The organism is Paenibacillus nuruki, assembly GCF_963311185.1.
GTDB lineage: Bacteria > Bacillota > Bacilli > Paenibacillales > Paenibacillaceae > Saccharibacillus > Saccharibacillus nuruki.
The window spans coordinates 4867055-4924725 of sequence record NZ_OY725677.1 but is presented as its reverse complement, the minus strand read 5'-3'; the positions used below and the strand labels follow the sequence as shown (position 1 = coordinate 4924725).

General features: G+C 37.8%; 50 protein-coding genes (2 of these 50 running past the window's edge). 1 reads left to right on the top strand and 49 read right to left on the bottom strand.

All coding sequences use genetic code 11. The features are described 5' to 3' along the window. From RCP16_RS21850 to argC, 6 genes are all read right to left on the bottom strand, one after another. Positions 1-1018: the 5' portion of an argininosuccinate synthase gene (locus RCP16_RS21850; RefSeq protein WP_069328524.1), read on the bottom strand. 233 nt of this gene lie to the left of the window's left edge; 1018 of the gene's 1251 nt are visible here — the first part of the coding sequence; its start codon is at positions 1016-1018; its stop codon lies off the left edge, out of view. 63 nt (positions 1019-1081) lie between these two features. Next, complete coding sequence (gene argF, locus RCP16_RS21845; RefSeq protein ID WP_308641333.1) at positions 1082-2050, bottom strand: ornithine carbamoyltransferase; 969 nt, start codon at positions 2048-2050, stop codon at positions 1082-1084. A gap of 24 nt (positions 2051-2074) precedes the next feature. Then, complete coding sequence (gene argD, locus RCP16_RS21840; RefSeq protein ID WP_308641332.1) at positions 2075-3328, bottom strand: acetylornithine transaminase; 1254 nt, start codon at positions 3326-3328, stop codon at positions 2075-2077. Between the two features lie 586 nt (positions 3329-3914). After that, on the bottom strand, positions 3915-4718 hold the full coding sequence (argB, locus tag RCP16_RS21835) for an acetylglutamate kinase (RefSeq protein WP_308641331.1): 804 nt from the start codon (positions 4716-4718) through the stop codon (positions 3915-3917). 57 nt (positions 4719-4775) lie between these two features. Further along, a complete protein-coding gene (gene argJ, locus RCP16_RS21830) occupies positions 4776-6002 on the bottom strand; it encodes a bifunctional glutamate N-acetyltransferase/amino-acid acetyltransferase ArgJ (RefSeq protein WP_308641330.1) in 1227 nt (408 codons plus the stop codon). Positions 6003-6152: 150 nt separating this feature from the next. Continuing rightward, positions 6153-7205 (bottom strand): N-acetyl-gamma-glutamyl-phosphate reductase, encoded by a 1053-nt coding sequence (gene argC / locus RCP16_RS21825; protein WP_308641329.1) that lies wholly within the window; start codon positions 7203-7205, stop codon positions 6153-6155. A gap of 430 nt (positions 7206-7635) precedes the next feature. Between argC and RCP16_RS21820 the strand changes: the two genes are divergently transcribed. Continuing rightward, on the top strand, positions 7636-7806 hold the full coding sequence (locus RCP16_RS21820; protein ID WP_308641328.1) for a hypothetical protein: 171 nt from the start codon (positions 7636-7638) through the stop codon (positions 7804-7806). 189 nt (positions 7807-7995) lie between these two features. Here RCP16_RS21820 and RCP16_RS21815 read toward each other — a convergent pair whose 3' ends face one another. The 43 genes from RCP16_RS21815 to RCP16_RS21610 all read right to left on the bottom strand — a co-directional run. Beyond that, complete coding sequence (locus RCP16_RS21815; protein WP_137225366.1) at positions 7996-8892, bottom strand: YitT family protein; 897 nt, start codon at positions 8890-8892, stop codon at positions 7996-7998. Between the two features lie 255 nt (positions 8893-9147). After that, positions 9148-10261, bottom strand: a protein-coding gene (prfB, locus tag RCP16_RS21810; RefSeq protein WP_137225364.1) for a peptide chain release factor 2 whose coding sequence is annotated in 2 segments (ribosomal slippage) — positions 9148-10188 and positions 10190-10261 — 1113 coding nt in all. Because the reading frame shifts where the segments join, the coding sequence is not laid out codon by codon here. 192 nt (positions 10262-10453) lie between these two features. Beyond that, a complete protein-coding gene (gene secA / locus RCP16_RS21805) occupies positions 10454-12907 on the bottom strand; it encodes a preprotein translocase subunit SecA (RefSeq protein ID WP_069328531.1) in 2454 nt (817 codons plus the stop codon). 391 nt (positions 12908-13298) lie between these two features. Further along, the gene (gene hpf, locus RCP16_RS21800) at positions 13299-13868 is read right to left on the bottom strand and encodes a ribosome hibernation-promoting factor, HPF/YfiA family (RefSeq protein WP_069328532.1); all 570 of its coding nucleotides are present in this window, start codon (positions 13866-13868) and stop codon (positions 13299-13301) included. 445 nt (positions 13869-14313) lie between these two features. Continuing rightward, a complete protein-coding gene (locus tag RCP16_RS21795; RefSeq protein ID WP_069328533.1) occupies positions 14314-14511 on the bottom strand; it encodes a cold-shock protein in 198 nt (65 codons plus the stop codon). Positions 14512-14732: 221 nt separating this feature from the next. Next, complete coding sequence (locus RCP16_RS21790) at positions 14733-16568, bottom strand: 2-aminoethylphosphonate aminotransferase (RefSeq protein ID WP_308641327.1); 1836 nt, start codon at positions 16566-16568, stop codon at positions 14733-14735. After that, entirely contained in the window at positions 16562-17254 is a 693-nt protein-coding gene (locus RCP16_RS21785; protein ID WP_308641326.1) for a class I SAM-dependent methyltransferase, read from the bottom strand. Before RCP16_RS21785 ends, RCP16_RS21790 begins: the two co-directional genes overlap by 7 nt. Then, positions 17247-18383 carry a phosphonopyruvate decarboxylase gene (aepY, locus tag RCP16_RS21780; RefSeq protein WP_371748143.1) on the bottom strand — a complete coding sequence of 379 codons (1137 nt, stop codon included), beginning with the start codon at positions 18381-18383 and terminating at the stop codon, positions 17247-17249. The genes RCP16_RS21785 and aepY overlap by 8 nt, the downstream gene beginning before the upstream one ends. Next, positions 18380-19978 (bottom strand): phosphoenolpyruvate mutase, encoded by a 1599-nt coding sequence (gene aepX, locus RCP16_RS21775; RefSeq protein WP_308641325.1) that lies wholly within the window; start codon positions 19976-19978, stop codon positions 18380-18382. Before aepX ends, aepY begins: the two co-directional genes overlap by 4 nt. Positions 19979-20030: 52 nt before the next feature. Next, positions 20031-22076, bottom strand: coding sequence for a sulfatase-like hydrolase/transferase (locus RCP16_RS21770; RefSeq protein WP_308641324.1), 2046 nt, complete (start codon positions 22074-22076; stop codon positions 20031-20033). 86 nt (positions 22077-22162) lie between these two features. Further along, positions 22163-22633, bottom strand: a complete 471-nt coding sequence (locus RCP16_RS21765) for a GNAT family N-acetyltransferase (protein WP_308641323.1) — start codon at positions 22631-22633, stop codon at positions 22163-22165. Between the two features lies 1 nt (position 22634). Continuing rightward, positions 22635-23831 (bottom strand): UDP-4-amino-4,6-dideoxy-N-acetyl-beta-L-altrosamine transaminase, encoded by a 1197-nt coding sequence (gene pseC / locus RCP16_RS21760; protein WP_308641322.1) that lies wholly within the window; start codon positions 23829-23831, stop codon positions 22635-22637. Between the two features lie 37 nt (positions 23832-23868). Further along, positions 23869-24825, bottom strand: coding sequence for a dTDP-glucose 4,6-dehydratase (locus RCP16_RS21755; protein WP_308641321.1), 957 nt, complete (start codon positions 24823-24825; stop codon positions 23869-23871). Next, a complete protein-coding gene (gene pseI, locus RCP16_RS21750) occupies positions 24826-25872 on the bottom strand; it encodes a pseudaminic acid synthase (RefSeq protein WP_308641320.1) in 1047 nt (348 codons plus the stop codon). A 65-nt stretch (positions 25873-25937) separates the two neighbouring features. Continuing rightward, entirely contained in the window at positions 25938-27005 is a 1068-nt protein-coding gene (gene pseG, locus RCP16_RS21745) for a UDP-2,4-diacetamido-2,4,6-trideoxy-beta-L-altropyranose hydrolase (protein WP_308641319.1), read from the bottom strand. 2 nt (positions 27006-27007) lie between these two features. Then, positions 27008-27739: a cytidylyltransferase domain-containing protein gene (locus RCP16_RS21740; RefSeq protein ID WP_308641318.1), complete on the bottom strand. Its 732-nt coding sequence runs from the start codon at positions 27737-27739 to the stop codon at positions 27008-27010. A 128-nt stretch (positions 27740-27867) separates the two neighbouring features. Beyond that, positions 27868-28863, bottom strand: coding sequence for an SDR family NAD(P)-dependent oxidoreductase (locus tag RCP16_RS21735; RefSeq protein ID WP_308641317.1), 996 nt, complete (start codon positions 28861-28863; stop codon positions 27868-27870). Further along, a complete protein-coding gene (locus tag RCP16_RS21730) occupies positions 28841-30667 on the bottom strand; it encodes a motility associated factor glycosyltransferase family protein (RefSeq protein ID WP_308641316.1) in 1827 nt (608 codons plus the stop codon). The genes RCP16_RS21735 and RCP16_RS21730 overlap by 23 nt, the downstream gene beginning before the upstream one ends. A gap of 123 nt (positions 30668-30790) precedes the next feature. Continuing rightward, positions 30791-31138 carry an SPFH domain-containing protein gene (locus RCP16_RS21725; RefSeq protein ID WP_308641315.1) on the bottom strand — a complete coding sequence of 116 codons (348 nt, stop codon included), beginning with the start codon at positions 31136-31138 and terminating at the stop codon, positions 30791-30793. A 2-nt stretch (positions 31139-31140) separates the two neighbouring features. Next, positions 31141-31524: a flagellar export chaperone FliS gene (fliS, locus tag RCP16_RS21720; RefSeq protein ID WP_308641314.1), complete on the bottom strand. Its 384-nt coding sequence runs from the start codon at positions 31522-31524 to the stop codon at positions 31141-31143. Between the two features lie 16 nt (positions 31525-31540). After that, the gene (gene fliD, locus RCP16_RS21715) at positions 31541-33019 is read right to left on the bottom strand and encodes a flagellar filament capping protein FliD (RefSeq protein ID WP_308641313.1); all 1479 of its coding nucleotides are present in this window, start codon (positions 33017-33019) and stop codon (positions 31541-31543) included. A 12-nt stretch (positions 33020-33031) separates the two neighbouring features. After that, entirely contained in the window at positions 33032-33412 is a 381-nt protein-coding gene (locus RCP16_RS21710; RefSeq protein ID WP_308641312.1) for a flagellar protein FlaG, read from the bottom strand. Between the two features lie 173 nt (positions 33413-33585). Beyond that, positions 33586-34356 (bottom strand): flagellin N-terminal helical domain-containing protein, encoded by a 771-nt coding sequence (locus RCP16_RS21705; protein ID WP_308641311.1) that lies wholly within the window; start codon positions 34354-34356, stop codon positions 33586-33588. A gap of 255 nt (positions 34357-34611) precedes the next feature. After that, complete coding sequence (locus tag RCP16_RS21700; protein ID WP_308641310.1) at positions 34612-35379, bottom strand: flagellin N-terminal helical domain-containing protein; 768 nt, start codon at positions 35377-35379, stop codon at positions 34612-34614. A 251-nt stretch (positions 35380-35630) separates the two neighbouring features. Beyond that, positions 35631-36398 carry a flagellin N-terminal helical domain-containing protein gene (locus RCP16_RS21695; protein WP_308641309.1) on the bottom strand — a complete coding sequence of 256 codons (768 nt, stop codon included), beginning with the start codon at positions 36396-36398 and terminating at the stop codon, positions 35631-35633. Between the two features lie 243 nt (positions 36399-36641). Beyond that, a complete protein-coding gene (locus RCP16_RS21690; protein WP_308641308.1) occupies positions 36642-37409 on the bottom strand; it encodes a flagellin N-terminal helical domain-containing protein in 768 nt (255 codons plus the stop codon). A gap of 176 nt (positions 37410-37585) precedes the next feature. Beyond that, positions 37586-37819, bottom strand: a complete 234-nt coding sequence (gene csrA, locus RCP16_RS21685; protein ID WP_069328646.1) for a carbon storage regulator CsrA — start codon at positions 37817-37819, stop codon at positions 37586-37588. Further along, positions 37819-38259, bottom strand: a complete 441-nt coding sequence (locus tag RCP16_RS21680) for a flagellar assembly protein FliW (protein ID WP_273592537.1) — start codon at positions 38257-38259, stop codon at positions 37819-37821. The genes csrA and RCP16_RS21680 overlap by 1 nt, the downstream gene beginning before the upstream one ends. A 76-nt stretch (positions 38260-38335) precedes the next feature. Beyond that, entirely contained in the window at positions 38336-39244 is a 909-nt protein-coding gene (flgL, locus tag RCP16_RS21675; RefSeq protein ID WP_308641307.1) for a flagellar hook-associated protein FlgL, read from the bottom strand. A gap of 21 nt (positions 39245-39265) precedes the next feature. Beyond that, the gene (gene flgK, locus RCP16_RS21670) at positions 39266-40813 is read right to left on the bottom strand and encodes a flagellar hook-associated protein FlgK (RefSeq protein ID WP_069328649.1); all 1548 of its coding nucleotides are present in this window, start codon (positions 40811-40813) and stop codon (positions 39266-39268) included. A gap of 15 nt (positions 40814-40828) precedes the next feature. Further along, positions 40829-41338 carry a flagellar protein FlgN gene (locus RCP16_RS21665; RefSeq protein ID WP_069328650.1) on the bottom strand — a complete coding sequence of 170 codons (510 nt, stop codon included), beginning with the start codon at positions 41336-41338 and terminating at the stop codon, positions 40829-40831. A 3-nt stretch (positions 41339-41341) separates the two neighbouring features. Next, positions 41342-41503: a flagellar biosynthesis anti-sigma factor FlgM gene (locus RCP16_RS22525; protein WP_371748142.1), complete on the bottom strand. Its 162-nt coding sequence runs from the start codon at positions 41501-41503 to the stop codon at positions 41342-41344. Beyond that, entirely contained in the window at positions 41463-41717 is a 255-nt protein-coding gene (locus tag RCP16_RS21660; RefSeq protein WP_371748141.1) for a flagellar biosynthesis anti-sigma factor FlgM, read from the bottom strand. The genes RCP16_RS22525 and RCP16_RS21660 overlap by 41 nt, the downstream gene beginning before the upstream one ends. A 306-nt stretch (positions 41718-42023) precedes the next feature. Then, complete coding sequence (locus RCP16_RS21655; protein ID WP_069328652.1) at positions 42024-42437, bottom strand: TIGR03826 family flagellar region protein; 414 nt, start codon at positions 42435-42437, stop codon at positions 42024-42026. A 171-nt stretch (positions 42438-42608) separates the two neighbouring features. Beyond that, positions 42609-43385, bottom strand: coding sequence for a ComFC family protein (locus tag RCP16_RS21650; RefSeq protein ID WP_308641306.1), 777 nt, complete (start codon positions 43383-43385; stop codon positions 42609-42611). 17 nt (positions 43386-43402) lie between these two features. Next, positions 43403-45430, bottom strand: a complete 2028-nt coding sequence (locus RCP16_RS21645) for an ATP-dependent helicase ComFA (RefSeq protein ID WP_308641305.1) — start codon at positions 45428-45430, stop codon at positions 43403-43405. Between the two features lie 100 nt (positions 45431-45530). Then, entirely contained in the window at positions 45531-46256 is a 726-nt protein-coding gene (locus tag RCP16_RS21640; RefSeq protein ID WP_069328654.1) for a response regulator, read from the bottom strand. Positions 46257-46269: 13 nt separating this feature from the next. Continuing rightward, a complete protein-coding gene (locus tag RCP16_RS21635; RefSeq protein ID WP_069328655.1) occupies positions 46270-47421 on the bottom strand; it encodes a sensor histidine kinase in 1152 nt (383 codons plus the stop codon). A 61-nt stretch (positions 47422-47482) separates the two neighbouring features. After that, positions 47483-50164, bottom strand: a complete 2682-nt coding sequence (locus RCP16_RS21630) for a stalk domain-containing protein (RefSeq protein WP_308641304.1) — start codon at positions 50162-50164, stop codon at positions 47483-47485. A 359-nt stretch (positions 50165-50523) separates the two neighbouring features. After that, positions 50524-51726: a methionine adenosyltransferase gene (gene metK / locus RCP16_RS21625; RefSeq protein WP_069328657.1), complete on the bottom strand. Its 1203-nt coding sequence runs from the start codon at positions 51724-51726 to the stop codon at positions 50524-50526. A 334-nt stretch (positions 51727-52060) separates the two neighbouring features. Continuing rightward, positions 52061-52633: a hypothetical protein gene (locus RCP16_RS21620; RefSeq protein ID WP_308641303.1), complete on the bottom strand. Its 573-nt coding sequence runs from the start codon at positions 52631-52633 to the stop codon at positions 52061-52063. Positions 52634-52752: 119 nt separating this feature from the next. Then, positions 52753-55098 carry a copper amine oxidase N-terminal domain-containing protein gene (locus RCP16_RS21615; protein ID WP_308641302.1) on the bottom strand — a complete coding sequence of 782 codons (2346 nt, stop codon included), beginning with the start codon at positions 55096-55098 and terminating at the stop codon, positions 52753-52755. A gap of 510 nt (positions 55099-55608) precedes the next feature. Then, on the bottom strand, positions 55609-57671 hold the 3' portion of the coding sequence (locus RCP16_RS21610) for an S-layer homology domain-containing protein (protein ID WP_308641301.1). Its footprint extends 1957 nt past the window's final position; only the last 2063 of its 4020 coding nucleotides appear in the window; the start codon falls outside the window, past its right edge; its stop codon occupies positions 55609-55611.

Sequence of the window (57671 nt, the reverse complement as noted above, 5' to 3'; positions counted from 1 at the left end):
TTTCAGTCACTAATGCTTGTAAAGCTAGACGTTCCGGTGCAAACCAGAAGCCATTGTACACTAGATTGCTATAACGAGTAATCAGTGAATCACGTAGACTCATCACTTCACGATCCATCGTTAAAGATTCTAATTTGCGATGCGCTGTAAATAGAATCGTTCCACCCGGTGTCTCATATACGCCACGGCTCTTCATACCCACAAAGCGGTTTTCCACCATATCAACACGACCGATACCGTGTTTACCACCAAGCTCATTTAATTTTTCCATCGCTGCGAGTGGAGTCAATTTCTCTCCATTTAGCGCTACACAATTTCCATTTTCAAATTCCAAATCTAACATTTCTGGTTGATCGGGTGCATCTTCTGGAGAAACGCTAAGCAAGAACATATCTTTATTACTTTCTGCGCTTGCATCAAAGTTAGGATCTTCCAATACACCACTTTCATAACTGATATGTAGCAAATTGCGGTCAGTTGAATACGGTTTTGCCGCTGAAGCTGTTACCGTGATGCCATGCTTTTCAGCATATTCAATCATCTCAGCACGTCCCGGGAACTGATCACGGAATGTTTCTAAGCGCCAAGGAGCGATGACTTTGATCTCAGGAGCAAGAGCTGCTGCATTCAATTCAAAGCGAACCTGATCGTTTCCTTTACCTGTAGCACCATGAGCGATAGCCATAGCACCTTCAGCACGCGCAATCTCAACCATACGCTTCGCAATAAGCGGACGAGCAATACTTGTACCTAGTAGATATTGTCCTTCATATAGTGCTCCTGCTTGGAACATTGGATAGATAAAATCTTCGGCAAATTCAGCACGCAGATCATCAATATAGACTTTAGAAGCTCCTGTTGCTAATGCTTTTTCTTCCAAACCATCCAGTTCATCGGCTTGTCCAATATCTGCGGTAAATGCGATAATCTCTGCATCATATGTTTCTTTTAACCATTTCAAAATAATAGATGTATCCAGTCCACCTGAGTATGCAAGTACAATTTTATTTTTAGCCATGTTGTTGTATTCCCTCCACTTTCTTCATATCCATATATCGAACTATTCTTATTCTATCTTACTTTATCCGATCAAAGCCGCCATAATTGCTTTTTGTGCATGTAGACGATTTTCTGCTTCATCAAAAATCACACTATTGGGTCCATCAATAACGCCTGCACTGACTTCTTCACCACGATGAGCCGGTAGACAGTGTAAGAAAATATAATCGGATTTCGCATGACTTACCAGTTCTTCATTGACCTGATAATCTTTAAATGCTTGTTCACGAATCTTCTGTTCTTCTTCAAAGCCCATACTTGCCCAGACATCGGTATAGATCACATCTGCATCCTGAACAGCCTCTTTCGGATCGCGAACAACTTTGATCGTTGCTCCACTTTCAGCGGCTAAGGCTTCACATTGTTTCACTACTTCTGGATCAGGCTCATATCCTTCTGGCGTGGCTACATAGACGTCCAATCCTACACGAGCGCCACCAATCATTAGCGAGTGTGCCATATTGTTACCGTCTCCGATATAAGCAAGTTTTAATCCTTTAAGCTTCCCTTTGCTCTCCACAATCGTCTGGAAATCAGCCAGTACCTGACAAGGATGCCCTAGATCACTCAGTCCATTAATAACCGGAATATCTGCATATTTCGCCAGTTCGGTTACATTTTCATGTCCAAAGGTACGAATCATAATCCCATCGAGGTAGCGTGACATCACGCGTGCTGTATCTGCAATAATCTCACCGCGTCCCATTTGGATATCATTTTTACTCAAGAACAGAGCATGTCCACCTAGCTGAAAAGTACCGACTTCAAAAGATACCCGTGTACGTGTCGAAGATTTCTCGAAAATTAATCCGACTGTTTTACCTTCGAGTGGACGATACGATTCTCCTGCTTTTTGCTTGCGTTTCAGTTCGATTGCTAGATCAATTAAAAAATGAATTTCTTCTGCGGTATAGTCGCTTAATTCTACAAAATCTTTGCCTTTAAAATGACTAAGTTCTAACGAACTGTTTTTCGATACTGCATCTGTCATGGATATGAACCTCCTTATTTCGATTTATTTTCCATTGATGATCGTTGAATTATTTACAATCGGCGCATACGCTTCGATAATATCTTTGATCATATCTACTGCTTGATCAACTTCTGCTTGAGTCACTAAAAGATTTGGTAACAACCGAATCACATTAGGTCCTGCTGTAATAAATAACAATCCTTTTTCTTGCCCAACTGTAACCAATTCGCCTACAGGACCATCACATTCAATACCGATCAATAATCCTTTACCACGAATATCTTTAACAAACGGATGGTTGCCTATTTTCGCTTGTAATTGTTCTTGTAGATAGGTTCCCATCGTAGCCGCTTGTTCTACTACGTTCTGTTCTTGCATCGTTTCAATCGTCGCGATAACAGCCGCTGTTGCTAGAGGTGTACCTCCAAATGTAGAACCATGACTTCCTGCGACAAATGCTTCTTTGAGGAATGCTTTACCGACCAATGCTCCGATTGGGAAGCCACTTCCTAACCCTTTGGCTAATGTGAAAATATCCGGTTCGATACCATAATGCTCATAAGCGAACATTTTGCCTGTGCGTCCCATACCTGTCTGTACTTCATCTACGATCAACAATAATCCGTGCTCGTTACACAGATCTACAATATGTTGCATAAATTCAGGTTCTACTGGATAGACGCCACCTTCAGCTTGAATCATTTCGATCATAATAGCTGCTGTATGCTCATTCACCGCTGACTTGAGGGCATTCAGATCATGCAAAGGTACCGTTACAAAGCCTGCTGGCAATGGATGGAATCCTTCTTTCACTTTATCTTGTCCGGTTGCTGTCAGTGTAGCTAGTGTACGTCCATGAAACGATTGTCCGAAAGTAATAATCTCGTAACGTTCTTCACCTTTAACTTTTTGCTGATATTTACGGGCTAACTTGATTGCCCCTTCATTCGCTTCTGCTCCGCTATTACAGAAAAATACCGCATCTCCACAGCTATTGGCGGTTATGAGTTGTGCCGCTTGTTCTTGATTGGGAATATGGAACAGATTCGATGTATGCCACAATTGATCCAATTGATTTTTGAGTTTATCAATAACAGTGTCCGGTGCATGACCTAGATTCGTCACAGCAATACCGCACATAAAGTCGAGGTATTTTTTACCGTCAGTATCCCACAGATAACTACCTTTTCCTTTGGCAAAAGCGATAGGATAACGCGCATACGTTGGAAATAAAGAACTTTCAGATTGCTCAGTGTGCGTTGGTTGTGCAGATTGACTGCTGATCGGATTAGCCATGCTGGTCACGCTCCTCATAATTAATATGTGATTTGAAAAACGAATGAAAATGGGGTGATATGCTAACACCGTTCCAAAAATGGATTTGTTCTTGTCGTCGCTGTTGAGGTGGTATCCTTTTGATTCCGCTTTGCGGTAAGGATACCACCTCAAAGGCGAGCGCTTCGCTCTTTCAGAATCAAATCCATTTTTTCCACTCTGTGCATATAACTTCATTTTAAGATCGTTTTTAATTTTACAGGTGGGGTGGCAAGGTAGTTCAAGTTCTTGGATTTAGTGTTTAGATTTAGTTCTTGGATTTTGGGTTAGTTGAAATAGATTTAATATTTTAAAAGTTGGTTAGTTAAAGTACATTGAAATTGGATTAGTGCTTCTGGAAGATATGATCAGTCTTTGAAAGATTTATTTTAAGTTGCGTATAACAATATTGGATATAGCCATAAATAATAATATTTTTACATATACTTTGAATGAGATCGCATACTTTTAAGGTACTAATTAAAATTAATAGGCATTTTTAACAATAGATACTGCTTATCGCCTATCTGAACTATGATTTAATTGTTGGCTTAGCTTGATTGTATTTTTAATTTTTACGTATGATGCGTGTGCCTATGGTTTCGCCTTTGAGTACACGGCTGAGTACTTGTGGTTCGGTTCCGTCTACGATGATGACTTCTTGTACTTCGCCGTGAATGCAAGCGATGGCTGCTTTGACTTTGGGGATCATGCCGCCGTAAATTTCTCCGGTAGCGATCATGTCCTCAATATCTTGAATAGACACTTGGGGTAATACTTGTTTAATGCCGTCGACAGATCGCATGATTCCAGGTACGTCTGTGACAACGATCATTTGTGGTACACCTAGAAAAGAAGCAACTGCACCTGCAGCAGTGTCTGCGTTGATGTTATATCGTTGTCCGGTCGCATCACTGCCAACAGGAGCGATAATAGGCATATAACCTAGATCGACAATACCTTGAATAATCGAAGCTTCAACATACGTCACATCGCCGACTAGCCCGACTTCACTTGAGTTGGCTACAGGCTTCGCTTGGATCAATGAACCGTCTACACCCGATATACCGATCGCTTTGCCACCTGTACTTTGGATACGTCGTACAATCTGTTTGTTGATACTGCCTGAGAGTACCATTTCAACTACGTCTAACACTTCTTCTGTTGTTTTACGTAATCCACCGACAAATTCAGTTTCGATGCCTAACTTGCTCAAGTTCTCAGAGATCGCAGGTCCACCACCATGCACGATAACAGGTTGAACGCCTGATAACTGAATCTCATTTAAATCGGTAAAAAAAGAATCCGGTAATGCTGCAAGTGTACTCCCTCCGCACTTCATGACAAAAGTACGTGTATTGGCTCCGCTCATTGTTGGTATCACCTAACCTTTATTTGAACTTAGAATAGGATGTGTAGTTGATAATTATTATGTCCGGTAAGCTGCATTGATACGTACATAGTCATACGTCAGGTCACAGCCCCATGCTATAGCTTGTCCATTTCCATAGTGTAGATCCACGACGATTTCAACTTTATCGCCTTGTAAGTACGCCAGTGCTGCTTCTTCGTCAAAAGGAACCGGTCTAGAGCCTGTCAGTACCACGATATCGCCTAAGCGGATATCTACGGTCTCTACATTCAAAGGTTCGCCTGCGCGCCCTACAGCGGCTATTACACGTCCCCAGTTAGCATCTGCTCCAAACATTGCAGATTTAACCAAACTTGATCCGATAACTGTTTTGGCAATTGCTCTTGCAGATAGCTCACTAATCGCTCCTGTCACGACCACTTCGACTAGCTTGGTCGCTCCTTCGCCATCACGAGCGATCGCTTGAGCTAGATATTCACAGACTTTACGGAATCCCGCAGCAAAATGAGCCCAATCTGGATGCTCTGGTGTTAATTCATTATGTGTAACAAAGCCACTTGCCATCGCAACTAGCATATCATTGGTACTTGTATCTCCATCCACCGTAATCATATTGAATGTCTGATCTGTGGTCTGACTTAATAATTGGTGTAACGCACTTGAAGAAATCACGGCATCTGTCGTCATAAATGCAAGCATGGTTGCCATATTTGGATGAATCATTCCTGATCCTTTAGCCGCTCCTGCAATATGCACTTCTTGTCCATCGACCATCACAGACACACAGATTTCTTTTTTAACTAAATCTGTTGTTAAGATCGATTGGCAAAAAGCTTCGGCATGTTCTTCTGTTTTGCCGATATGAGCAGGAAGTCGAGTGATTCCAGCAGATAAACGATCCATTTTCAGCAATTCACCAATAACGCCTGTAGAGGCTACTGCTACTTCATGTTCGTGAAGACCTAAATACTGTGCTGTCTGAGCACGCATCGTATATGCATCTTGTTCCCCTTGTTTGCCTGTACAAGCATTAGCATTTCCGCTATTCGCTACTACCGCACGTAATGTTCCATGTGCTAGACTTTCGCGGGTCACTTGAAGCGGTGCCGCTTGAAAAAGATTCGTTGTATACACAGCTGCTGCATTTGCCAGTTCATCACATACAATAACACCCAAGTCGTTACGCTCTGTTTTTTTCAGACCACAATGCAATCCACCTACCTGAAATCCTCGGGGAGTGACGATAGAACCTCCCTCAACTACTTTGAATCCCTGATCTGCCATGATATCTCCTCTCACTTCCTGATCGACAATAACTACTTTAAATGCTATACACTGGCTAATTCTTATACTGCTAAGCACTATGGACTAGATATTTTGCTTTGCAAAAATCTTTTTCTTATTAGACTTGGGTCGTGCTTATACTACCAAGCACTATGGATAAACAGGGACCATTTTTAGACCTAGTGTTTCTTCCCAGCCCATCATACGATTTAAGTTTTGGATCGCTTGTCCTGCGGCGCCTTTGACTAGATTGTCGATCACAGACACAATTGTAATGCGTCCTGTGCGCTCATCTACGGCAAATCCGATATCACAATAATTAGAACCAGCTACTTCTTTTGTTGAAGGCCAGTTGCCTTGCTTGCGGATACGTACAAATGGACGATCACGATAATACTCACGATACAGATCGATCCAATCTTGTTCATTATGTTGGCCTTTGATCGTTGCATACATCGTTGTCATAATTCCACGTGTCATCGGTACCAATTGAGTACTAAACGTGACAACCACAGGTTCTCCAGTAACGCCAGACAATACTTGCTCTATTTCTGGAATATGTTGATGTTTATTTAATTTATACGCTTTAAAATTTTCATTCATTTCTGCATAATGGCTTGTTAAGCTCGTTCCACGTCCTGCACCGGATACACCTGACTTCGCATCGATAATGATAGAGCTATGATCGATCCATCCTGCTTCCACACCAGGCATTAATCCAAGTAATGTAGCCGTAGGATAACAACCCGGATTCGAGATTAGACGCTGATCTTGTACATCATTATCCTTTTGCTCGCATAATCCGTACACCGCTTCTGCTAAATAGTGATCTGCGGGTGCATCGTGCTTGTACCATTGCTCGTAAGTACTGCTATCTTTGAGGCGGAAATCACCGGATAAATCAATGACTTTCAACCCTGCTTCTAAGTATTGTGGAACTAAAGTGCTACTCACTCCTGAAGGTGTTGCGGTAAATACAATATCTGCTTTGGCAGCCGTAGCTACTGCATCGACTCCGTCTAAGTCCATATCAATAACTCCGCCTAAATGAGGAAATTGATCCGACATGGGTGATCCACTGCTAGATGCAGAAATAACCGAAGTGATCTCGACATGCGGATGATGCTGTAAAAAACGAATCAGTTCCACCCCGCCATAGCCGGTGGAACCTACAATAGCTACTCTTTGTTTAGTTGGATTCAAGTTGAACTCCTCCTGTACTCAAATAAGATCATCGATCTACTGTATCCATGTATAAGCAATTTTCCATTTCCATAACAACGATTTCCATTTCAGTCCGAATAAATAAGATGTGTATTATTATACATCGATGTTAATATAAATACAACTTTATGAATAAATTTCTTACTTTTATGCATCTATACGATGTCTTATCTATTTTAGTTGTATTATATACGAATAAAAGACCTTTATCTGATTAAATTTCAGAAAAGGTCTTTTTTACTTTTAATCTATACTTTTGACTGATATTACTAATTATATCGTTAAAATGATCTTATTCATCTATGCTATTCATTTGTACATGTATCGTGCTATGATATCTATAAAACATTATTTACCATTTCATTTTAATACTTGATATACAATTTGATAAAGAGAAAGGATTCTGTAGATGAGGAATATAGCGATTAATTTAATTTCTGCTTTTCTCACAGGATTGCTTGTGGGTTACTTATTAAGTGGAACTGTCACGATCTCGATTGTACTTGCTTGTCTAGCAAGTGTAGCTATTTTAGCAGTTGTGTATGCCCTCATCTATGTTTTGAAAAAAAGAGCAAAATAGTACATAACATAAAATTCTTTTTAACGTATATCCTTTAAACTTAGATACGTATGGATTAAAAGTAGATTTATGATGTGTTTTTATAATACTATACACCAATAAAAATCCTCTTTGCTGTTCAGTACCCAACTCATTTACAACGAGTTCTTTACTGATATTGCTCAGAGGATTTTTCTATATTTTATTTCCTTATCCTGTCATTTTGAATCCTTTGCCTAATACTTCTTGGGCATTGCTAATAATCACAAAAGCATCAGGATCAACCGAGCGCACAATGGTTTTCAAGCGACTGGCTTCATTTTGTCCAATGACGACCATTAATACGGTTCGTTCGTCACCAGTATACCCGCCTTCACCATTAAGCTTTGTTAAACCACGATCCAGATCATTCAAAATCGCTGTTTGCATTTGTTCAATATCGTTGGTGATAATATACGCTACTTTGGAGTTACTGAATCCTAGCTCTACCGCATCGATCACTTTACTGGTGATATACAGACTAATTAATGCATATAATGCTTGTTCTGGTTTGAGTAATAATCCTGCAAACACAATAACACTACCGTCTGTCAAAATCACACAAAAGGACATGCTGAATCCCGTATACTTTTGAATAATTTGCGCTAATATAGATAATCCGCCTGTCGAACCACGTCCACGAAATACGATCCCAAGTCCTAATCCCACACCGATCCCTCCATACAATGCTGCTAATAAAGGGTTAGTGGTAGGCACAGGAAAACTACTCGTCAGATAGACAAATAAAGGTAGCACAATCGTTCCGATTAACGAACGCATTCCATATTGTCTACCTAGTAAAATAACACCTGCGATAAATAAAGGAATATTAAGTAGCCACTGAATATAAGCGGGTTCGATCCCAAGCAGTTGGTTAACAATAATCGATATCCCGGAGACCCCTCCTGAAGCGATATGATTGGGTAATAAAAACAGGTTAAACGTCAGTGCCATAATAAAAGCCCCTACGATAATCAACAAAATATCCCAACTGTTGCGAAGAGGTCCTGTTAATGGAATCATTGGTGGTTTACGTCTGCGTTGTCCTGTACGAGGTTGCATGATCATTTCTATATTCTCCTGTACTCATTATTTTGCATAAAGTTACATAGCTTTCTTATTCTAACGCAACCCTATTTATTTGAAAAGAACATACAGTACCGTAGTGTAGCAGAGATGTTTTGCTTCGCCACCATCTTTTTAATCAAATATAGAAATCTTTATATCGCTATAGACTAAAAGTAGATCTATTTTCGTAATTGAAGCACAAAAAAAGCCTGATATGAAAGATAACTCTCATACCAGACTTTAAACGATCGATTATTATTCAACTTCAATTTTGAGCTTACTGCGTAAAAATCCATCGATAAATGGATCTAAATCTCCATCCATTACTGCACCGATATTTCCTGTTTCGACAGAAGTACGGTGATCTTTGACCATGCTATACGGATGGAATACATAAGAACGAATTTGACTACCCCAGGCAATCTCAGATTGCTCGCCGCGAATCTCATCCAATTGCTTACGCTCTTCTTCAATTTTACGTTCTACTAATTTGGAACGTAACATCGTCATCGCATGTTCACGGTTTTTGATCTGCGAACGTTCACTCTGACAGGTAACAACAACCCCAGAAGGTAAATGCGTAATCCGTACAGCAGAATCGGTAGTATTGATATGCTGTCCACCGGCACCACTCGCACGATACGTATCAATTTTCAAATCTTCTGTACGAATTTCAATCGTAGAGTCATTCGTAATCTCTGGCACCACATCACAAGACACAAATGAAGTATGACGACGACCTGAAGAATCGAACGGAGATATCCGTACAAGACGGTGTACCCCTTTTTCAGCTTTGAGATAACCGTAAGCGTTATGTCCTTTGATTAGCAACGTTACACTTTTAATTCCAGCTTCATCGCCAGCAAGATAATCCATAACTTCCACTTTGAAGCCACTTTTCTCTGCCCAACGTCTGTACATACGGAGTAACATTTCGCCCCAGTCCTGCGACTCGGTTCCGCCTGCTCCTGGGTGAAGTTCTAAGATAGCATTCAAGCTATCATAAGGTTCATCTAATAGTAACTGCAATTCAAAAGCTTCGATTTTGCGAACAAGCTTTTTCACACTTTCGGTTACTTCTTTAGCCAGTGATTCATCATCTTCTTCATCCGCTAATTCTGCCATTAGGCTAGCATCATCATGCTCTTGTTGAAGCTCTAGATAATCATCTACAGCACCTTTAACAGCATTCATTTCAGAAATGACTTCTTGTGCCGATTCGTTATCATCCCAGAAGCCGGGTGCAGACATTTTCTCTTCAAAGTTAGCAATCAGCTCACGCTTCAGGTCTAAGTCAAAGAGACCCCCTAAGGTTAGATAATTTGGTAGCCATTTCACGTAAATCATGTTTTATACTCGGATCGATCATTGGTACATTCACCTCTTCATAATGAATAGATATTTTGCTGTGCAAAAATCTTCTTTTATTTAAACCATTAACGCTTTTACTTCCAAGCGTTATAGATAGCGATTCATTGATCCAACAAGAGACACCCACGATAATGGTGAGTGTCTCTTGGGATACAACAAATCTAGATATTTGTATTCAATTGATTATGAATTATTTACGTCTACGACGACGTTCTTCGCGAGAAGGACGTTTTTCAGCTGTTTCGCCACCGCTTGTGCTCATTTTGCTTTCATCTACAACGGCTTCGCGTTCCTGATTACTTGCAATTTGTGCTCTCATCACATAAGTAGCGACTTCTTCTTGAATTTCAGCGATCATTTGGTTAAACATTTCGAAGCCTTCGAACTGGTACTCACGCAAAGGATCTGTACCACCATAAGCACGAAGATGAATACCTTGACGCAATTGTTCCATCGCATCAATATGATCCATCCATTTACGGTCAACTGCACGAAGAACGACTACTTTTTCAAATTCGCGAACCATTTCTTCGCCAATTTCTTTTTCACGTTGCAAGTAACGAAGTTCTACACGCTCGAACAGATAGTTAACCATCTCTTCTTTTTCTTGCTCATGTAGTTCTTGTTCTGTAATAGTACCTTCTTGTAAGAAGTTATTGTTTACATAATCTGCAATCGCTTGAAGTTCCCAGTTCTCAGGGATATCGTCATTACAATGTACTTCGACGATACGTTCAATACAAGGCTTGATCATTTGCAATACAACTTCACGAATATTATCGGATTCTAATACTTCACGACGTTGTTTGTAAATGATTTCACGTTGCTTGTTCATCACATCATCATACTGCAAAACGATTTTACGCATATCAAAGTTACTACCTTCAACACGTTTTTGAGCGGATTCAACAGCACGTGTAATCATACGACTTTCGATAGGCTGATCTTCTTCAAAGCCTAGTTTCTCCATCATATTCATTACATTATCTGCACCGAAGCGTTTCATCAGCTCATCACCAAGAGAAAGATAGAACTGTGTGGAACCTGGATCACCTTGACGACCGGCACGACCACGAAGCTGATTATCAATACGACGCGACTCATGACGCTCTGTACCGATAATATGAAGTCCACCTGTGTCTTTTACACCTTCACCAAGTAAAATATCTGTACCACGTCCAGCCATATTGGTAGCGATCGTTACTGTACCCGGTTGACCAGAACGTGCAATAATTTCTGCTTCTTCTGCATGGTATTTCGCATTAAGAACCTGATGCTTGATGCCTTTGCGTTTCAACATTTCAGAAAGACGCTCAGAGTTCTCAATCGATACCGTACCAACAAGAATCGGTTGGTTTTTCTCATGACGTACAACGATTTCGTCGACAACAGCGCGGAATTTACTTTCTTCGCTCTTATAGACAACATCAGCAAAGTCTTCACGTTGATTCACACGGTTAGTAGGTACTTGAAGTACTTCTAGACCGTAGATCTTTTTGAATTCTTCTTCTTCTGTTTTCGCTGTACCTGTCATACCTGCAAGCTTTTTGTACATACGGAAGTAGTTCTGGAACGTGATTGTAGCCAGCGTCATACTTTCGTTTTGTACTTTTAACGATTCTTTCGATTCGATCGCTTGGTGTAGACCATCACTATAACGACGACCAGCCATTAAGCGACCTGTAAATTCATCAACGATTAATACTTCACCATCAGCGACTACATAATCCACATCACGACGCATAATCGTATTTGCTTTAAGCGCTTGTACTACATGATGATTGATCGTTACATTTTTATTATCGTACAGGTTTTCAAGTCCGAAGAAGTTCTCAGCCTTTTCTACCCCTTTTTCAGTCAAAGCTACCGATTTCACTTTAATATCTACATTAAAATCATCTTCGATTTTCAATGTTTTAACAAAGCGATCCGCAGCAAAATACAATTCAGTCGATTTCTGTGCTTGTCCTGAAATAATCAATGGTGTACGAGCTTCATCGATCAAGATCGAATCCACTTCATCAATAATACAGAAGTACAATGGACGTTGTACCATTTGCTCTTTGTACAACACCATGTTGTCACGCAAGTAGTCAAATCCAAATTCATTATTTGTACCATAAGTGATATCACAAGCATAAGCCGCTTGCTTCTCGTCATGTTGCATACCGTTCAGGTTAACCCCTACAGTCATGCCTAAGAAGTTATAAATGCGACCCATTTGTAGACTATCACGTTGAGCCAAATAATCATTAACAGTAACCACATGCACACCTTTACTAGCAAGTGCATTTAGATATACAGGGAGTGTCCCTACAAGTGTTTTACCTTCACCTGTTTTCATCTCTGCAATTCTTCCTTCATGCAGAGCGACACCACCGATCAATTGTACGTCAAAATGACGCATGCCTAGCACACGTTTGGAAGCTTCACGTACAGTACAGAATGCTTCTGGCAATAGTTGATCCAGTGTTTCTCCTTTTTCCAGACGTTCGCGGAATTCAGCCGTTTTGGCTTGCACTTCTTCATGAGACAGTGCCTCAAATTCCGGTTCCATTTTATTAATGATCTCGACGGTTTTCAATAGACGTTTAACATCACGTTCATTGGTATCGCCAAAAATTTTCTTTACAAGTCCTAGCATGGTTTACCCCTTTCGCGCAAAACAGAGATAGATTATTGAATAATGCAAATACCGTAACGCTTATGGGGGATTATTCAATAACCTCAGTTGCAATAAATTGTACCAGTTTCAGGGAAAAGCCGCAACAAAACAGCGCATTTCCTATACTTCTTTGACATATGATAAAATTTCAATAGGGCACAAGATCAATATATCCCGTGCCTGACTATATCCATATGATGTTCGTCATCGTTTTTTGAGAACTTCTTCTACTTATTACGCAAAAGAACACAAAATGTTTCTTAAATCATTCAAGTCTTATTATACCGTACTGTAGAGCGGGTTGTACAATTTTTCCACGCAAAAAGAGCCTATCCCGAAGGATAAGCTCTGATTTTATATCAATTAAAAGTTATTCTTGTTCAATAAGTCCGTATTTACCATCATCACGACGATAAACTACGTTTACCTCTTGCGTGTCTACGTTGGAGAATACAAAGAATGTATGTCCAATCATATTCATTTGCAAGATCGCTTCTTCAACGTCCATAGGCTTCAATAAGAAGCGTTTGTTACGGACAACTTCCAATTCATCTAATTCATGTTCAATATCCGCATCCTCAGCAACAGCAAGTGCAGCAGCCGTAGGATCTTCTACGAAGAAGGATTTCAAGCTTCCCTCTTGGCGGAATTTACGATTTAATTTAGTTTTATGTTTGCGAATCTGACGTTCCAGCTTATCCACTACAGAGTCGATTGAAGAATACATATCTTCACTGCGATCTTCTGCACGTAAAATAAGTCCTGGGAGAGGGATAGTAACCTCTACCGTGTGCTGTCCACGATTAACACTAAGTGTAACCGTTCCGTCAGAAACGGGAGGTGAATCAAAATATCTTTCAAGTCTGCCTAACTTTTTGTCCACATAATCTTTCATAGCTTCAGTAACATCGATTTGTTGACCACGTATAGCAAAGTTCATAAGGCACTCCTCCTTTAGGGAATTATAACATAGATGTTAACGGCATGTAAAAAGGATACTGGTGCAAATTAGCAGTGACATTACATTGTCAAATATAGCCGTCAGAGTACCCGCGTCTGACCTTATATGATAAAGCTGAATATATAAGGATACTTCTGTCAAACGCTTGCAAAATCCTCAAAACTACTTTCGTCTATAACACGTATAGCATCGAAAATAGCTCATCTATTATGCCGCCCTTGTTCTCCATTAACCAATCTATTGCCTGTTAAATCGCTTGTTATGTGACAGATCACTGAAAGTTATTGATCAGTAAGTACCTAAGTTATTCATAAGCTTGTCACATCATAGAAAAAGACTCCGGAGTCTCCGGAGCCTTAGCGTAATAGTCAAATGTGTAACCATCAATAATACCTATGTAGGTCGGCAAATGCCAAAAGGATGATTATAATTTGATAACGTTAGCTGCTTGTGGTCCACGTGCGCCTTCAACGATGTCGAATTCTACGGATTGACCTTCTTCTAACGTTTTGAAACCTTCAGTTTGAATCGCAGAAAAGTGTACAAATACGTCTCCGCCTTCATCAGTCTCAATAAAACCATAACCTTTTTCTGCGTTAAACCATTTTACTTTACCATTCATGCAATAACATTCCCTTCGTTATCAAATAAGTAGAGTAAGACATTGCCTACATTTATAAATATACCAAATTTGGTGGGTAAATGTCAATTGGTAAAGTAAATACTTTCATGGTATTTTATTACAATTATATTGTTCCGATTGTTAATTCATTATTTTCACTATTTGAATATACAATATTCAACATTATTCGTAAATAGTCTTGTTAAAGCGACCATTTCACTTTAACGAATCGTATCAAGATACCCTTTTAATTTCTCAAGAAAATACGTGATATCCTGATGATTAATATCCCCAATATTTGCAATACGGAAAGAAGATAATTGACCTATTTTACCCGGATAAATGGTAATTCCATATTCATATAAATAATCATGCATATGGTCAAAATCATATCCAGCTATTGCAGGTTCTTGAATAGTGGTAATAATTTTGGAATGGTGTTCTAAAGGTACTAGATACTCAAGCTCTAGTTGATCCAAGCCTTTGATCAACGTTTCCCATGAACGTGTATAACGCGCATAACGTTGTTCTACACCTTCACGTTGTGTTTCAATAATCGCTTGTTTTAATGCATAAAATGTCTGTACCGGTGGAGTAAATCGCATCTGCCCTGTTTTCTCAAAATAGGCATATTGCTTATATAGATTCAAATAATAATTTTTAGGGGTGTGATGTTGTAGAGCTTGAAGCTTGTCTCGATCAGCGATCACAAAGCCAATCCCTGCCATGCCCTGAATATTTTTGTTCGAACTAGATATGAGAAATGAGATTTGGCTCTGCTTCATATCAATAGGGATCGCTCCATATGAGCTCATCGCATCTACTATAAGCTCTACATTGTAACGTGCACATATATGACCTAGACGATCAATATCATTCAACAGTCCACTGGTTGTCTCATGATGTACGATAGCTACATGTGTGAATACATTTTGGTTACGTTGTAAGACTTGTTCAATCTCATCAAGCACTAGAGGTAGAATAGGTGAACTTGAGAACACTTCGTAATCGATCCCATAAGCTTCTACAATCTCAGCCATACGCTCGCCATAAGCTCCATTACTAATAATCAGTAATTTCCCTTCACCGATCACAGAACTAAGCACAGCTTCTACAGCAGCTGTTCCAGATCCACCAAATAACACTGTTGTATATTGATTGATAGGAGCAACCAAAGACGTTAATTGCTCTGCTGTCCATTTCATCAATTCACCAAATTCAGTCTCGCGCGGGCAGATATCAGGTACAACTTGAGCCCATTTCACTGTATCTGTTGTGGTAGCCGGTCCCGGATTCAATAAAATATGACGGCGAATAGGTACAGTATCATTTGGTTTCTGTTGCAATTTAGGATAAATCTCATTTTGCGCCCGTATAAGGTGTTCTTCGGTATCGATCTCACACCATACATAGTGCTCTAATTTGTATACCATTAATGGTTTGTGCTGACTTACAGCTACAAGCGCTTGTTCATAATCCCATTTCAAATGTACTGCAAACACATCTGCTGACCATTGGCACATCCGCTTATACGTATCGATAGAGATTTTGCAAATGCCTACAAGCTCAGCATCTGCACTTTTCAATTCAGCTAGCTGTTTGGACATATTCACTAAAAAATGATTATGATCATATTCGATATACACTTCATCATTAGAATGAGTTGTCCCACTGGCTAGAATCATATCTTCAACTGTATCGTCTAATAGACATTTCAATCCTGCTGGATCATACAACAGATCAGATTCTAACAACAAAAAGTCAGACGTTAATACATCTTTCATTTGATATAACGTGTACATACTTCCACTATCCCGATAATCTTTGTTATGAATACAAGTGATCGCTGGATACTTTTCAGACAACTGTTCATAAAATTCAGATAAATAACCTGTACCTATCATAATTTGCGTGATGCCTGAAGCCAGTAATTGTTGAATAGAACGTTCTACAATCGCCAGTCCATCGATTTCAACAAATCCTTTAGGTTGATGAGTTGTTCGTTCTTTTAACCGACTGCCTAACCCTGCTGCTAGAATAACGGCTGTATTTACCATTTCTCAATCACCACATTAAATCGGAATTTGTTATTACCGTAATTATCAATCTGCTGGTCGCTACAATGCACACTTGCCTGCTTGCCTTGCATCACTTGCTCTATAAACTGACGATCATAAAACAAATGATCCAGACCTTTATACTTTTCTTCATATTCGCCTTCGGATAAAGCCCCTTTACGAATAGCCAATGCTTCTTCTTCAAAAGCAATATCATTCAAGTCCAGCAAAATCACTCTTCGCTTAGCTTTGGCATACATACGTTCAATCACTTCTGTCGCATACGTCAACGAAGGAAAATACTGAAACACACTATTAGCGATCACTACATCAGAGGAGTGAGAAGTATCTAATTGTAACGCTTCTTGAACATCAAAGTTCATATTGGGCATCACCCTATTGGCAATCTCAATAAGACTCGAAGAATAATCAATCCCACCTACAGCATGACCTTTTTGATAAAAAGGATATAAAAAAGCGCCGCTACCGCAACCAATCTCATAAATAGAATCATTAGGTACAATCTGGGCTAACTGAGTGACATATTCGATATAAGCTAGCCAATCAGGCGCAGCAATTTTGCCTGCACCTGAGTTAAAGCCATCTGCTTCAATTAAAAATTGTAAATCTTGTTTTTCTGCTGGAAGTTGTCGGGTACGTGACCAAATCTCTTTCCAATCAGCCATTGATATACTTCACCAGCCTTTCTTTCACTTCATAAGGCTTAATACTCGGACGACTCAAATTATCTTTGGCGCCTTTGGTCGTTGGTATATAGATGAATGTCAGTTGTGGCTGTTGTTGCCATAATGTGATTGCAGTCTCTAATTGCTCGATTGTATAGACCACTTCAACATGGCTGTATCCACATCCAGCAGCAATCGTCGCAAAGTCGATCGTAGCAGACACCGTATCTTGTCCACCTGTAGAATCATGGCATTGATTATCCAGTACCACATGAAGCAAATTCTTAGGGCCGTATTGTCCATTCGTCGCTAAATTGCCCATTCTCATTAATAGAGCGCCATCTCCATCAATTGCAATCACTTTTTTGGAAGGTTGCGCTAAAGAAACACCTAACCCCAGTGAACTGATACAACCCATAGAGCCGACCATATATAAATTTTGAGCTGAATCTTCTACTTCATATAACTCTCTGCCTGTAAATCCAGTCGTCGCTAATTGAATCGAATTGGAATCTTTCAAGCGATTAATCGTATCTAATACTTGGAATCTCGTTAATAATGAGTCTTCTTGATCGGTAGGACGACTCACTGTAGCAGATTGGTAGGTTTTCAAATGAGTAGATTGTTGTAGAGCTTCTTTATTAAACGTTCCTTTTTTGACAACAAAGAAAAACGTTTGATTTTGAGCAATATATTCATTTGCTTGTTGTAATTGAGCTTTGGCTTCTTCCCATTCTTCTGCAAGATATGCCCATTTCACCTGCATCAGATCAAGCATTTGAGTCGTGATTTGCCCCATTAACTCATGTTGAGGCTCATCTGCAACGCCTACTTCTCCACGTAGACTTACAAAGCCTAGCACGGGTAATTTAAACGTATAATTTAGTGAAGTCAAAGGCGAGACTGCATTGGTCAGACCAGAGTTCTGCATCAGCACTACAGCTTTACGTCCTCCCAGATAAGCACCGCTTGCAATAGCAACAGCGTCACCTTCATTTGCAGCGCCTACATAATCACATTCATTAATTGCATAATTAATCAGGTCTTTGAGAAAAGAACAAGGTACACCTGTAAAAAAGTCAAACCCTAAATGCTTCAGTTCTTCGCCAAATGCTTTCGTTTCGATCACAGCAATTCACCTGCTTTTTGCAAATCAACAATGCTATCAATATTAAGCCAATCTCCTTTAATAAATTTGATAGCTACAGGGTGTTCTTTCACTAATTCATTAAACAAATCGACCACAGTTAATTGATTGAAATTCACTTGCTGTGCTAATAGTTCTAATGTTTCTTTAACAGCTTCAGCGCCTTTTTGCGAGACTTTCCAGAGTCCAATAAACTCTCCATTAAATGAAGTATAATCTTGTGATTCACTAATACGGATTAACTTCACTGCTGTTGAATACATATTGCGCGAATAAGGCTTCTCACTGACTACAAAATCTTGTGGCTTGCCAGACAATTCAGGATCAGCATCAACCACAATCGTAATATCATTTTCGTCATTCAACAAATCATTCAAAATGTAATTTTTGTAGATAATATCGCCATAACTGATCAGTGTAGCACTGCCTGCTATGTTGTCTTTCGCTAGATACAAAGAACTCAATTCTTGTGTAGAAGCATATTGATCATTGTCGATCGTCGCAATATTATTTAACGCAATTTGCTCTTTGGCAAATCCACGTACAACAGCAATATCTTTAATACCTACTTTGTTCAGATCATCGATTTGTCTGCTCAATATCGGCTTACCATTCACTTTCAACATCGTTTTAGGAGTATCTTGTGTGAGTTCACCCAGACTACCTTGACTTGCTGCCAAAATAACCGCATTGATTTTTTTACCGGATGTTGGCAAATAGCGTTTTTCTGCTTCTTTTAGTTCATCTGCTCCTTGCAAGCTGAATACTTCAGAAACAGTGGTAATTTTACCTTCTACATTGATCAATGATTGATCACGATAAATTTGTTGTACAGTCTGTTGCATCGATTGAATAGCAGAACGAAGCGTATGATTCGCCCAGATCACCATGTTGATGCCCATATCTCTAAATTGATCAGTAGGTGTAGAATAATATTTGGTCGGTACAATGACAATGGGATGGCGATTGCCCCATTCTTTCATAAAGGCTTCAATATCTGAACTATCCGCCTTTTTACTATGCACCAAAATCGCATCTGCTCCTGCTAAACGGTAAGCTTCTGCCCGGCGTAAAGCTTCATCTAGTCCCCAGCCAGCAATAAATGATTCTAAGCGTGCAACTACACAAAAATCGTCATCCAATTGTGTTTCTTTAGCCGCTTGAATTTTGCCACAGAACTCTTCAATATCTGCCAAAGGTTGTGTTTCTCCTGAGATAAATGAGTTTGTTTTAGGGAATAATTTATCTTCTATACATACACCGGCTACGCCACGTTGTTCAAGCTTCCGAACCAATCTACGCATATTGTTGAAGTTACCATAACCTGTATCTCCATCTAGCAAAATAGGAAGTGTTGTAGCATCATTCATATATTCCATTACATCAAGAACTTGTGTCCAAGAAGCTTCGTTGTTATCCCGTACACCTAGGGAAGCTGAAATGGTCAGTCCACTTCCCCAGATGCCTTTAAATCCAGCTTCTTCTACAATTTTGGCAGATATCCCATTATGAGCTTCCATAATAAAATCAAGTTCAGAACTTGTAATCATTTGTTTGAGCATTTGCGTTTTTCTCATTACTATTTCATCCTTCTCTTTAAGTTAGTCGCGAGTCTCAAACAATATCTGATTAAAATTTCGAGTTGCTCTGAATATGCTCCCATATCATCTGCTCATAATAATCTGCTCGATCAGGTAATAATTCAGTTTCGTCTGCACCTGTAACTTTATTGATCAGTCTTAGTGTGTACTCATTCAGATCAATTAATCCATCATTTTGGATCGGCGTTTCATTTTCAAAGTAAATATGATGCACATCATCAGTCAATGCCGCTTTATACGTCTGATTCGGATGAATGGCTTCAGTGTAAGTAAATGTTCTAGCCGTGTCGCCACCAAATACCACAGGCAATTGACCATCAATATCTGTAGCAGCCGGTAGATTCGCTAAATGAAGCAGTGTAGGCAAAATATCAATCGTAGATATCAATTCATCAGATTTTCCGACAGGTGTAGATCCACCTTTGATCATTAAGGGAACCTTGCTTCTACTTTTATTAAGAAGAAACGAATCTTCACTTAAAAAAGATTGTCCATGGTCTGAATATAATGTAACCAGAATCTCTTCATCATTAAAATTTTCCTTAATATAGGTGTATACAATATTTAAATAGAAATCGAGACGTGTAAGCTCAAGTCCGTATTTATAATATTTATTCTGATCATAAGATGTTAATACAGTGGTACTACCTTTTTTATTAATATTTAAACGTCGACTAATATCGATTTGGGTCTGAATAGCTAGATTATGATGGACCTCATCTGGAACATGATGTAAGTCACTTAGTGAAATACTCAAAAAATTATTCTGATCTTTAAATGCTTCAAGTTGTTCAATAGATTCTATTACAACTTGTCGACAATCCATTCCGCCCATAAAGTTTTGATACAACGTGCGATCAAATCCTTTATGGTAACCATGTGCTGGAGTTACTCGCCAATCTCCACTAATTTGAGTTGTCATATAACCTGCTTCTTCAAAATGTTCCTGAAGCATTTTACTATAATCTGCAAAATTATAATTAAATTCCGGATGATATAAATGATGTTTCGTTGTGTATTTGCCTGTATATATACTGGCTATACTAGGCAAAGTCCATTCACTCGTAGCATAACAATTGTTAGAATAAAAACCATTTTCAAAAAAATGGTGAGTATGTGGCATTAGTGTTTCTAGATTATTATCATGTAAAAAAACTTCTGATACGCCATCTATAAATATGTTAAAAACTAATTTTTTCTTGCTAGCTTTACCTTTAATTGGAATAGGTTTCCCTATAAATAAAGGTTTATTCATATCAATATTCAGTAGACCTGTCTCATCAAATCGTAAATATTGAAAAGAATTATATTTTAGATCATTACTAGAAAAAGAATACGTTTTGTTATTTAATTCAAAATCAATATAAGTATTCTTCTCCAAAGTAGATATCGGTAATATCGAAGCTTGAGTCAAAACAATTTGATGCTCTGAATCATAAATCTTCCCTTTTAAACTTTCTGTTGGATAAGCTTGTGTAGTTTGAGTTCCAATATCAGCTATGTTAATTGTTCTATACATATTCGTCATGTATTCATCTTTTGTTCCTACAGCTTTAGGAGAACGAATAGTACTTTCAAAATGAGAATTTAAAGGGAATTCACGATAATCTTTTTCATCTAATAGACGACTACTGTATTTCAAAATATCAATTAGTTCTTGCGGATATCCTTCATAAATTTCTTCTAATAACAGATTCATTCGATGGATATACGTTTCAATCAATTCACGATCTTGATCCGTAGAAGAAAATTTAAGTGCTCTTACATATTGATAATAACTTTCAGCCATTTGATATTTCAGTTCATACACTATACCTAAATTAAGATGAAGATCAAAATGAAACGGATGAGACTCAAGTCCATTTTTGATCAAAGCTTCTGCTGCATCATAATCCCCTTTTTGAAAAAAATAATTACTTTGGATAGATATTAGATTGGCATCTGAATTTATCTCTTTATAATCGTTGATATTACTATCTAAAGTAACAGGGTCATTGTTTTGAAAAGCCGCTTTAATCGATTGATGCAATTGTTTGAGTTGTTTAATATTACTTTGAATAGGATACTTTCTCATAGATGTCATCTCGTTTCTTTTCAGTTCATACCATATTTTGATTATAAAATCTTCATCTTATTTAGAAAGAACGCTATCTATACGCATTATAAAAAGTATTTAAATTTCAAGTAATAATAATCATTTTTTTTATTTTTCTCTACTAATGAGAATTTAGCGTTTACAAATGTACGAATAGACGGTGTGTTTTCTTCTTTTATATAGGCATAAATATTTTTAATATTTTTTATTTTTTGAATATAGTGAATACTTTCATTAATCATAGGAATGGCCCAACCCTTACCTCTTTTAGAATGATCTATAGCTATACTTATCACAGCATCAACATCTGAAATATTGAATCGTACAAAACCTATAGGTTTATGATCAACTTCTGCAATAAGAATCACGATATTAGGATTTTCCATAACAGCTACAAACCATTGTTGATGTTCTTCTTGAGAAATTGGTTCTGAATTAAATGACATTTTTCTACTTATAGGATCATTCGACCAATTGTAAAGAAGCCATATATCCTCATATATGACCTCTCTAAAGTTAATTTGAATTTCACTCATTTTATATTTCCTTTTTAATCCGATGAGAATATACACTTTTCACTGCATTAATCACATCATCGATATCTTGATCTGTCATTTTTGGAAACATAGGTAGCGTTATAGCTGTACTATAATATTGTTCTGCTATTGGACATAACCCTTTAGCATATCCTAATTCTTGATAGTATGGTTGAAGGTATACGGGAATATAATGGACATGGACTCCAATATTTAAATCTCGCAAATCTTCAAAAATATCTTTGCGTGTCGCATCAAAATACTCAGGAAGCCAGCGTGTCACATATAAGTGCCAACTGGAATGAGCATTCGGATGTTGATAAGGAAGAATTAAGCCCGGTAAATCTGCAAAAGCTTCATTATATTTCTCAACAATTTCTCTACGTCTATGCACAAATGAATCAAGCTTGTTCATTTGGGAAGCACCTAGAGCAGCTTGCATATCAGTCATTCTATAATTGTAACCGAGTGACTGCATCTCATAATACCAGGGTCCTTCATCTTTTAATAACTCGTCAGGATCTTTAGTCATTCCATGGCTGCGAAATTGAATAAGCTTACGATAATAGTGTTCATTATCTGTAACAATTACTCCGCCTTCTCCTGTAGTCACATGTTTAACAGGGTGAAAACTAAACATGGTCATATCTGCCCATGCCCCAATCTTACGATCAGCATAATCTGCGCCTAATGAGTGAGCAGCATCTTGAATCAGTACTAGATTGTGTTGTTTAGCTATCTGTGAAATACGATCAATCTCTACAGGCTGTCCTGTAAAATCAACAGCAATAATAGCTTTTGTGTCTGAATTAATATGTTCTTCTATTTTGGCAGGATCAATATTGTATGTGTTAGGATCAATATCTACAAAAATAGGAGTAGCATCTTGATAAAGCACACAATTACTACTTGCCAAAAAAGTAATAGGTGTTGTGATCACTTCATCGCCTTGACCAATACAAGCAGCAAAACACGCTGCGTGAAGAGCAGCTGTACCATTGGTAAAGGCAACACTATATTTGGCTCCTACGTATGTTGCTACCTTATTTTCAAAATCTAGTATAGCAGGGCCTTGTGTTATAAAATCACCTTTTAATACTTTAATAACAGCTGTAATATCATCATCATCCAACCATTGTTGCCCATAAGGTAACATTGTTGTTCTTGTAACATGCTGCATATCATTATTTGATGTCATCAAACTATGACTCCCCTCGGTATGGATTGGATGCTCTTTAGTTCAAACCGCCTTGCTTGATCCATTCTCTAGTTCGAGCAATTCCTTCTTCTAAAGATACTTCTGCTTTCCATTCCATTAGTTTGCCTGCTTTGGTTGAATTACAAAGCAATTTAGGAATTTCACTTTGCGGATGAATATGCTCAACATGCTTAATTCTTGATGAATCACCTGTAATCGTTAGTGCTAGATCATTAACTGTAATATCACGACCTAAGCCTGCATTTACAATTTCTCCATCGACTTGACTATTAAAACCTGCTGCTACAACAAAACGGGCACAATCTTCAACATAAAGAAGATCACGAGTCTGAGTTCCATCACCATAAATATTCAGATCTTTTCCATCCAAATCATTTTTAAGGAAAATAGCAACTACGCCACCCTCACCACCTGTTTTTTGAAAAGGTCCATACGTATTAAATGGGCGAATAACTACAGTAGGCAGTTTATAAGCATAATAATAAGAAAGCACCATATTTTCGGCAGCCACTTTAGCACCTGCATAAGGAGAAGCAGGTTTCGTAGGATGAAGCTCATCGATTCCTTGGATATCACTGCAACGATCGTATACCATACAAGTACTCATAAATACGACTTTTGTATTGTGTTTGCGACATTGTTCTAAAATATAAAAAGTTCCAATTGTATCGTTATTAAAAGTAGTACGAGGATCATCAATAGAATCTTGTACATTGATTGATGCTCCTAAATGATAACAAACAGCAAAACGGTTTTGTTCAAACAATTCATGAAGTAATGCTTCATCTAAAATAGTTCCTTTGATAAAGGCTTTTAAATTAGGATGATCTCTAAATTCACTCAAATTAGATTCTTGACCATTAGATAGATCATCTAAAATCCATAATTGGTATCCATCATCTAATAACTTTTTGGCTACCCAGCGTCCTATGAATCCTGCTCCACCAGTTAGCAAAATATTCTTATTCGACATTTAAAAAACCTCCCAAGTCAGTGGTGTTCCTTTAGCTACATCTTTTGCAACGGTACGTCCTAATAAATGATCCATATATTTTGTTGGAAGCCCCAAACCTGGACGAATAGCTTTTACATTATCTTTAGTTAATATATCGCCTGCGTGCAAATCTTGAGAAATATATAATGAACGACGTAATTTAAGAGAAGGCTGTTCACGTTCAGTTGCTCCATACGTAATTTGCCCAAGCGATTGCCATGCTCGTTCTGTCTCAACAACTAAAGATTGTAATTCTTCCGGTTCTAGTGAGAATGCAGAATCTACACCACCATCTGCACGACGTAATGTGAAATGTTTTTCAATTACAGTTGCTCCTAAAGCTACACTAGCAACTGATACCCCGACACCCATCGTATGATCAGACATTCCTACTAAGCAATTAAATAATTTTTCCATATGAGGTAAGGTCACAATATTGGTATTCGAAGGAGTAGCAGGATACGTGCTTGTACATTTTAGTAACACTAGATTTTGACAACCCGCTAATCTAGCTTCACGCACTGATTCATCAATTTCAGCAATAGATGCCATTCCTGTTGAAATGATCATAGGTTTACCTGTAGCAGCCACTTTACGAATCAATTGAATATCAGTATTCTCAAAAGAAGCAATTTTATAAGCCGGTACATTTAATGACTCCAAAAAATCAACTGCACTTTCATCAAATGGCGTACTAAAAGCTAACATACCTAATTCTGCGCAACGATCGAAAATAGGTTTATGCCATTCCCAAGGGGTATAGGCTTCTTGGTACAATTTATATAATGAGTTTCCTTTCCAAAGACTGTTCTCATCCTCAATAAAAAACTCAGCATCATGAATATCTAATGTCATAGTATCTGCTGTATATGTCTGTAATTTTAAAGCATCTGCGCCTGCCTTTGCAGCTGCTTCTACGATACTTAAAGCACGTTCTAACGATTGATTATGATTGCCCGACATCTCAGCAATAATAAAAGGTTTATGATTTTTACCGATCCAATGCGATCCTATCTGAAATTCCATATATAATTTATTCCTCCTATTCATTGATGAAGCTTATTTATACTTACTTTATTTTCGGGTTCGATTCATTTTTCAAGTATGATACTTGTTAAAATATTTTGTTCTGATGAATTTTGATTGTCTAATGTTTCTAATCCACGCTGACTCATATTTAGAAGATCGTTGGGTGAAGACATTGCTTTTAATAAGATATCGGTATAATGGGAAGAATTTATTTGCTTATAATCTCCTAAATTCCATATTAGACCGAGATGCTCTGCCATAGAAACAGATGGGTATTGATTGGTGGCCACGATTGTTATCGCAGAAGGTAATCCTAAATAGCAACGTTCCCACATTGCACTTCCTCCTGCCCCTATACAAAAATCAGATTTAGCAATAATTTCAGCCATTTTTTCTGTCTGAATATATAATTTCACATGTTCCAAAGCAGCACATTTTTGAATAATACTTTTTTGATAAGCATAAGAATTTCCGATGATAAGAGTGAAATTCAAACTAGAAAATACATCTTCTTGAATCGAATTTATTATTTTCTGTGTTTCATTCGTTGGATCACTTCCACCAAAAAATAACAACACTTCTTTTACTTTTCCTGATCGCTTCTTTACTATTTTTCTTTCTTTGTAGAAAGAAGATCTAAGCAATAAGTATTGCGGCCCTATACATAATTTACATTTTTCAGGAACAAGGTTGTAATAGCGAGACTCCCCATGTTCAGTCAAATTCTGATCCATTAATACATCTGCATCGTGTTTCCGATTTGCTAGATCATCAATCACTATAATTTTTTCGACGTACTTTCTCAAAGCTAATTCCCAATATTCATTAATTTCATAATGATCTACAACAAGCCAATAGGGATATAGATTTAATGTTTGAATGTGATCAATCATAAAATCAATCTCGATTTCTTGATTGGCTGTTGATAAAGGCTCTTGAGTCGGTATATTCAAAACCTGAAATCCACGTTTGGTAATATATTCGGATAAATTACCTTGTAAAGTTCTGCATACAAATATAACTTGTATCCCGTAATGATGTAATTCATCAGCTAAAACAAGACATCGCATAATATGACCAGAGCCAATGATTTCAGAAGCATCAGCACGTATAATTATTGTCTTTTGCATGTTTATATTACCGGTTTTTGTTCAATATGTGCATTAATCTTAGCAACTTCAGGATGCTCTACTAAATAATTCACATATTCTGAAGCAGGAATATCTTTACGATCTCCGAAATGCTCCGTTAATACTTTGCATAATGTATAATCTTCTTCTGTATCTACAGTTAATCTTAATTCTGGATGTAACATAAATAAGGGTAACTCTAAAATAGTTTGTTTAAATTCTTCGGCATATTCATAAGCATAGTAAGTAACATGCTCACGATGTCTAGGCTCTGTAGAAATATTGTAGATCTTTTCTAATGCTTTAAAGCTAATCATTTCTACAGCTAATCCACGAGTTGCCTCAGACTGCTGTCGATTGATCACAATATCTGAAGGTTCTTTCTGCATGGCATTAATAGTAAGTTCAGCCATTTCAATATCTACAAACGGACAATCTGACGTTACTCTAATAACATAATCAGGCTGATACTGAACAGCACATTGATAATATCGAGATAGTACATCTGTTTCTGATCCACGGTAACAATCTATCTTTTTGTTTTTACACCATTCTTCAATTTGATCATCCTGTTGTAATGCTGATGTGGCTACAATAACATGCTCTACATTATTAATTTGCTGACATCTAGATACTACATAATCCAGAACAGTACTTTTTCCTAAAGGTAACAATATTTTGCCTGGAAGACGTGAAGACCCCATTCTAGCTTGGATGATAATAATATTTTTCATATAATGGGTTCCTTTCTACTTTAAAATCAAAATAGGTAACAAAATGAAATAAGAAATATCAGGCTTAAAGCAGATTAACCTTAATGTATAATTCTCCTCCTTTGTATATAAAAAATTTATAAACTGCGTTATACCAATTCTTCTTTTAGTATCCACTCTTTAATTGTTTCTTTATCAATAGGTGTCATATCAAGACTTGTAATTTCATTTTTTATTGTAGCTGGTTTAGTATTAAATCCCGCTGGAATAATAAACATTTCTTCTGTTTCACTGGCAATTAAATGCTCATCCATCGTCATTAACTCTTCAAAGCGTTTTTCTCCTGGACGAAGTCCTATCGCTTGTATTTCAACACTTTTTTGTACATTATATTTTTGAGATACAGTTTCTACTAATACTTCTGCCAAATCCCCAATTCGAATCGTAGGCATTTTCAAAACAAATACTTCGCCACCTTGAGCTATTTCATTGGCTTTCATAATTAACTCAATAGCTTGGTTAGGCGTCATCATATAGCGAAGCATATCTGGATCTGTAATCGTAATTTTTTGTTTATCTAAGATTTGTTGCTTGAACAATGGAATAACCGATCCACGAGAACCCATTACATTGCCAAATCGAACTGATGAGAATACTGTAGATTTAGGGCCTTTTTGATATTCAGCTGCTGAAATTAAACGTTCAGCTGTCAGCTTAGTTGCTCCATACGTATTTGTAGGAGAGATCGCTTTATCTGTACTTGTAAATAGTACTTTTTGTACCCCATTTGCTACAGCTGCTTGAATAATATTTTGTGTACCGATTACATTAGTCTGAACCGCTTCAAAAGGATTGTATTCACAGAAAGGCACATGTTTCATAGCCGCTAAATGAAATACATAATCGATATCTTCCATCGCACGCATTAATCGTTGTTGATCTCGAACGTCGCCGATCAAAAAACGTAGCTTAGCAGCATGCTCTTGCAAAGCTATACTCATCTCGTATTGTTTATATTCATCTCGGCTAAAAATACGAATAACTTGCGGATCTTCTTCTAATAATTTTTTAATCAAGCTGATTCCAATTGTTCCTGTACCACCTGTTACTAAAATCTTTTTATTATGATACATCCGTTGTTCCATTTGCACCGACCCTTTGCATATTAATTTCATCAATTCGACGAATAGACTCTGTAAATAGTTCGATCAGACTTGGAATTTTTTCAATAATATCTTTCAATACTTTTCCTAAATGTTTATAAATAAGATCGGATTTTAAGACTAAGTTCTTTTCATTAACAATGATAGGTAACTGCTGATCAAATACTTTAATAGAAGTAGGTAATACTGTTTCCAAAATAGGATCAAACCATTCACGATGAACAAGTTTTCCCCAAGCAATCTCTATACTTTCCATCATTCTTTGACCTTTAACTGGTTTGGTACGACTAAGTTCTTGAACTTTACCTAATAGTTTTTGAATATCTTTGATTTCGCTTTTCATCACTTCAAAGTCAGCCATGGTCGCTTTAATTTTATTGGTTACACTTGTAACTTTTTGCATGTCAGTTACATAGTTAGTTTTATCACTCATTGTAACCATACATTCCTGATCCATTTGCTCATTTTTAATCAAATCATATATTTCTTCTATAGGCATCCAGACTGTTCCCTCAATAGATGCACCATTTCGTGTAGAATTTATAAATTCAATATCTGTAAAAGCCGTAACTAAATCCTCTAGAGAGTCTTTCATAAACATAAAACTCTGATTTGTCGTATTATAGGTACCATTTACATTAAGCACCTGAATCTTAGCTGTCTCAACATCAGAGTTAGCTCTTTCAGTGCTAACATGATTTACACCATCAGCATAATATTTATTTCCAGGAAAAGATAAATCTTGACCCATCATAATAATACGAGTAGCTCCTAAACGTATCGCTGCTTGCATCGCGGTTCCTGCTACCGTCGGTGTAGAAGAAATAATAACTTCCTCTTCAGGTAATCCCATAAAGTATTGAGAAGCTACATCATTTTTCATAATACTGTGAATTAAATGATTAGATTTACGCTCGGATATTTCATAATAAGCAGATGATGTATGCAATAGTGGAGATTCTAAAGTTCTCGGATCTTCAAAGACTTTATTATTAATGACTCCACCGTCCATAACTACAGTTAAGTGAGGTCTTATTCCATTTTTAACCAATGCTTGAATACTGGACCCAGCAGCGATGATAAGAGCATGTGGTTTTAGACGTGTAATCCACTCTATATCTTCTTGCAAAGAAGGACCAGATGAGATGACAACAGCTGTACCTCCTTTAAATTGCCCTTGTAATTCTTCAAGTGCTGGAGTGAACAGCATACTTGCCATTTGATATAAACCGTTACGAAGCCAATCTTCTTGGAAAAACTGTTGTGTTAGTTTATTGGAATTAAACGTGATATTGTATTCTTTAAAATCCTCTTTCACTTCCCGTAATACATCCATATCATTATCTAGATAATGTCTTAACGCAACAAATGCCATCTCTTGATTCATATAGCTACAGACTAGATAAAACAACATGTTTAACTGTGTTTCTCCAACAGAAACCCATTGCAAGTTAGGATGATTTAGCAATTCACGAAAATCATACTCTTTCATTGAATTCAAGAAAGCTTGCTCATCCGGTTCATATACAAATAACCAACGATTCGGATACATTTCTAACAGGTCTGCTATACCTAAGCCCTGGCCAAAACCATAGACAAAAATGATATTCAAATCTTCAACAGATCCTCTTACTGCTTCTAACCAATTCTCATCTTTATCCCATGGTTCTTGAACAAATTTTTTATCTTTTATATCATCCGATTCAATCACAAGCATCTTTTGAGCTACATGTTTAAAACGTTGATTTAGCACTTCCATATTCAGTTCTAAATTAGACACTATCATACCACCATTCGCTCGTGTATTTACTTTCTATATGTAGTATATCGGAATTACAGAGATTGAAGTGAACATTTACATACAAAAATCCACCTTTTCGGTGTAGACAAAGGTGGATTTTTATTCCATTTATTTGAGATGGTCTATAAAAAAACTATCTGTTACATAATTTTGATGATAGGCAGTATGCTGACTTCGAATACTTCCTTGCTTTTCCAACCAGTTGCCAGCTTGATCTTTAAAAGAATTCAATTTATTCATGATTAACAAATCGCAATCTAAAATCTTCTGAATATCTATTCGATCTTGATCAGTAACAGCATCGCGATAACTTTGCATTTGTTGAACAATAGCTTCACGTTGGTCTATAAAATCTAACATTTCCTCTTCACTAATAACATGAAGACGGCTGACGATTTCTTGTGTTAACTGATCAAGCTCTTTTAAAAGATCTTTTAGATTCTCTATAGTATTCATTATTACACACCATTTGCAGCTTCTGGAAGTCGGCTTGCTTCTAACCAAGTTTCACGCAAATCTGAAAGATGGATCAATACTTCTTCAGCAAGATCAACATTTTTCTTCACGTTTGCCTCAATCAGACAGTGAAGCATATATTCATAAATGACAATTAATTCATTAGCAATTGCAAAATCAAAGTTCAAAGATGATATTAATTCATGTACGATTGCCTGTGCTTTACACAAGTTATTATTTGCTTTTTCATAATTTCTTTCATTAATTCCTTCAACACCGGCTTTAACGAATCGAATAGCACCATCATATAACATAATAAGAAGTTTCGGTTTTGAAGCTGTCTGTGCCTGAGCTTGTTGATATTTTTGATAGGGTGATTTAATCACTCTATCACCTCCTTAGTTAAAGACTCGAAAGACTTGTCGACTGGTTATTATATCGGCTGATAGCAGTTTCCATTGCAGTAAATTTCTTATAATAATTAGTTTCAATTGTATTTAAACGACTATTCCAATCAGAAATACGTCTGTCCATACCTGTTAATTGTGTTCCCATTAAGCTATTCACTAAGAACGTAGAGTTAGCGTCACTGCTTACGCGAGATGTTCCGGCAGTACTGGCTAAGCTCTCAAGTGAAGACTTCGTAATTTTTTTCATTCTGCTTAACATACCATCTTGATCCGTATATTTATTTGTAGAGCTTGTAGCTGAATCTTGTGCTCCAAAAAAGTTGTTTACAATATTAGGATCTTTTGCTAAAGCAGTTTTAAGTTTTTCTGTATCCAATGAGAGCTTACCACGTGTCTCATATGTTCCTGTGGTAATTCCTAATTGAGCAAAGTTCACTTTAGATCCATCACTTAGTGTAACCCCTTGAATCATTGCTGTACGCATAGTAGAAATCGTTTGTTGCAACATATCATCGCCTTTGAGCATACCACTCTTAGCTTTGGTGTTCCAAAGCTTTTGCTCATCGTCACTTAAATCTTTTTTCTGTTCATCTGTAAGTGGTGCGTATTTTTTGTAACGTTCTTCTCCTACTTTTGAATTAAGCATAGAGAGGACATCATTATAAGCATCCACAAAAGTTTGTACACTTTTAACTAATGTATCCGTATCTGGAGTAACAGAAACTTGAGTCGTTTGTCCTGCCGGTGTGACTGTATTTAGCGTAATATCTACACCATTCATTGAAAATGAGTTGGATTTCTGTGTAATCGCTAATCCGTTCACTGTAAGTTCTGCATCTTTACCCAAATTGCTTGTGACATTACCATCTTTGATTCCAAAGGCTTCAAGCGCTGCACCACTAAAAGTTAATGGAGAATTACCAGTCGCTTTATTGGTCAAAGACATTTTACCACTATTTGGATCAAATACGGCTGTAACACCAGCATCTTTGTTAGAGTTAATTTTTTGTATAAAAGAATTGATCGTGTCTGTAGGTTCAATATTAATAGTTTGACCGTTTATGACTACCGGATCAGTACCACTATAAACATTAGAAAGTGCTTCTGTACCTGCATGAGCACCTGCTCCTGTATTTGATGTTACATTTGTTGCTGAAGCCAAACCTTGTACTGATATATTTAGTACCCCACCACTTGCTGATCCCGTTGCTGTCGCAGACACTGCTGTTGAGTTACCCGTTATTGTTGCTTTCTGAGCATTAATCGAACTACTCAGACTTAAATTGTTTAGTTTATCATTCAAAAAGGAAACTAATTTAGTACTAACATCGCGGTATCCTTCACGTTTCCATTCAACCAATTGTTTATCTTGTGTCAGCTTAGTTAATGGTGCTTTTTCTGCCTTCATCAATTTGGTAACCGTTGCATCAATATCCATACCACTGGCTAAACCTGTTATTCTTGTAACCATATTGTTTTCCTCCTATACTTTTTTATCTACAATAAGCCCTGTAACTTCCATTAATTTTGCTAAAGCATCCAATACTTTTTCGGAAGGTACTTCCCGGATCAGATCGCCTGTTTCTTTATTTTTCACTTTGATCATAATCGCATGCGTTTCTTGATGTACCGAAATCTCAAACGCTTTTTGTGGGCCCTGTATAGCATCAATTGTTCTTTGCAAATCTTTGATAGCCTGCTCTTGATTTTGTAATTTAGTCAACTGTGTAGGTTGAGAAGCAGCTATAATCGCTTGTTCAAGTGCTTGATTGGGTTGCGGAGATGGACTCACTTCTTTTTTGATTACAGTCGTTGGAGTGGGTATCGTACTTCCCATATTGCTTGAAGACATAATTGGATCCATGCAGAACCTCCTTATTCAATATTGTTATGTGTAAGTTATCATTTATTCTATTAGTGGTCTGTTTAGTCTGTTACTATCTATATCGGTCTTTACAGGTGATTCTTTAAGGTATATCGCATAAATAAGTAAAAAGACCCTGCCATAGGCAGAGTCTTGAGTACTTATTTTTCGTATTAACGCAGTAAGGACAATACGCCCTGTGGTGAAGAGTTTGCTTGTGACAACATCGATTGGGAAGCCTGTACCAAAATGTTGTTTTTAGACAATGCTACCATTTCCTTAGCCATATCTGTATCACGGATACGTGATTCAGACGCTGTTAAGTTTTCTACGGTTGTTCCCAAGTTGTTTGAAGTATATTCCAAACGGTTTTGCACAGCACCCAAGTTCGCACGTTGTGTTGCTACTTTTTCAATCGCAGAACTGATAGAAGAAAGTGTACTACTTGCAGTCAAGCCTTTAAATCCACTTGTTTTAATACCAGAAACAGTAATAGTAAATTTACTATCATCTGCTTGAATTTTAACGCCACTACCAACAATACTGATTCCGTTGAATGTAGTGTTGCTTAAAATACTATCTACTTGTTTACCCAATTGATTCAACTCAGCATTGATATTGGATTTATCTCCAGCACTGTATGTTCCGTTTTCTTTCTGAACATTCAATTCTTTCATACGTCCAAGCATTGAACTAACTTCGTTCATTGCACCCTCTGCTGTTTGTGCATAAGAGATACCGTCTTGCACGTTACGTTGTGCTTGCTCTAATCCGCGAATTTGTCCGCGCATTTTTTCAGAGATGGATAGTCCTGCTGCATCATCGGCTGCACGGTTGATGCGTAGTCCGGATGATAGTTTCTCCATGTTTTTGCTTGCCGCTGTGCTGTTCATACCCATGTTACGTTGCGTGTTTAAAGCTGGAATATTGTGATTAATAATCATTGTTATTTCCTCCTTGAATTCGTTTATCCCACATCCATGTGGTTTAGTTTGGCGCTCAAGCTTGAAGCTGTATACTCCTCAAGTACTTGTTTCGCTCTACTCTTTATATCGACATCTATTCTGCCTTTATGTATAGCATATCCTCTTTTATAATAATTTAATTAATAGTTTTAACTAATATATTCATTTAATTTTATTTCTTTGTATAAAAAAAGACTCTGCATAAAGCAGAGCCTTTGAAACCAACGTTTACGATTAACGAAGCAAGGACAATACGCCCTGTGGTGAAGAGTTTGCTTGTGACAACATTGATTGTGAAGCCTGTACCAAAATGTTGTTTTTGGACAATGCTACCATTTCCTTAGCCATATCTGTATCACGAATACGTGATTCAGATGCTGTTAAGTTTTCTACCGTTGTTCCCAAGTTGTTTGAAGTGTATTCCAAACGGTTTTGTACAGCACCCAAGTTCGCACGTTGTGTTGCTACTTTTTCGATTGCTTTACTGATGTCTGAAAGTGCAGTACCCGAACCTAGACTAGAGAAACCAGTTCTGCTAACACCAGAAACAGTAATTTTGAAAGTACTATCATCTGCTTGAACTGTAACATTACTTGTAATGTGAATACCATTAAAAGTAGTATTACTCATGATGCTATCAATTTGTTTACCCAATTGACCCAATTCAGCATTGATGTTTGCTTTGTCGCCAGAGCTGTATGTTCCGTTTTCTTTCTGAACATTCAATTCTTTCATACGTCCAAGCATTGAACTGACTTCGTTCATTGCACCCTCTGCTGTTTGTGCGAAAGAGATACCATCTTGTACGTTACGTTGTGCTTGCTCTAATCCGCGAATTTGTCCGCGCATTTTTTCAGAGATGGATAGTCCTGCTGCATCATCGGCTGCACGGTTGATGCGTAGTCCAGATGATAGTTTCTCCATGTTTTTGCTTGCCGCTGTGCTGTTCATACCCATGTTACGTTGCGTGTTTAAAGCTGGAATATTGTGATTGATAATCATTGTTATTTCCTCCTTGAATTCGTTTATCCCACATCCATGTGGTTTAGTTTGGCGATCAAGCTTAAGGTCGTACGCTCCTCAAGTACTTCTTTCGCTCTATTCTTTATATCGACATCTATCGTACCTTTGTGTATAGCATTGTAATGAATATATATATATTTGTAATAATTATTTTAATTGATCTAATAATGAGTTTTATTGGATAAAAAAAGCCCTGCATAAAGCAGAGCTTTTGAAACCAACATTTACGATTAACGAAGCAAGGACAATACGCCCTGTGGTGAAGAGTTTGCTTGTGACAACATCGATTGCGAAGCCTGTACTAAAATATTGTTTTTAGACAATGCTACCATTTCCTTAGCCATATCTGTGTCACGAATACGTGATTCAGATGCTGTTAAGTTTTCTACCGTTGTTCCCAAGTTGTTTGAAGTGTACTCCAAACGGTTTTGTACAGCACCCAAGTTCGCACGTTGTGTTGCTACTTTTTCAATCGCAGAACTGATAGAAGAAAGTGAAGTACCAGCTGACAAACCTTTAAATCCAGCTGTATTAACACCACTAATTGTAATTTGGAATTTGCTATCGTCTGCTTGAACTGTAACATTAGATGTAATTTTGATACCATTGAAAGTAGTATTACTCATAATGCTATCAATTTGTGTACCCAATTGTTTCAACTCAGCATTGATATTGGATTTATCTCCAGCACTGTATGTTCCGTTTTCTTTCTGAACATTCAATTCTTTCATACGTCCAAGCATTGAACTGACTTCGTTCATTGCACCCTCTGCTGTTTGTGCGAAAGAGATACCATCTTGTACGTTACGTTGTGCTTGCTCTAATCCGCGAATTTGTCCGCGCATTTTTTCAGAGATGGATAGTCCTGCTGCATCATCGGCTGCACGGTTAATGCGTAGTCCGGATGATAGTTTCTCCATGTTTTTGCTTGCTGCCGTGCTGTTCATACCCATGTTGCGTTGCGTGTTTAAAGCTGGAATATTGTGATTGATAATCATTGTTATTTCCTCCTTGAATTCGGTTATCCCACATCCATGTGGTTTTTTTGGCGATTAAGCTTGAGGCCGTACGCTCCTCAAGTACTTCTTTCGCTCTACTCTTTATATCGGTATCCTCTTAGTAAGTATGTATAGCAATATTCATATTCTATACATTATATTTTATCTCGATCAAAATCATTTTATAAAGATACATACAAAAAAAGACCTTGCCAGAGCAAGGTCTTTTTCCAAAAACTAATATTAACGAAGCAAGGACAATACGCCCTGTGGTGAAGAGTTTGCTTGTGACAACATCGATTGGGAAGCCTGTACCAAAATGTTATTTTTGGACAATGCTACCATTTCCTTAGCCATATCTGTATCACGAATACGTGATTCAGATGCTGTTAAGTTTTCTACCGTTGTTCCCAAGTTGTTTGAAGTGTATTCCAAACGGTTTTGTACAGCACCCAAGTTCGCACGTTGTGTTGCTACTTTTTCAATCGCAGAACTGATAGAAGAAAGTGTACTACTTGCAGTCAAGCCTTTAAATCCACTTGTTTTAACACCAGAAATAGTGATTTTGAAAGTACTATCATCTGCTTGAACTGTAACATCAGATGTAATTTTGATACCATTGAAAGTAGTATTACTCATGATGCTATCAATTTGTGTACCCAATTGTTTCAACTCAGCATTGATATTGGATTTATCTCCAGTACTGTATGTTCCGTTAGCTTTCTGAACATTCAATTCTTTCATACGTCCAAGCATTGAACTGACTTCGTTCATTGCACCCTCTGCTGTTTGTGCGAAAGAGATACCATCTTGTACGTTACGTTGTGCTTGCTCTAATCCGCGAATTTGTCCGCGCATTTTTTCAGAGATGGATAGTCCTGCTGCATCATCGGCTGCACGGTTAATACGTAGTCCGGATGATAGTTTCTCCATGTTTTTGCTTGCCGCTGTGCTGTTCATACCCATGTTGCGTTGCGTGTTTAAAGCTGGAATATTGTGATTGATAATCATTGTTATTTCCTCCTTGAATTCGGTTATCCCACATCCATGTGGTTTTTTTGGCGATTAAGCTTGAGGCCGTACGCTCCTCAAGTACTTCTGTCGCTCTATTTTTTATATCGGTATTTTTTTTTGTTTTTTTATAGATTTTAGAAATCTATTTTAATTTTTCTCAAAAAGTAATATTATTATTTCTTTTCTGTAGTTTCTTCACTTAACCAATCTTTCAAAAATTCAGAACCTACAGCGGCGCTTTGATTACTTAATTGAATAGCTTCATAAATTTCTTTACGATGAATATCAATATTTTTAGGAGCCGCAATTCCTAACTTGATCGTATCTCCATCAATAGCTAGAATAGTCACTTCGATTTGATCGTCGATCACAATCGATTCGCCCTTTTTACGTGATAATACCAGCATTAGGATTCGCCTCCTTTTGCTACATTAGGTTGTAATGGATGTCTTATCGTGTATTGCGTATTCTGTAAAATAATTTGCTTAGCTTGATGATTATCGATATTAAAAATAATGGGTGCTACTAAATTAACGGTACGATGTTCCGCTTTTTTATTCCATGACACAATATTACGAATAACCACATGTTCTTCTTTTGTAATACCTAATTCATCTACCACTTCTTGTGGTAATTCAAATTCATAATCAGGGTAGTATACAAATGGATCAATCATAATAAAACTCGTTTCGGGATGTGAAGCTGATTGTAATAAGCTAAACGGTGTAATTTGTTGAACAACCATATATTCTGTAATTTCGTGAAAACCAGGAATTCCTTTAGAAAAAGTATATACTCCTTCTTTTTCAGTCGTAGATTGGTTAGTAGCCGTTTGTGAATCGGACATGTAAGTCTATTCCTCCTTTTTTTGAGAAAAAGGCTACGGACAAGGTGGTCCATAGCCTTTTGAATTATATATAAGTTTATCCCATAAAATTAACTAAAGATAGTTGTAACGCTGAAGCCGACGTTTTAAGTGCTGCTTGATATACTGTTTGAGCCGCTGTTGCTTTGATAAGTGTCTCAGCTACATCTGCATCTTCAACTTTGGATTGCAATGTGGATACATTAAGATCACGATCTTCAAGTCGACTTTGGATCAGTTCTATACGGTTAGTTTTGGCACCTACTTCTGAACGAAGAGCGGACATTTTGGTTGCTCTAGATTCAATGTTTGGTAACTCTGCACTAATCGCTGCATGGTCGTTATTATTCATCGCCGTTGTTAAGCGATCGATCATAGCAAAAACATTATCTGTGTCTGCTTTAGAACCAAAAAAGTCATTACCTGAAGTACTTACTCCTAGCGATACATTTTCACTGATACCATAAGTGACTTGTCCTGTATCTGTTACTACATCAGTTAGACTTGTGACTGTATCTGATAATGTATACGGTTCTTCACCCAGTTGTTGTCCATTAAAAATATATTTACCTGTTAACTGACTATTACCAATATTGGCAAGCTGGCCTTTCAATTGCTCTAGCTCATCCTTAACTGCTGTCAGTCCACTACTATCTGTTGTTCCTGTTCCTGCTTGAACGGTCAATTCTTTGATACGAGTCATCACATCGCCTGCTTGACCCATAACTGTATCCGAATAATCTAACCAGCTCTTAGCTTCATCTGTATTACTTGTATATTGTTGATTAGCCGCTAACTCCGCGCGATAGCGAAGAGCATACGTTGTTCCTACAGGATCATCTGAAGCTTTATTAATTTTTCGTCCTGTAGAAGACTGATTACTAAGCTTATCCATATTTAAAAGATTGTTATTCAGATTCCTCACGGTTTGTGAAGACATCATGTTTGATGTTATACGCATTCCCATAGCTTCTCTACTCCTTAATTATTAAAGTCCGACTCTACCTGTACTGTTAATCAATTTGTCTAATAATTGATCAAAAGTAGTCATAAAACGGGAAGCAGCACTATAGGCATGTTGGAATTTAATTAAATCTGTCATCTCTTCATCCAGTGATACACCACTAACAGATTTCCGACTTGCATCTACTTGGTCTGTTAATGTTTTGGCATTCGCTGCTTGTCGAGTAGCTTCTTGAGAATCTACACCCATTTGACCTACAATACCATTGAAATAATCTTGTACTGTTGTAGGTGTAGCTCCACCGAAATCCATTTTAGTGTTTTGAAGTTCAGTCATTAACAGTGCAAGACCACCATTACCTGTAACCACTTTTTCATTCGCACCTGTTCCTGTTGTACGTAAGGAGAATGCAATCTGACTTGCGTCATCTTGTAGTGTCTTATTCATCGTAATGTTACCTGCGTTAACGGTACCACTTCCATCAGTTGTTCCAAAGAAGTCTCCGCCAGCTTTACCTGAACTGTTATATCCTAATTGATGAAGACCATTAATACCTTTAACGGTAACTGTGAGGTCAGATGTTAGAGTACGATTACCTGCTGCTGTAGAATAAGTTACTCCATTTAGAACAGTTCCTTCTGGAATGACAGATCCTGAAGGTAATTTCACAGTAAGATCGCCATTTGCCAGTGTATTAGCAAGTTGGTTCAGTTGACTCTTATAATCAGCTACGTACGTATCTCTAGAAAGAAGATATCCATGTACTTCACCACTTGAAAGAGTTCCACCTTCATAAGCTGTTTGCAAAGAAGCCGCTGTAACTGGAGTTACAGTAGTACCTGTTACAGCATTTTGTCCACCAAAGTTAACTTGGTATCCATCTGATAATTGAGTTACTTGTACATTGCCGTATTTGGATAATTGATCTATAGCATAGTCACGGCTGTCCCGTAAATCATTGGCATCATTGCCCTGAGATTCCACTGACATAATGCTTTTATTCAGACTCCCTACTGTAGATAGTAGAGAATTGATTGTAGTCGAGTCTAAACTTACACTTGAAGTTAAGTTGTTGCTGAGTGCATCTAACTGTTTACTCATTTGATTCATAGCATCTGTTAGTGCCAATGTGTTCTCTTTCAAAATCTTTTGGTTGGTTGTGCTTTGTGGATTGTTACTAAGGTCAGACCAAGAACTCCAGAAGTTATTAATGACAGTTTGTAAACCTGTATCCGATGGTTCATTTACAATTGTTTCTAATTTGTTCAAAGTATCTGAACGAATATCCCAACTACCTAATGAAGAATTTTCACCTTGAAATTGAGTATCTAAAAATAATGAACGTACACGTTGCACAGAAGTTGCTTCTACCCCTGTACCAATTTGTCCAGCAGAAGTAGCGTTTTTGAAAGCAACTGCTTCTAAAGGATTTGTAGCACTAGTATGCACGACTTGGCGTGAATAACCTGCACTATCAGCGTTAGCAATATTATGAGAAACTGTACTCAGCGAGGCGGTCGTTGTCACCAAACTCCGTTTGGACGTTTCTATTGAATGAAATGTAGATGTCATGTTTTCCTCCTAATCTTATCCACGCGTATCGAATAGTCCAGAACGCGTAGCTCCATAAGCTTTATCGGCCGGATGTTGATAAGTTAAATCTTGTTCCGGTACAAGTGCCAACATTTCCAATGAGAAGTCCACATAATCCAAAGCTTGTTGAATCAGTTGCTTGTTGAGTTCATTGAGTTGTTGAAGAGTTTGCAGGGTGGCGGACAATCGAGAACGAGCTTCAAGAAGGAGTTGTTTTTCTTCCGGATCAAATACTAGACGAGCTAGCTCCGTAAGGTTTAAACGTAGCTTAGACTTAATACCACGTTCTAGCAAAAATGCATGTACAATCTCTTCACGCTCTTGTTCTTCATGGTCAATAAATTTCGCTAATTTAGATTCCTGATTCATAATAGCAATCATAGATTCTACTTCATTTTTGATAACAGCTTGCTTTTTGCGCTCACCGAGCTCGATCATTTGCATATGACAATCATTCATTTGATCGAGCTTTGCCACCAGTTGCTGCAAAGTCTCACTACTCATTGATTAATTCCCCGTTCCTTTTAGGAAAGGCAACAGCTTATCTGCAAGCGCGCCTGCATCCACATTATACGTACCCGAAGATACTTGTTCTTTCAGACTTTGAATTTTTTGAGCACGTTCTGCATTAGCAGAAGCTTGTGTGCTGTTTGCTTGTAACATTTCCATTGCCTCCGGCGAGATTGACACTTTGAATTTTTTGAGCACGTTCTGCATTAGCAGAAGCTTGTGTGCTGTTTGCTTGTAACATTTCCATTGCCTCCGGCGAGATTGACACTTCATCTTTACGATTTGCTTTTTTATCATTAGTTACCGATTTTGCTTCTGCTGCTCTTTGGTATGGGTTAATTGCACTTACGCGGTTAGTTTCGTTAATTTTCATGGTTGACACGCTCCTTAGTAATTTTAGTTGAGAAGAACTTCCTATTTGGTATAGGACGTTCTTTTTTTGATATCAGGAATCTTGGGTGATAAGCAAAAGGTTGTTTTCCTGATATCATATAGACAACCGATTTAGTATTTACTAAGATTATCGGACATTTTCGAAGTAATTTTTATAGTTATAAAGTGGTTAATTATAAAGCGACATTTCTCATTGCTTAAGTCCTAATCCTGCACAGGTATGCAACTTGAATCACTCATATAGCACTAAATATTGTCGTTATTTGACTTGTATATGGAAATTTCTTTACATATTTCGGAATTTGTCGACTGCCCGATAGGTACCTTGGGTTTTTTGTGCTTCTTCTTTTTTAGCTACTGTATCATCTTCATAAGCATGTTGGATATCTTTGTTAAGACGTGAACGACAAGAATCACACATATTACTATCACGAATAGGACTACCACATACTTCGCACGCATAAGACATATTAGGCGCATGTGCGATAGAAATACGTCCTTCTCTAATAAACTGTGTGATTTGCTTCACAGGCACTTCCACTGCTTCAGATAATTCAGTGATGGTTGTTCCTTTATGTTCACGTAAGTACTTGATGCAATCTTCATATTGGAATTCAATTTCTTTTATACAATTACCACAGATTCCTCTGAGGTTCATAACATGCAATTTACCACAACGTGGGCAATTAGCTAAGTTCATCCCGTACCGCCTCCTAATCATTACACTGTATCTTTATCATTTAAGCTCTTATTTATATTATATCGTACAATAGAGCTCCATTTATTAATAATAAACCTCAAATTAACGATTTATTTAATAGATTCTTTTAAATTGTTCTCAAAATAGACTAGAGTGATTCTAGAATCATTTTTAAGAGCGAGCCCATGTTAAGCTAAACACTTGTATATCTATCTGATGACATTTTCCTGCTTCAATTAATGCTTTGGCACAATTATTAATGGTACTACCGGTGGTATAAATATCATCAACCAATAGTATGTTTAACGTTGAAGACTGGTAGGTCGCCAACCATTGTGGTGTATGAGGTGCATAACTGAATACTTCTTGCATATTTAAAAGACGTGCCTGACGACCTTGTGAACTTTGCTTTAACGTATCTCGCTGCCTTACTAGAAGAGGGATATAGGATAAATGCTCATAAGTAGCTAAATATTCTGCCAGCACAGCTGCCTGATCGAAACCTCTCTGTATTAATCGTGTAGAACTTACAGGAACCCCGGTGACTATATCGATATTCCACCTTTTTTGATAAAACTCTATCATTTCTCGTTTCATTAGCTGGTAAGCTTCAATCATCATCTTACCTAGTAGTGGGGCATAGCGCTCCTGACCACGGTATTTATAATCGGCTATCCACTGTCTCATCGTATCATTGTAATAGACAGCACTACGGTTAAACATAAAATAGCGCTGAAAAGCAGATTTACGCTGACAATCAGGGCAGTATTCTCCTCGTCCACACACTTTACATTGTTGTTGTGTAATCCACGGAATAGCTAAAGCACATTTTTCACATATTTGAGGATACCTTTTCATAAGAGGTGCTTTTTTATGACAAGTCATACACGCAGTATATTGTGGGTGCAGATAAGATAACCATGTCTGCCAACGATTTTGCTTTAACATTGCCAATAACTCCTTTGTTAACGAATATCTGTTGATTTCGATAGATGTAGATAGCCTTTACGCTTAGCTATACGATTCATAAGTTTGATTTGAGCTACAGCTTTTTTCTGCTCAATCGTCCATTGCTTGGATGCAAAAATAACAAGGCCTTTCGGATCTTCTTTGGATCTTCCCGCTCGTCCTGCCATTTGTACTAAAGAAGCTGCATCAAATAAACCACTGTCAGCATCTAAAATATAAACATCGCTATACGGAATAGTCACACCTCGTTCCAAAATAGTTGTCGTTACCAGTATTCGTATCTGTTGCTCACGAAAAAGTAAAACCTTATTCGCTCGTTCAACATCTTGAGAAGAAGTACCTGCTATAGAAAGCTGTGGAAAATAGGATTGTAAAAGTTCAACCAGAGATTCTATCAAAGCGATTCGTGATACAAATACAAAGATCTGTGCTTGACGTGTTACCGAGTAACGCAATTGTTTTAATAAAGTATGTGCTAACTGCTTCTTTTTTAAAGCATTATTTACTGTCGGCATCGAAATATACTTGGGCACAGGTAAAGGATGACCATGAAAGCGAGCAGGCACCTTAGCATGAGCAAGAGTGCCTCTTTTAATCTCTTTTTGCAAAGCTGTAGGTGGAGTGGCTGATAGATACACAAAAGCACCATCCGATTTGCAACAACGGTTAGCCGCATAAGCCAGCATAGGATCATTGTGAAAAGGGAAAGCATCCAGCTCATCCAAAATAACCAGATCAAAAGCTTGCGAAAAACGGAGTAATTGATGCGTTGTAGCGATCGTTAGATCTGCTTCTTGCCAGCGATCTTCACTTCCACCATAGAGTACAGCCATCGTTGTGGTAGGAAAAGCTTTCGCCATTCGCGGAGCTAATTCTAGAACTACATCTCGTCTTGGTGTAGCTACTAATACTTTTCCTGCATTTTTTAACACGCTATCAATTAAAGGAAACGTCATTTCTGTTTTGCCTGCACCGGTTACTGCCCAAAGTAGGAAACGTTTATGTGTAAAATAGGAAGTCCTAGGAAACTTCTTTTTGTTTTTAATAAAATATAGGAACGATGTAGCGAATAGATACTTACTTAACATAGCTTTTGGGTTTAATCTATTTGCTGAACCGATCAAAAAATGCAGTGCACTCGTCGTGGCTTCTGTCTGTGCATCACTTAGTCCCCACTTTGTTTGTATATGTTCTGTATGGATAGGAATATCTATAGTAGAAAAAGGGGTCGTACGTGATGAAGCTACATATACCGATTGAATTAATAATGTACATTCACGGCTTCTACCTAGATTTAGGCATGTTTCACAATAGGCACATGCAGAACTGCCACAGCTGGCGCAGGGTGTATGATTCATAGTGTGGCTACCACAACGTTGACACTGATAACCTAAAATAGGATCTATATGAACACCTGTTAGTAATCGCAGTGATTGAGTGAGATAAGCGAGCTGGGTGTATGTTTTCCACTCCTGTATGTTATCTACTTGCTGATCTGTCATCATCATGATGTATTCAGTAGCCAGTAAAGAACGGCCTGTCATCATTTTTGCTAGTGTTATCGCTCCCAGCATGACTTGTTTTTTCCAAGTCGAGGATAAAGGATATTGAGTCCCTTCATTTTGCTTTTCTTCTATAGTAGATAGTAAAAAAGGAATATCCTCTGTTTTACCCAGCTTGTCATCCCACAAAAGCTGAATTTGCTCTATCGGAATAACAGACTGGATCTCACTATATTGAATATGGGAATGATTATAATTTCGTATACGGTTATACAGCCATTTTTCTATGTATTGCTTCCATTCTGTAGGACTCCAACAATCTGCACGATGATCAAGTTCTAAATATTGTTGGCATTGTATGGCCCAACCTAAAGGTATCACAGAAGAAATACAGATTATTTTCTGAGCACGTTCATCTCTTCGTTTCTCTGAAGTCCACCAGATGAGATCGATACGAAGATCCAGTGATATTTCAAAAAGCCATCCTTTAGACTTTCTAATAGCGTATAAAACAATATGCATGCCTGTTCTCCCTTCTATATAGAAATAAAAACAAAAAAAGCACACCTTCCCTATTCCTAGGAAAAGTGTGCTTCACTTTTACGTGTGTTTATCTTACAAATTAAAGAGTAACCCAACCATGTTTGATAGCATTGATTACTGCTTGTGTGCGATCATCAACTTCCATCTTTTGCAAGATACTACTCACATGATTTTTTACTGTTTTTTCACTGATGAATAGATATTCACCAATCATCTTGTTACTCTTACCTTCTGCCATCAAACGCAATACTTCGGCTTCACGGCGTGTAAGAGGATTATCGTCACCGGCTACAAATTTAACACCTGTATCGCCAGAGCTATTATTATCTGTTAAAACACCAGATTCATTTGTATATGTCATGCGGCGTAGTTGTTGAATCAACTTGCCTGTTACTTTTGGATGGATATAAGCATGTCCTTCCATAACAGAACGAATAGCATTGACCAAAGACTCAGCTTCCATATCTTTTAACAGATATCCTGAAGCCCCTTTACGCAATGTTTCAAATACATAACTTTCATCATCATGAATAGACAGAATAATAACCTTAATATCAGGGAATAGTTCACGCAATTTCTCAGTAGCGACTACTCCATTTTCGATCGGCATATTAATATCCATTAATACAACTTCTGGAGGATTATGATTACAGAATTCTAAAACTTGAATTCCGTCTCCACATTCACCTATAACTTCAAGGTCATCCTCCATATTCAGAATACGCTTTAGACCTTCACGAAAAAGCTGATGATCGTCGGCTAGCAATATCTTAATCTTTTTAGTGCCGTAATCATGGTTTTCCATTCTGTTACTCCTTTCACTTTTCCACGTTCGTCGGAATATGGATTACGATTTTCGTACCCTGATTTTCGGCAGATTCGATTTCCATTCTTCCTTCAAGCAATTCTACTCGTTCCCGCATACCAATTAATCCAAAATGAGTATGATCTTTGGTCTTTTGCTCTATCATATCCAACTTAAAACCGCGTCCGTTATCTTCTACAATCAACTTCACCATTTGTGACTGGAAAGTAATGATAACCGTTACATAAGTAGGATAAGCATGTTTAGACGCGTTAGTGAGTGCTTCTTGAACTAGTCGGTAAATCGCAGCTTCCATAGCAGAAGTGAGTCGATATTCCTTGCCTCTTGTTTCGAAAATCGTGCGGATTCGAGTTTTATTCTCAAAATCTTGCACATATTTCCTTAAAGTTGGAATGAGACCCAAATCGTCGAGGGCCATCGGTCTTAAATTAAAAATTACTTTTCTCATTTCTTCTAAACTAGAGCGCACTTGTCCCTTCAAATCTACTATTTCGTCCTGGACCATCTTATATTCCTGCTTTGTAATCATTCTTTCTACAATTTCGGTCCGAAGAACTAGATTTGCGAGCAATTGAGCAGGACCATCGTGAATTTCCCGGGAAATTCGCTTACGTTCCTCTTCTTGTGCAAGAATGATTTTTAGTCCAATGAGTTGACGGTTTTTAGCAGATTCCAAAATACGAGTGACTTGATTAAGTTCGCCAGACAGGTATTCTAACACAACCCCCATCTGCGAGCCGATCGTTTCAGCTCGCTCAATCGAACTTTCTACATTTTTCACCCGTTTTTGTAAATCATCCCGTCTTGCTTTTAAATACATTTCTTTCTCACGATAAATCATCAAATCCAATTGCAGTTGTGTTGCACGTTCATACGCTTGCTTGATGTCTTCTTCATTATACCGCACAAAGTCTCTGCTGACTTCAGTCAGTCGAATCCGAGAACTACGATAACTGACTTCAAGCTGATCTACTTTTTCAATCGTTTCAGTGGTTTCACGAAGTACCAATTCAAGTTCTGTATTTAACGAGAGCAATTCACTCCGCGAAGTATCCAAAATCTCGAAGATTTGATATTTGCTATTTTCCATAACACTTGTTGCATTCTTAATGACGTGATCTATTGCATCAGCGTGGAACTCCACTCGATCTTCTCCATTTCTGTAAGTCAATTGTATGATGCATGTATTATCATATCATAACTTATCACGATTGGATGCTTACCGTCTTGGTTTTCTGATCCCATTTTACAGTCAATCCAAGCTGTTCTGACACCAATCTTAACGGGACTAAAGTCCTTCCTGATACGACTAAAGGAGCAACTGTAGAACTTTTCAGCTTACCATTAGCTACATAAGCTTTATTATTTACAGTTAAATCCAGTAATTGTCCTGCACGTAAAATCGTCACTCTTTGACTACTTTGATTCCATGTCGCTTGTCCACCAAATGCATCCATTATATATTTAACTGGCACATAAGTCGCATTATTTTTAAGCATTGGAGAAACATCAATCGATTGTGCTTTGCCATCTAGTGTTGAAGTCTTTTTACCCACTGTCATTGATAATGTACCTTTTGGCATCGTATATGTTGCTGCCTGAGCTGCACCAGTTAAACGAATATTGTCCATAGCGATCATTCCTGTAGCTGCACGTTCATCTTGTCCTTCAGCTACATTTACCACATATACACGTTTTAATTTAGCCGGATAAGCGATGCCTGAACCAGAAAGATCAATATTTAGTGTTTTCCAACCACTCCAATTGATACTTTTCGCAAAATCAATATAGACGGTTTTGCCACTTGCATCAGTTACTTCACCACGTAACCAGTTGTAACTCTTATCTCCGTATACATCGACAGTTACACCTGTTGTCCCTGCTGTAAGTGCTTTACCTGCTGTGCCACCAAATTGAGCATATGCATATTTTTTACTTGTTCCTGCTGTCATATCATAGGTTAATTGTAACACTTTAGAATTCGCATGATCGCCTGTTCCTTGTGTGACTTGAGCTGTTCCTTTAACTGTACTTGGATTTCCTAAGAAACTAACACTATAATTCGGATTTTCAAAGTCTTCCCATGTACTCGTTGCTCCGCCGCCAGCAGTCAATACCATCATTGTACTGAAACCATCATAGCGAGCAATAGCGTATCCCACTGTAGTACCACTATCTACTGAAGAAATACTTAATTGTCCGTCTTTCACACTACCTTTGAATCCAACAAATTCCCATTTTAATGTTTCTGGAGAAATCGTTAAGTTAGAACCATCTTTTAATGTAGCTGTTACAGGTACGGCAATGGTAGTGCCTGCTTGCAATGTAGCTGTAGAACTTGCTGTAGCTAAACTTTGAATAGCTTCAGCTCCTACGACATTGACATTCATACTTGTACTTACGCCACCGCTTGAAGCAATAATTTTAGCTGTTCCATTTTTGGTTGCTTTGAACTCGCTACCTGTCCATTTAATATTGCTACTTCCTGCTTTCCAGGATGGGTTAATTCCAGCAGTACTGATCGGATTATAATACGTATCATAACCATTAGCTTCATATTTAGCTGTTTGTCCTATCAATAATTGCTTAGGACCATTAATACTAAAGCCTTGTACTTTACCTTGTGGAGCTGTTGTATAGACTCCTAGACCGTTTACGACACTGCGTTGAGTGTTACCGCCATATTCTGTTGCGAACGTCAGATCCGCTTGTGTCTCGCCTAAAGGACGTGTAACTAAAGTCGTTGACCCACCGCCATCTAAGTTAATACCTTTCCATACACCGATAGAAGACATAAATGATTGCAATTCATATAAAGACATACCTGCACTATTATCATTATCTTGTACAGTTACAATATAAGCGTATCGCCCATCTTGTGAATAACCGACAGCTGTACGTGCACGATTTCCACCAATAGCTGTTGTACTACGAGAGAAGGAACTTGGTTTCCCTTGATCCACCAGAATCGTATGACCACCGATCATCATTTGCAAAGTAGTTGGATCAATCGTTTTACCTGTAGATTTAGCTTGTAGGCTATAGTCTGTTGTTACTTTTTGTCCAACTTTCATATGTTGTTGTACAAATTGAGCTGCTTTACCATGGGTACGCAAAATATAAGCACCTTTTGGAACCACTTTTTGAATCGTAGCATTAACAGAAATTTGTGTAATGACTCCGCCTTGAACAAGCACTTCTGTAGGTGTTGTTGAACTGTTAGCAGGACGCTCGATAGCTTTCCAAGCATCTGTATAGATATACATCGTATTCGAATGGCTAAATGTACCGTTCGGTTCTGTCATATAAGAAGCTTGGTTAATTCCTGCTAGGTCAAACGTAGAACCATCTTCTGCAGTAACTTTACCTTGAAACGCAAATTGATCAATCATAGGTGTTCCATCTTTAGTCACACCAAAAGCATACATTCCTTTTAATTCAGAAGGACTGGACATCAATACCCCTTCAGAAGCTTGTGCTCCCATCGGTACGCCTTCACTAGCTGTATTAAAGTAGTCACCATTAACACCAGCAACTGCCTTTGTTTCCTGTGCCATACCTTCAACCGATTGTTTCGTTGTAAATTGATTTCCTTTACCGGTCATTACATTTAAATTGACATATGGGTTTTTCAAATCGACTTTAACAACATCCGCCAAAACAGAAACCGTTTTTCCAGAACGAGCTGTTTTGTAACGATACTCCAAAAGCTTTGCTCCAGAAGTTATGTAGCTTTCATTCAATTGAGTCGTTTCAGCTGCACTAGCAATGTGTGTGGGTAACCAAGGTACCTGAGTAAAACCAATTTGTAATGCGGGTTGAATCCATAACGAGCCTGCAATAGTTAAAATCATCCATTTGCGTGCTGTTTTTGTTTTGCCTGTCATATGTTAAAACGCTCCTATTCGTTGAAAATTCAGTCGATCATTTGATTGGTGTTTAGAGTTCTTATAATGTTCGCCTTGTTTATCATAACGTTGTTTAAGTACAGATGCCACTTCGACACAGTACACCTCATAAGAATATAGACTACAATAGAAGCAAAAAGTTACGGTAAACCAATCATTTTTCTGTAATCTCATGAGAAATGCTAACTTCTTGCTAGCTGATCTACATTATATAAGGTACATAGAATGATAGTTCCAGTTCCGAATAATGGTATTGGTTTTGAGCATAAAAAAGAAGGCTTCTCGAAAAAAAATCGAGTCACCTTCTTTTATCTAACTATAGTGGTTGAACCAATGTATTATAGTCCAGCTTGAGATTTCAATAATTCTGCTTTATCGACTTGTTCCCAAGGAAGTTCAACATCTGTACGACCAAAGTGACCATAAGCAGCCGTTTGACGATATAAAGGACGACGAAGATCAAGCATGCGAATAATACCAGTAGGACGCAAGTCAAAATTGTTACGAACCAATTCTACCATTTTTTCTTCGCTTACTTTACCAGTTCCATACGTATCGACACTGATTGATACAGGATTAGCTACACCAATAGCATAAGCCAATTGGATTTCACATTTATCTGCCAAACCAGCAGCAACTAAGTTTTTAGCAACATAACGAGCTGCATACGCTGCAGAACGGTCTACTTTAGTTGGATCTTTTCCTGAGAATGCACCGCCACCATGACGTGCATAGCCGCCATATGTATCTACGATGATTTTACGGCCTGTTAATCCAGCATCCCCTTGAGGTCCACCAATAACAAAGCGTCCTGTTGGGTTAATAAAGTATTTAGTATCTGCATCAAGCAATTCAGCTGGAACTACTGGAAGAATAACGTGTTCACGAATATCTGCTTGGATTTGCTCTAATGTAGTTTCTTCAGCATGTTGAGTAGATACCACGATAGCATCAATACGAACAGGCTTACCATCTTCATACTCTACAGTTACTTGAGTTTTACCATCAGGACGCAAATAATTTAGCGTACCATCTTTACGTACTTCAGCCAAACGGCGCGCGATACGGTGAGACAATGCGATTGGTAAAGGCATTAATTCTGGTGTTTCGTTTGTAGCAAAACCGAACATCAAACCTTGGTCACCAGCACCAATATTTTCTGTTTCTTTCTCCATTAAAGCTGTATCACGTGTTTCTAATGCAGAGTTAACACCTTGAGCGATATCAGCAGATTGTTCGTTTAATGAAGTAAGTACAGCACATGTATTATAATCAAAGCCATACTTGGCACGTGTATAACCAATTTCCTTGATTGTATTTCTTACGATAGATGGAATATCAACATACTCCGAATTGGTACTTACTTCCCCGATAACTAACACCAAACCTGTAGCCACTGCTACTTCACAAGCTACACGAGCATTGGGATCATTAGCTAAAAAAGCATCCAGTACAGCATCAGAAATTTGGTCACAGATTTTATCTGGATGTCCTTCTGTTACAGACTCTGATGTAAATAAATGTCTCTTAAGAGTAGACAAGAGTTTTCAACCTCCCATATGGATATTAAGGTGTCAGCACGGTGTAGACAGCTTGATTAATCTAAAGTTGCTACACAAAAAATGAACCCTTTCCATAAGGAAAAGGTTGCTATACAAGCCTCAACAGTCATATTAACGTATTTAATACCAGGTGTCAAACGCTAATCATTATACCACAATCTATATTTTCTATACGTAAAAGATTTAATAGTCAATTGTAAATAAGCTGGATGACTCAGAACATAACATAGATTTAACTATTTTGTTTTATTCTATTTCAGATAGAGAATATCTATCTAGTTGAGCTTGAGATTTTTCTTATAGAAATATGATCTTACTGAATTTTGTAGTCACCGATCACTAAAACAGTCGCATTATATCCTTGAGTCATAGCCACTTCCACCCCGCGTCCATCTCTTGGAAATAAAAGCAGATGATTATTAGGAATAGCTTGGGACCCACCCATTTCACTTCCAGCCGTCAAATCTAAAATTCCATTTTTATCAGAACTGTATACTACAGCTTTACCGGTACGCACAATGACTTCTGTCCCAGCTGCTGCTATCAACTTTTTACCTGGACGTATTTCTACAACTTTTGTAGTCAATGTAGGCGTTGCTACAGGAGAAGGCGTTACACTCGCTGGAGTTGTAGCAGGAGGAGAAACAGGTGTAGTAGGTGTATTGTTTTTAGTACCACTATTGGTAGTAGTACTACCTACAGAACCACTAGTACCTCCACCCAATGCTTTTTGAATTTGTTGATCTACATAACTTTTGGTGACTACCGGATCATCCGCAGAACCGAGTTGACTACTAGCATTACTAGTCGTGATAAGAGAGCTACCTACCCAAATCCCGATACCAATCGTAGCTGTAGCCATTAGCCATGTTGCATACTTTTTCATACTATATCCTCCTTAAATAAACATATAAAACAAAAATACCCCGGAGCAGTTGCCCGCTCCGAGGTATCTAAGCGAAAGTAGTTATACTTTCTATATGACAGTGTTCATATCAGAAGATATTACTTGCTGTTTACAGTTACAGTTTTAGCAGCTGCATCGTACATTACTGTAGCGTCAAGAGCTTTACCAACCCAAGCGATAGGCAATACAGTACGGTTAGCTTTAGTTACTGCTTTAACATCCATGTTGATTGTAGAACCGTTGATAGTCAATTGGTTAGTTTTAAGTTTCAATTGAACTACGCGGTCTCCTTTGATCAAAGTAACCATAGAAGTTGCTTTGTCAAACAAGATGTTTGCAGGAGTTACACCCAATGCTTCAGCTACGTAACGAACTGGCAAGTAAGTGCGACCATTTTCTACATAAGGAGCAACTTCAGCAGTACGAGTTTCCCCGTTTACTTTGTAAGCAGTGCTTCCGATTGTGTAGATAGCTGTTACAGCGTTAGACTCAACACCTGTAGCTTGTGTTCCGATAGTTGCGATAGTTCCTTGTGCAGCATAACGGTAGCTATCTTTCCAAGTTTGAGTAACATCACCGAAACCGTGGTAAGCAGTGTTAGCAGCGCCATCACCTTGTACTTTAGCAACAATGTTACCTTGTGGTACAGTACGGTCAATACGCAAGTTTACGCCGTTGATAGCAATAGTACTAGCAGTAGTACTTTCGCTGTCTACGTAGAAACGCATTACGCCTTGAGTACCACTGTTGTTGTAAGTATCAACAGATACGTTACGGATAGTCAAGTCACCAGAAGTTACAGATACAGTAGGAGTAGACCCGAATGTTACGCCAGCTGGAAGAAGAACTTCTACCAAACCGTTGTCGTCATCAGTCAATGCGCCTGCTGCGCCTTCTTTAAGTGTCAAGTTACCGATGTTTGCACTATCAGAACCGATTGCAGCACTGTAAGTTGCATCAGAAGCAGACAATGTTAGAGATGGAGTAGCTGTTGCTACTTTAACTGTACCAGTCAAACCTTGGCTACCAGCTACAGCAACATTCAAGTCACCACTGAATCCAGGTTGTACTGCTACTTCAACATCTTTCAATGTAATAGAACCAGCATTGTTGTTAGAGTTGTTTACAGAACCAGTTGGGAAAGTCATACGCAATGTACGGCCATCAGTACCAGTATAAGAGATGTTTGGTTGTCCCAAACCATTAGCAGTATCGATAGAACCAGTAGTAGTTGTTGCATCAGTACCGTCTTCGTATACAGACTGCCAACGAGCACCCTCAGGAAGTTGCAACGTTACTGTACGTCCAGCGATGAAAGATCCTGCAACGGATTCTTTAACAACGATGTCACCCAATTGTTGCTCATCTTGACCAGCAATTACAGTTGATGGAGAAGCTACAGTTACGCCACCACCATATTGTCCGTAAGAACCTACTACCAATGAAGAAACATTAGCAGAAGAGTTACCACTTACAGATGCAGTGATATCGCCTTCTTTAGCTTTATCTTCGTCTTCAACAGAGAATCCAAGATCTAAGTTGAAAGAAGAAGCTGTACTAGACAATGCTGCTGTATTAGTAGCTGCAATAGTCAAAGTATCTCCATCAACAGAAGTTGTCAAATCTGCAGAAGTCAAATCACCATATAAAGGTGTGAAAGTTCCTACTGCATTCCATTCAAAACCAGATGGTAATTTGAATTTCAATGCGTTACCAGTTTTCAAAGATGCTGCAACAGACTCAGTTACTTTCAAAGTGAAGTTGAAATCGTCGCTGCTAGATTGTGTGTCATTAGCTTCAAGAGCTACTTGACCAGAAGATACTACTGTTGCTACTTTAACGTTACCAGTTGGCAAACCGCTTGCAGTAGAAGCAGAGAACGCCAAGTTAACATCGCCTGTGTTAGGACCAGTTGCTTTAATGTTATTTAAGTTCAAGAACAATTCAGTATCATCTGCAGCGTTAGCACCGTTAAATACGATTTTAGCAGATTTATTGCTTGTTCCGATTTTGTAAACAGAAGCAGTTACAGAAGTTCCGTTGTCAGAACCTAGTACTTGAAAACCGTTTACTCCAGGTGTATTAGCAGTAGTGTTTTCAAAGTCAGAAGCGAATTCAAAACCTTGTGGCAATGTTACTGTTAATTCTTTAGAAGTACCATCCAAAGTGTATTGATCAACGTTTACTTTAACGCGTCCCAATTGGATAGAATCTGCAGAACCAGTGCTTAGTGTTGGTACGTTGTAAACATCAAAACTACCAGATGCATGTGCTGCTGTTGGAGCAACGATACCTGCTACTGGAGCGATACCTGCTAGCATAGCAGCGCTTGCTGCTACGTTTAATACTTTTTTAGTAGACTTTTTCATAAACTTTTGTTCTCCTCCTTGAATATCATAAACATTTTTTTTGTTTTTTTGTTTGTTGTGGATTTTGTCACTCATCAGTCGTTACACCCCCTCTCCGAGTTTAAAGCAAATCCCTTTTTGTATGATGATATCTGTGACAAAATCACAGAAAATCGTAACCGGAATATTTGTCAATCGAAAAACCGCAGTGCACAGAAGTTATTATACATTGCGTCAATGATGCCGTAAAGACATTTTTTCACATTGAGATCGACTAAACATTCCAAAAGTTAATCTCAATTTAATAACCTGTCAGCAATTATGTTGCCTTGTTTTATCGGGTTCATATATGTAGACGCAGGTTTCTTCAAAAAGTTGCGGTTTTTCAAAAAAAGTTTTCTGGTTTTTTTGCGACATATATTATATCGCAAAACAGAGCCTTAATTATCATACTACACTTTAGGAAGATGTGCCACTTTTGTCTACAATACTTTTTTATAACTATATTAGTACTAAACACGTTTTGACCTCTTTAAACCACTCTTTGCATAATTATTTTTGCATAAAAAAAGAGAGAGCTCTTGAAGAACCCTCTCTAGTAACAAATTACATTTTAGGAAGTTTTTTATCGTTGATCATGACTTTCGCTAAAATAACTGCTGTATCTGAACGTAACATTTTTGCAGTTGGAGAATAGTTGAAGCCTTTTTTAGAATCTCCATCAATAGCAGAACCATTGATAAAGCCTTTTTTGGCTACAGCTAATACCGCTGCTCTAGCATAGCGATCGACAGATGTAGCATCTTTGAAGATTTTTTGTAGACCTGCATCAATTTTCGTTTGATCTGTATCCATTTTAAGATTGAGTGCTTTGGCAATAATTACTGCTGCATCCTGACGACTGATACTATCTCCAGGACTAAATACTTGCGGCTGAGTACCACGTACAAAGCCTGCACGCGCAGCTGTTTCTATATAACGATAATCGTATAGTGCATTTTCTGCAATATTACTATCGCTACTACTTACATCAATAAAGTGTTTGGTACCTTGATAATCAAATGGCATTTGTTTTGCTTTGACGATAGCACGAGTAAATTCACCACGTGTAATATATTGATCTGCTCCGAAAGAAGTATCTGGATCAATAGCTTTCATAATACCTTTGGCAAATAAAGCTTCCATATAATCTCTTGCATAATCATGTTGAACAATATCTGTATACGAATAACTTAGTTTGGCAACCACATAGTAACCAAAACGGTCAAACGGTACAGTTACAGTATGACTCTTCGCGTTTACAACACCACCAAGATTCTCCCATTGTCCAGTACTGTTACCTAATGAACGATCAAAGAAGAATACAGTGATAGCTTTACCAGCGTCTTCAGCGACATTATCAGAATAAGACAATGTCAATGTTCCACGTTTCGATGGAACCAATTCATTTTGCGGATTACGCTCATAGAAACTTGGAATTTTAGAGTTAGAAGCTTGGTAAGGATTCTGTCCTAATTTAGTAGGATCATAATCTTTTGTCGTAATATCATCAGCTAGACCTGGGTCAATCCAATACACTGGACTACTTTTCACGAAATGATTATTAAACTGACTTACGAAAATTTGTTGTCCTACTTTAAATTTAGCATCCATATTGGTTGGAATAGACTCAAAGTTATAACGATCGATAACTCCATCCTGGCTATTACCAATTCCAAATAGAAGGCTATGCCCGGAGAAGACTTCATTTTTCAATTTGTCATCAGCACTTGTACCAATATCACGACGGATAAGGTTTGTTCCAGATGCAAATTTCAAATTCAAATCACCTTCGAATACTTTAGCAGAAGTTTTCATATCTTGCATAAATTCTGCACCTGGAATATTCGTAGGTACATATTTAACAGTAATATCTGCTTTCACTTGCTCGCCGTTGATTGTAACAATAATCGGAATCTTAGTATCTTTGTTAGGTTTCAAATCTCGAACCGTAACAAGATAAGCATCTGGATACTCCGGATTAGTTGTGCTATTAGGATCTGTAAAGAAAGGAGCTTTAACAGCAGTCTCTTTATTAATTACAACAGAAGTAGCATTTTTAGAGTTAACCACTACATCAACAAAGTTACTGTTTGTCAATTTTTCTGCTTCTAGTGGTCTTACAATTTGATAAGAATCTGTTTGTTTGCTGATTTCCATACGTGCAGAGGAGCTAGGTCCGCCTGTTCCTGTATTGTATACAGTAAAGTTATAAACAATTGGGCTTCCATCTTCTGCAACTGTCTGGTTTCTAATGATAAAAGCAAAGGATTGCTTGCTGTAATCATAGAAAACACTTATTCCACTGTCTTTACCTGATGCGTTAAATGCATCATTGGTAGTTGAAGTAAATTTATCTTCCAATGTCCATGTTCCGACAGTAGTACCATCAGATTTCTGAACTTTTAAAATATAGTTTGATTTTGTAAGCGACTTATCACCAGCAAGTACGCTTTCTACGCTAGACTTATTAGTACCTAAATCTACAAAATCAAATGTTCCATACACATTAAATTGTTTTTGTTTAGTTGTGTACGCTGTTCCATTCATCGTGAAGTCAGCATCTTTAGCCGTTGGAATAGCATCACTACCGCCTGAATATTTGAATGGGAAAACACCTAGTGTAGTAT

Coding starts and splice junctions, on each gene's coding strand:
- argF (WP_308641333.1), bottom strand. CDS start 2,050: ATGACAGATGCAGTATCGAAAAACAGTTCGTTAGAACTTAGTCATTTT.
- argD (WP_308641332.1), bottom strand. CDS start 3,328: ATGGCTAATCCGATCAGCAGTCAATCTGCACAACCAACGCACACTGAG.
- argB (WP_308641331.1), bottom strand. CDS start 4,718: ATGAGCGGAGCCAATACACGTACTTTTGTCATGAAGTGCGGAGGGAGT.
- argJ (WP_308641330.1), bottom strand. CDS start 6,002: ATGGCAGATCAGGGATTCAAAGTAGTTGAGGGAGGTTCTATCGTCACT.
- RCP16_RS21820 (WP_308641328.1), top strand. CDS start 7,636: ATGAGGAATATAGCGATTAATTTAATTTCTGCTTTTCTCACAGGATTG.
- RCP16_RS21815 (WP_137225366.1), bottom strand. CDS start 8,892: ATGATCATGCAACCTCGTACAGGACAACGCAGACGTAAACCACCAATG.
- secA (WP_069328531.1), bottom strand. CDS start 12,907: ATGCTAGGACTTGTAAAGAAAATTTTTGGCGATACCAATGAACGTGAT.
- hpf (WP_069328532.1), bottom strand. CDS start 13,868: ATGAACTTTGCTATACGTGGTCAACAAATCGATGTTACTGAAGCTATG.
- RCP16_RS21795 (WP_069328533.1), bottom strand. CDS start 14,511: ATGAATGGTAAAGTAAAATGGTTTAACGCAGAAAAAGGTTATGGTTTT.
- RCP16_RS21790 (WP_308641327.1), bottom strand. CDS start 16,568: ATGGTAAATACAGCCGTTATTCTAGCAGCAGGGTTAGGCAGTCGGTTA.
- RCP16_RS21785 (WP_308641326.1), bottom strand. CDS start 17,254: ATGGCTGATTGGAAAGAGATTTGGTCACGTACCCGACAACTTCCAGCA.
- aepX (WP_308641325.1), bottom strand. CDS start 19,978: ATGAGAAAAACGCAAATGCTCAAACAAATGATTACAAGTTCTGAACTT.
- RCP16_RS21770 (WP_308641324.1), bottom strand. CDS start 22,076: ATGAGAAAGTATCCTATTCAAAGTAATATTAAACAACTCAAACAATTG.
- RCP16_RS21765 (WP_308641323.1), bottom strand. CDS start 22,633: ATGAGTGAAATTCAAATTAACTTTAGAGAGGTCATATATGAGGATATA.
- pseC (WP_308641322.1), bottom strand. CDS start 23,831: ATGACATCAAATAATGATATGCAGCATGTTACAAGAACAACAATGTTA.
- RCP16_RS21755 (WP_308641321.1), bottom strand. CDS start 24,825: ATGTCGAATAAGAATATTTTGCTAACTGGTGGAGCAGGATTCATAGGA.
- pseI (WP_308641320.1), bottom strand. CDS start 25,872: ATGGAATTTCAGATAGGATCGCATTGGATCGGTAAAAATCATAAACCT.
- pseG (WP_308641319.1), bottom strand. CDS start 27,005: ATGCAAAAGACAATAATTATACGTGCTGATGCTTCTGAAATCATTGGC.
- RCP16_RS21740 (WP_308641318.1), bottom strand. CDS start 27,739: ATGAAAAATATTATTATCATCCAAGCTAGAATGGGGTCTTCACGTCTT.
- RCP16_RS21735 (WP_308641317.1), bottom strand. CDS start 28,863: ATGGAACAACGGATGTATCATAATAAAAAGATTTTAGTAACAGGTGGT.
- RCP16_RS21730 (WP_308641316.1), bottom strand. CDS start 30,667: ATGATAGTGTCTAATTTAGAACTGAATATGGAAGTGCTAAATCAACGT.
- RCP16_RS21725 (WP_308641315.1), bottom strand. CDS start 31,138: ATGAATACTATAGAGAATCTAAAAGATCTTTTAAAAGAGCTTGATCAG.
- fliD (WP_308641313.1), bottom strand. CDS start 33,019: ATGGTTACAAGAATAACAGGTTTAGCCAGTGGTATGGATATTGATGCA.
- RCP16_RS21710 (WP_308641312.1), bottom strand. CDS start 33,412: ATGGATCCAATTATGTCTTCAAGCAATATGGGAAGTACGATACCCACT.
- RCP16_RS21705 (WP_308641311.1), bottom strand. CDS start 34,356: ATGATTATTAATCACAATATTCCAGCTTTAAACACGCAACGTAACATG.
- RCP16_RS21700 (WP_308641310.1), bottom strand. CDS start 35,379: ATGATTATCAATCACAATATTCCAGCTTTAAACACGCAACGTAACATG.
- RCP16_RS21695 (WP_308641309.1), bottom strand. CDS start 36,398: ATGATTATCAATCACAATATTCCAGCTTTAAACACGCAACGCAACATG.
- RCP16_RS21690 (WP_308641308.1), bottom strand. CDS start 37,409: ATGATTATCAATCACAATATTCCAGCTTTAAACACGCAACGCAACATG.
- csrA (WP_069328646.1), bottom strand. CDS start 37,819: ATGCTGGTATTATCACGTAAAAAGGGCGAATCGATTGTGATCGACGAT.
- RCP16_RS21680 (WP_273592537.1), bottom strand. CDS start 38,259: ATGTCCGATTCACAAACGGCTACTAACCAATCTACGACTGAAAAAGAA.
- flgL (WP_308641307.1), bottom strand. CDS start 39,244: ATGGGAATGCGTATAACATCAAACATGATGTCTTCACAAACCGTGAGG.
- flgK (WP_069328649.1), bottom strand. CDS start 40,813: ATGACATCTACATTTCATTCAATAGAAACGTCCAAACGGAGTTTGGTG.
- RCP16_RS21665 (WP_069328650.1), bottom strand. CDS start 41,338: ATGAGTAGTGAGACTTTGCAGCAACTGGTGGCAAAGCTCGATCAAATG.
- RCP16_RS22525 (WP_371748142.1), bottom strand. CDS start 41,503: ATGGAAATGTTACAAGCAAACAGCACACAAGCTTCTGCTAATGCAGAA.
- RCP16_RS21660 (WP_371748141.1), bottom strand. CDS start 41,717: ATGAAAATTAACGAAACTAACCGCGTAAGTGCAATTAACCCATACCAA.
- RCP16_RS21655 (WP_069328652.1), bottom strand. CDS start 42,437: ATGAACTTAGCTAATTGCCCACGTTGTGGTAAATTGCATGTTATGAAC.
- RCP16_RS21650 (WP_308641306.1), bottom strand. CDS start 43,385: ATGTTAAAGCAAAATCGTTGGCAGACATGGTTATCTTATCTGCACCCA.
- RCP16_RS21645 (WP_308641305.1), bottom strand. CDS start 45,430: ATGCATATTGTTTTATACGCTATTAGAAAGTCTAAAGGATGGCTTTTT.
- RCP16_RS21640 (WP_069328654.1), bottom strand. CDS start 46,256: ATGGAAAACCATGATTACGGCACTAAAAAGATTAAGATATTGCTAGCC.
- RCP16_RS21630 (WP_308641304.1), bottom strand. CDS start 50,164: ATGACAGGCAAAACAAAAACAGCACGCAAATGGATGATTTTAACTATT.
- RCP16_RS21620 (WP_308641303.1), bottom strand. CDS start 52,633: ATGAAAAAGTATGCAACATGGCTAATGGCTACAGCTACGATTGGTATC.
- RCP16_RS21615 (WP_308641302.1), bottom strand. CDS start 55,098: ATGAGTGACAAAATCCACAACAAACAAAAAAACAAAAAAAATGTTTAT.